Raw genomic sequence first — 57,258 nt, forward strand, 5'->3', positions numbered from 1 at the left:
CGACCCTAAGGGCGACGCACTCGCTTACTACAACACGGGCAAGGCACTGGAAGCCGCTCTGTCCTGGGTCGCCCAGTTCCGTGAGGCCGGAGCCACCTTGACAGGTGAGGCTCGCTACTACGACCACAAGGTCACGCTCAAGTCCGAGAAGTCCGCCGCTCTCACCTTCTGCGCAGACGAGAGCAAGGGCTTCAGCAAGGACAAGAAGACGAACAAGGTCGCGAAGACGCCCGTCACGGAGAACAGCTACGTCCTGTACAACACCAGGCTCGACAAGAACGCCGAAGGTGTCTGGCAAACGTCTCAAATCATCTCCACGAGGGGGGCCGCTCAGTGCCAGCCGTAGGGAGGATGTCGGTAGGGGCGGCTATTGTCGCAGCCGCCAGTGTGCTGGCCTCCGGCACAGCTGCCTGGGCCGATTTCGTGCCTGGAGGCAGCGGCACGGGATCCGAGACTCAGGTCGACGGTGGCCAGAAGGGGGGCGAGATTTCGGCTACGGCCGGTGTCGTCGTCTTCAATCGTTCTGGAAACGGCTCGGGTCAGGGAGCAGGCCCGGTGACTGCTGCCACGAACTGGAGTCCGCCCGCCTGTTACTACGCCCCCAAGTACACCCCTGAGCAGCTGCAGAAGTACCTGGAGCCCATTTGGGCAGCCGAGTCGACGGGGTATCAGTGGGACGCCGAGCAGCGGAAGAAGTACCTCGACCCGGAGGATTCCAAGAAGGACTTCAACAAGCACAAGACTGGCAAGGGGTACTGGTGGGACTCCTATGTCACACCCGGCCGGGAAGGCGACCCGGGCGCTCTCGAATGTGACAAGCCCGTGTTCTGGGTGGATGAAAACGACGACCCGCCGGCCGACATCCCGCAGGCGATCACCACCGAGGTCCTGGCCCAGCTTGCTTACGCCGAACTCCGAGTTCCACCGACACAAGTAGACCTTGCCCCTGAAGGCACCACGAAGGTGAACCTCCCCACGTGGGCGTGGCTGGACGGGGCGGAGTTCAACACGGTGTCGGTGACGGCATCTGTGCCACTTCTGGGCATCAAGGCGACCACCACGGCCGAACCAGTCTCCGTGCAGATCGAGCCCGGTACCGCGGACGCCGAGAGGTACCCAGGGTCCGGAGTGTGCGAACTCCGGAACGATCGCATCGGCGAGCCGTACGCCAGGGGCAAAGCAGACCGAATCCCTCCGTGCGGCGTGAAATACCTGCGCTCGTCGGGTGACGGTTCATACCAGCTCAAAGCCACGGTCACCTGGAAGATCCACTGGACCGGCACGGGGGTCGACGGCGAACAGCTTCTGCCTGATGGCACCTTCGGCGCGACCCAGGACGTGGTCGTCCAGGAAATCCAGGCCGTCAACCGCTGATCTGCGCACGGGCGCGCAGGCGCACGAGGACGGAGTGTCCAGCCGCTGCGCATCCCCGTAGGCGCTCACCTCGAAGAGGGGCTTCCTTTCGTACGCGCGACGAAAGGGAGCCTCTCTCGTTGCCCTCTCTGGGCGGATGGGCCAGGAGAGGGGACGCATGCATGGCAGCGCAGAGGTTGACCGTTGACGGGGACGAGCTCGGAAGGTTCATGAAGTCGTTGCGCAGGTCGTCGAGTTCGCTCGGCGGCGTGCGCAGGGCCTTGGCCGACGTGACGGTCACCGGCCTGGGCACCGATGACCTCGACTCTGCGTGCGAGGCGTTCCAGGAGGACTGGAAGTACGGTGCCGAGGAGATCGGCAAGCAGACCGAGGACCTCGCGGAAATCATCGGCAAGAGCAGGGACAGCTACCTCGAGGTCGACAAGGCCCTCGAGGAGGCGGTGCGGAAGGCCCGGGACGGCAAGGCCGGCGGCGCGGGTGGTGAGAAGTGAGCCTCGTTCCGGGAACCGACGGGACGGGCGCGGCCCTCGACCCCGAGTCCCGGGCGGACCTCGGCAAGCCTCAGGGGCTCAAGTCGGCACCGCCCATCGCGAACCCCGAGTACCCGCACCTGGGGTTCAATCCGGTTCCGGGCGACACGGAGACCGTGCGGGGGCTGCACAGGAAGCTGAGCGGCTGCGCGAAGGTCCTCCAGGACACGTACGACGTGGTCACCAAGCTGCTGGACGGCAGCCACTGGAAGGGCGACGCCGCAGTCGCCTTCCGGGAGCAGCTCCACGACGGGCCGTTGCCGCTGAACCTGAAGAACGCGGCGCATTCCCTTCGCAAGGCCGCCCGGCAACTGAGCCGGTGGGAGAGCGAGCTGGACGATCTCCAACGGCGTGCCAAACGGCTGGAGGACGACGCGAGGGAGGCGCGGACCGAGGTCGACCGGGCGAAGGGTCGGGCGGCGAGGGCGGGGGAGCACCCCGATCTGGAGAAGGGCGACGATCAGGATGCGGCACGGCGTGCGCTGACCCGGGCTGAGGGGGAGGTCGACGAGGCACAGGCCGAGCTGGAGAAAGTGATCGGCAAGGCGAAGCGACTGGCGGAGGAGCATGAGCGCGTGGCGCAGCGCCGTGCGGAAAAGATCCGCGAGGCTACGAAGAAGCTCGCCCCGCAGGAGCCCGGCTGGTTCGACGAGGCCCTCGACTGGCTGGGCGACAACCTGCCGGACGTCCTGAGCTTCACGGCGGGCCTCATCGCCGTCGCGGCCCTCCTTCTGGCGGGTCCGCTGGGGTGGAGTCTCGCGACTGTGGCGACACTGATGCTCACCAGCTCGACGATCAGCGTCACCGCGTTCGGCCTGCGGCTCTCCGACCCTGAGGTGCGAGCGTCTCTGTTGGACGGTTTCCGTCATGGTGAATTGGACGCGAATTTTTGGAGCAACGCGGTTTCCGTCGGTGCTGATTTCGTGGGATCGCTTCCGGGAGTGGGAGCCGTGGTCAAGGGCGGTTACGCGGGAGTCCGCGCCGCCCTGCGCAGTACGACGGCAGTCACCCTCAGCGACAGAGCGGTCCTGGTCCGGTCCAACACCATGGACGAGGCGAGGGCTGTGGCGGGCCTTGGGAACTCATTCGTGGCCCGAGCCGTGCGGGGAGCCAACAATCCGGATGCGGCTGCCAAGCTCGTGGAAGGGACCGCGGGCGTGGCCGGCGTCGGCACCGCTGGCTTCGGTCTCCACAACAAACTCGTGGATGCGGACGACGACGGAATCAAGGACGGCACCGTCGCAGGTATCGATGGCAGTCGTCTCGTCCTGGACACCGGCGTCATCTATGGCCTCGCCCGACATGCCTTCTGATGTGTCACGAGGGAAGGAAGCTGTGAAGAGCACCGACTACCCCACCGCTTGGGAACACCCACCCAGCCGCTGGGCATGGGTGAAGCACATGACCATGAACACCATTGGGCTGGTCGGCTGGGGTGGTGGCTGGGTGTTGTTGCTGGGTATTTCGACCGAAGCTCCGAACTGGTTCGTCTGGGTCTTCATGCCCTACTTCCTTTATGGCGCCTATCGAGTGACGGTTCAACTAATTTACTTTCCGTCAGCCCTCCATATGCTTCGAGTGCTGCGTGCATACCCATGGCAGGTGCTTCACGGCAGTCCGCGCGGAATTGATCAGCATCCCGATGCGGAGGATCGCGGAATCTGGATCATGTTTCCCGATCCTTCGGGCGGTTCGCAGACCGGTATTCCTCTGACCTTCGTCAAACACCACCGCTCGTACTGGTGGCTGCGCCGCATCGGTGGCCCTCGGACGAAGGTGGAGTTGAAGCGGCAGTTGGAGCCTCTGTGGTTCGCTGGTGATCCGCGCTTCCTCGGGGTGGTGGCCGTGCCTGCCGGGAACGGCAGGACGCCCAGACGGCTGCACTTCCTCTATCAGCCGTCCGCCCTAGATCCGCGCGCCCCACGCAGGCACTGGGACGGCCTGAACCCGGCCGACCTCGAACGCGCCCGTCGTGCGGGGGCTCGATTCGTCGTCGCTGTGCCTCCCGCCGTGACCGGCCGAAGTGGCAGGGAAGGGACCGAATCATGAGCGTTCCCGTGGTCGTCCTTGATCCTTCGCTCAGGGATCCGCACGCGGAGTTGTGGTTCGTGGAGCCTCCCGGCTTCGTCCCCCTGCCCTTGGATGCCCTGCTGCCCGAGCCCGGCTCAATGGCGGCGGACAGCCTGCGCACCGCAGCCGTGCCGTTTCTGAACGCCGCGCCGGACGAGGAGGCCCGCAGGCAGTTCATCACTGTGTTCGCCGCGGGCCAGCAACTCCTCGCCGCCCTCCGCGACGCCGGCACCGTCCACTGCTCCCTGGGCGTCCACCGTGACGACATCGGCGAGTTGGGCCCGGAGTGTGGCGCGGCGAACGTGTTGGTCTCCGTGTTCACCGTGTCGTGGCGGGACGTCGCCGTCGCCCCCAGGGGCGTCACCGCCGCCCGGGCCGTGACGGGCGGGGGTGGGCACTCGGGTGTCGAGTTCGCCGAGCTTCCGTGTGGGCCCGCCACGTTCAGTGAGACCACGGTCGCGCCCACGCCCGGCAGCGGTCTGCCGCAGCGACCGCTGCTGCAGGTGCACGCCCACCTGCCGCACCCGGACTGCAGACGCCTGGCCGTACTCAGCCTCACCACCACCGCCCCGGTCCGAAGGCAGGAGTACCGGGCGCTTCTGCGGCTGATCGCCGAGAGCGTCGGTTTCGAGGATCCGAGGCAGGAGGGGGAAGAAAGGAGAGAAGGGAGTGGCCGGAGAGACGTTTGCCCGGTCACCTCCCCGTGGGTGGGGACACCTCCATGACCACACTCGGCGCCGTCTTCCGACCGCAGCTCGCCCCCGAGCGACTTCGTTCCGTGGCCCGGCTCGCGGATGAAGCCGGGCTCGAGGAGTTGTGGCTGTGGGAGGACTGCTTCCGCGAGGGCGGGATCTCCAGTGCCGCCGCCGCACTCGCGTGGACGGAGCGGGTACGGGTCGGTGTCGGGCTGTTGCCGGTGCCACTGCGGAACGTTGCCATCACGGCCATGGAGACCGCCACCCTGCACCGCATGTTCCCCGGCCGCGCCCTCCTCGGCGTCGGACACGGCGTGCAGGAGTGGATGGGACAGTCGGGGCGCGGGCCGAGTCGCCGGTGACCTTGCTGGAGCATCTCGACGCGCTGCGTGCCCTGTTGCGCGGGGAGCGGCTCACGACCCGGGGGCGGTACGTCAGGCTCGACGACGTCGCCCTCGACTGGCCGCCGGCCGGAGGCGCCCGGGTGTTCGCCGGCGCCACCGGACCCCGCACCCTCCGCCTCACCGGTGAGGCCGCGGACGGGACGATCCTCACGGCCTCCACCTCGCCCGACGGGGTGCGGCACGCGTGTCGGCTCGTCGACGAGGGGCGGGCGGCGGCCGGGCGGGAGGCCGTGGAGCACACGGTGGTCGTCCATCTGCTCACGGCCACCGGTCCCGATGCCGACGCACGCCTGCGTGCCGAACTGGCCGCCGGGTGAGTGGGCTCCGTGCCGGGCCTCGGGGTGGCCGGGGACGCCGGCGCCGTCGCCAAGGCGGTGCGGGGCTCGCCGAGGCCGGGGCCGACTCCGTGACTCTCCAGCCCACGGGGGACGAGCCCGACCCGGAGGGATTCGTGTGGTTCGCGGCGGAGGAGGTACGGCCCCTGGTGCCGGTAGTCCGGCAGGCCGGCCCTCCCACAGCACACAGCACCCGTCATCCCCTCGACGCGCGCAAACGCGGCAGCCGGTGACGGTGGGGCGGCGGACTACGCGTGCGGGCCCACCGCGACCTCGCCGATCCTCCACTGCGTCCGCGCCTCCAGCACCTCCCCGACCCGCTCCGCCTGCTCGCCCACCTCCCGTTCCTGCCGCGCCGTCAGGCGTCCGAGCGGTTCCACCGTGATCGTCGTACGGCGGCCGGCGCGTCGCTGGTGCCAGACGCCCGCGACGACGCCGTCCACCAGCAGGACCGGGTGGTTGCCCGCCTGGCCGCCCGCCAGGGCGCGGTGGTACGCGGCACCGGGGAAGAGCAGTTCGCGGGGCTGGGCCGCGATGACGTAGGCGTCGAAGTAGGGCAGGAGGCGTACGCCACGGGGCGGGTCCGACGGGAAATCCGTGTCCCCGGCGACCACCCACCAGCCCCCGTCCCCGCTCCACCCGGACCCGCCGCCCCCGCTCTTCCCGACCCCGCCGCCCCCGGCCTCGACCCGAGCGTCGTCCCCGGCCTCGACCCGGGCCTCGGTCTCGGCCGTGGTCCCGGCCTCGAACGCGACCTCCTCGATCCATCCCCCGGCGGCCAGCTCCCGGAACACCCCTTCCGCCCACCCCACGGGCGCCGCCAGCCACTTCGCGAAGTGCCGCGGGGCCGCCGGGCCGTAGGCGTGCAGATAGCGGCGCACGAAGGTGCGCAGTGCCTCCTCCGGTACGGGTGGGGTGGTGCCGGTGACCGGCGGGCGGGTGTACGTGACCCGGCGGCCCCGGTTGGGGCCGAAAACCAGCGCGCCGGACCAGCCCGCCCGGTGCAGCACCTGGCGCCAGCGCGGCCACATCCCCTGGAACGCGGGCATCACCAGGTCACCGGCCCAGGGACCGGTACGGGCCACGACCTCCTCGTTCAGCTCCTCCATGGTCAGGCACACGCCCTCGAGCGCGTCCCCGATCGCCGCCACTACCTGCCGTTCCTGCTCACCGGTGAGCAGGACGTCGGGCGGGAAGGGACTGCGGCCCCGTGGCACCGCGCTGAGCGCGGCACACCACACGGGGAGGTCGCGCGCCGGGAGGAGATGGACGGTTCCCCGTGGGCCGTACGTCTTCACCAGGCCCGCCTTCGTCCGCGTCCTCGCCTCCGGCGTCCCCGCCTTCGTTGGCGCGGCCGCCTCCGACGACACACCCGCCGAGCCGTCCGTATCACCAGAGTCGGCCCCCGAGCCGCTCCCCGGCCCGTCCGCGCCCGAGCCCGGCCCCCACAGGGCCGCGCGTACGTCCGACCGCGTGGTCCCGGCCCAGCGCAGCCCCACCGACACCTCCGCCGCCGACATGACCTGGGCGTGGGCGCCGAGCATCGCGGCCACCACGTCGGCCGGCGCGGTGGCCCGCGGGGCCGGTGCGGACAAGAACTGCCGTTCCGCCCGCCGAGCGCTCGCCGCAAGCCACGCGATCTTCGGGATCGTCGTCATGGGTCCGACGGTAGAGAACGAGGAGGACAGGACCTGTCCTCTTCCGGGTTCGCTGCCCTGCAGGCTGCAGCCTGCAGCCTGCGTCTACCGCCTGCGCCTGCCGTCTGCCCCCTGCCGGTTGCCGGTTGCGTGCCCGCGTGCCCGCGTGCCACGACGGTCCGTCGTCCCGGTCCGTCGTCCGTCGTCGTCCCGGTCCGTCGTCCTTCTCCTGCGGCGACGGTGACAGCGTGTCGTCCTTCTCTTGCCGCCCGTGTCCCCTGGGGCTCCTGTGGTTCCAGAGTTTCCGCATCGTTATGGGCAGGGGCTCGCCTCCGGGGCAGGATCCGACGTAAGTTCGGACCAAGGTTATTCGCGTAAGCAAAGCTGCGCGGGCGGTACCGCGCAGTGGAGGGGGCTGCGCGGTGCCCGAACCCCTTTTCCGGTCAAGCGCGCGTTCCTTGACGTATCACCCGTCCAGGGGGCGGCCGGAAGGGTTGTCGTGATGTGGCCCCTCTGGGGTTACTGCTTCCGCAGGGCCCCCTCACCGCCTGTTTTTGCCCAGGAAAGCGCCTGATTCCAGCCATGCATGCGCCCTGAATCCTGCCTTCCCCGCGTCTCGGGGCGTTGTCGGCCGGTTCCGGAGAGTAGTTGTGGCACGCCGATGGACGCGTCATCCCTTACGAAGGGTTATGGTGGAAACCCCCCCTCGGGCCGGTCCGTCTCCCCCCCACGGACCGGCCCGTTTTCTTGTGGCTCTGGCTAGAGTCCGGGGTATGTCGAACGAGCATCCGACACCGCACCCCCACGAGCCCGGCCATCAGCCCGGCCATCAGCCCGGTCCGCACGCGGGTCCGTACCCGGGCCACCAGCCCCCTGCCCACCCGGGCCCCGGCCATCAGCCCGGCCCCTACGGTCAGCGGCCCCCCGCCGGGTACGGCCCCCCGCCCGGACCCGCCGGCCCCTTCGCCGCTCCCGCGGCTCCCGCCACTCCGGCCACCCCTTACGCCGCCCCCACCCCGCCGCCGCCCGGCGCGTACTCGCCGCATCCGCACCCCCACCCCCCGGCCCCCTCCCCCTACTACGGCTACGGCTACGGCCCCACCCCGCCCCTCGCCATGCCCGCCTCCGTCCGCGCCGCGCAGGTCGTCGTCTTCGTGATGGCGGGACTCGGGCTGCTGCTCACCCTCGTCGTCGGGGCCGCCGCCGGTGCCGAGGCCGCCGGGCGGTCCTTCGCGCCGTATCTGATGACCTGTGTCCTCTTCGTGCTGGCCTTCCTGTATCCCAGGGTGGGCAGCGGCGTGCGGGTCACCTCGATCGTGCTGGCGTCGGTGCAGATCCTGCTCGCGCTCGGCGCGACCGCGAACCGCACCCCGTTCGGCATCCTTCCCCTCGCCGGCGCCATCACCGTCGTCGTCCTGCTGAGTCAGGGCTCCGCCGGCGACTGGTTCCGCCGCGACAGCGCGAACGGGCTTCCGCCGCAGCATTCCTGAGGCGTCCCACCCGGGCCTTTGGGGACCCCGGCCCCCGCGGGGGTAGGCTTCGCCCCCGGGGACCGCCATACGGACAGGACCCGCTCGCGGCCGGGACGGGGCCGCATCCCGCGGACCGCGGCGGACGCCGCACTGTCCGATCCGCACGGAGGGGCTGACGATCACGTGAACCTGCGCGACAAGCTGCGCGGCCTGCTGGTCAGGCTGTACGCACGCCGGGTGGAAGGCCACCTGGACCACGCTCAGGTGCCCAAGCACATCGGCGTCATCATGGACGGCAACCGCCGCTGGGCGAAGGCCGCGGGTTCCAGCCCCGCGCAGGGTCACCGGGCCGGCGCCGACAAGATCGAGGAGTTCCTCGGCTGGTGCAGTGAGACGGACGTCGAGGTCGTCACCCTCTGGCTGCTGTCGACGGACAACTTCGACCGGCCGAAGGACGAACTCGTCCCCCTGCTCGGCATCATCGAGGACGTCGTGCGCACCCTCGCCGCCGACGGCCGCTGGCGGGTGCACCACGTCGGCACGCTCGACCTGCTGCCCCCCGGGATGCAGACCACCCTCAAGGAGGCCGAGGAGGCCACGGCCCACGTCGACGGGATACTGGTCAACGTCGCCATCGGCTACGGCGGCCGCCAGGAGATCGCCGACGCGGTGCGCTCCATGCTGCTCGACGCCCACGAGAAGGGCACCTCGATGCAGGAGCTCGCGGAGGCCGTCGACGTCGACATGATCGGACGTCACCTCTACACCGGTGCCCAGCCCGACCCGGACCTCGTCATCCGCACCAGCGGCGAACAGCGGCTGTCCGGATTCATGCTCTGGCAGACCGCCCACTCGGAGTACTACTTCTGCGAGGTCTTCTGGCCGGCCTTCCGCAAGGTCGACTTCCTGCGCGCACTGCGCGACTACGCCGCCCGCCACCGGCGTTACGGCGGCTGAGCAGCCGTAACGCCGACCTTCGCGGCGCCCGCCGGCCCGGAGCGGAAGGGGGCTCGGAGGCCCCGCGTACCCCATATGGAGCAGGAAGCGACACCGGGCGCCCGCCCGTCGTCGCACGGAGTTCACCGGCGCGCCGTCCTGTGCCGTGGCATGGCGGCGCTCTTTCGAGGGCATAAGCCAGACAGGTCGACACCCGAACCACGGGTGTCGGATCTCAGCGGACGGCCCGGGGCCGTCCGCCCGGGAGGCCCTTTGCACCAGCCCGACCGTGCGGTCACGGCACGGAAGACGCAGCGGAGGGCCGGTTCCCGGCCCCCTGTGCAGGGGGGCCGTCGACCGGCCGCGTTGTTCTCGCCCGCCCGGCCCAGCATCCACTCCGTCGCTCCCCGACCTCATCCGAGGGGGTACGTCCTTCCGTGGTGACCAGCGCAAAGCGCCACAAGCCAGACCGGCGCACCTATGTCCTCGACACCAGCGTTCTGCTGGCCGACCCGCACGCCCTGAGCCGCTTCGACGAGCACGAGGTCGTGCTTCCCGTCGTCGTGGTGACGGAACTGGAGGCCAAGCGGCACCATCCCGAACTCGGCTACTTCGCCCGGCAGGCCCTGCGCCTGCTCGACGACTACCGGGTGCGGCACGGCCGTCTCGACGCCCCCATCCCGATCGGGGACCTCGGCGGCACCGTGCGTGTCGAGCTCAACCACTCGGACCCCAGCGTGCTGCCCAGCGGCTACCGCCTGGGGGACAACGACTCCCGCATCCTCGCGGTCGCCCGCAACCTCCAGGCGGAGGGGTTCGACGTCACCGTCGTGTCGAAGGACCTCCCGCTCAGGATCAAGGCGTCCTCCGTGGGTCTCCTCGCCGAGGAGTACCGCGCGGAGCTCGCCATCACGGACGCCTCCGGCTGGACCGGAATGTCCGAACTGACCCTGCCCGGGGAGCAGGTGGACATCCTCTTCGAGGAGGGGCACGTGTACGTGCCCGAGGCCGCGGACCTGCCCGTGCACACGGGACTGACCATCCAGTCCGAGCGCGGCAAGGCGCTCGGCCGGGTCACGGCCGACGGCAACGTCCGGCTGGTGCGCGGCGACCGGGAGGCGTTCGGCATCAAGGGCCGCAGTGCCGAGCAGCGCATCGCGCTGGACCTGCTGCTCGATCCGGACGTCGGGATCGTGTCCATGGGCGGCCGAGCCGGCACCGGCAAGTCGGCGCTGGCGCTGTGCGCGGGCCTGGAGGCCGTACTGGAGCGCCGACAGCACCAGAAGGTCATGGTCTTCCGCCCGCTGTACGCGGTGGGCGGGCAGGAGCTCGGCTACCTGCCGGGCAGCGAGGCCGAGAAGATGAGCCCCTGGGCGCAGGCCGTCTTCGACACGCTGTCGGCGGTCACCAGCCGTGAGGTCATCGAGGAGGTCACCGCGCGCGGCATGCTCGAGGTCCTGCCGCTCACGCACATCCGGGGCCGCTCGCTGCACGACGCGTTCGTGATCGTGGACGAGGCACAGTCGCTGGAACGGAACGTACTGCTGACCGTTCTGTCCCGGATCGGGGCCAATTCGCGGGTCGTGCTCACCCACGATGTCGCCCAGCGGGACAATCTGAGGGTCGGTCGATATGACGGTGTCGTCGCCGTCGTCGAGAAACTGAAGGGGCATCCGCTCTTCGCGCACGTCACCCTGAACCGGTCCGAGAGGTCCCAGATCGCGGCCCTTGTGACCGAAATGCTCGAAGACGGTCAGGTCTGACCCACCCGCACCGAAACAAGGCGGTTACTTGGTAGTTGGCGCCGTCCGGGAAAGGCGTAGAGCCTAGCCGGGCGGCGCCTGCGCGCGTGCCGCTTTCCGGGAAACCCCTGGGGCGAACGAGGTGTGAGCTTTCACACGCAACGCAGAATTGCCTTGCGGCGTCGGATTACGGCAGAGTCTCACTCCTGTCAGGCCCCGCATACGACACAGCTGTACCCCCAGCGGTACGGCGACCCGAAAGCACCAGGCCAACTGCATAGCGTCGTCGTATGCCGCCCGAGCATCACGCGGCGCTCCCGTCGAGGGAGTTGCCCACCGGGCCCGCGCCTCCCGTGACCCGCAGTTGGGGAGGCCAGTGTCAGGGGCACGATTGCGTCCGCAAGGGTCACCGAAGCGGGCGATGCTGGAAGGAAACCGTGTGAGCCGGATCTCGGTCCGGGGATTCGCAGTGGCCTCGGCCACGGCGGTCACCGCTGTCGGAAGCGTCGTCGGCGTTGCCTCGGGCAGCACCGCGCAGAACAACGACGCCGAAGCGACGGCAAGCGGCACCACGCTGCTCGCGGACATCCCCGCGGGCCAGCAGGCCCAGGTGCAGACCGCGTCCCTGACGCAGCAGGCCGAAACGATGGCCATCGCGGCGGACGCGAGCGCCAAGAAGGACGCGGAGGAGGCCGCCCGCAAGGCAGCCGCCGAAACGGCCATCGCCAAGAAGGCGGCCGCCGAGAAGGCGGAGAAGGAAGCGAAGGAGCGCGCGGAGGCCAAGGCCGCCGCCGCCAGCCGGAGCAGCGTCCGGGAAGCCTCCGACTTCGCGGTCAAGTCCTCCTACTCCATCGCCGAGATCCAGGCGATGGCACGGCAGATGGTCCCTTCCGGCCAGTGGCAGTGCTTCAGCAACATCGTGGACCACGAGTCCAGCTGGAACTACAAGGCCGTCAACCCCTCCTCCGGGGCCTACGGTCTCTTCCAGGCACTGCCGGCCTCCAAGTACTCGTCCGTCGGGTCCGACTGGCAGACCAACCCGGCCACGCAGATCAAGTGGGGCCTGAACTACATGAACGAGCGCTACGGCAGCCCCTGCGAGGCGTGGACGTTCTGGCAGGCCAACCGCTGGTACTAGGAACACCGGAGCGCCGGTGGCCCACCGGGCCGCCCCCTCCCGCTCGACCTCGGCGCAGCCCCGCACCGTCCTACGGTGCGGGGCTTTCGCCATGTACGGTCTGAGCGACGACTCCAGGGGGGAGTGGTGGGGAGATACGGGGGAAGAGGACGGATCATGTCGCGAGTGCCAGGGTGGCTCGGCCGGGTCGGGACCCGGCTGACCGAGGTGAGCAGACGGCTGGACGAGCGCCGTGCCGAGGTGGAGCGGGAGAACCGGGAGGGCGAGCCGTCCGACGGACGGGCCGCACCCGCCGACCTCGTGTTCCCGCCGCCCGATGACGCCGCGGTCGTCCCGCCCCGGCCCGACCCGGCGCAGGCCGTGCCGTGGGGGGTGCGGGTGGCGGCCGAGGCCGGCTGGCGGCTGCTGGTGCTCGCGGGCACGGTCTGGGTCCTCATGCGGGTCATCAGCGCGGTCCAGTTGGTGGTCCTGGCATTCGTCTCCGCGCTGCTGATCACGGCGCTGCTCCAGCCGACGGTGGCGCGGCTGCGGCGGATCGGCGTGCCGCGGGGCCCGGCCACGGCGCTGACGGCGCTGTTCGGCTTCGTCGTCATCGGTCTCATCGGCTGGTTCGTGACCTGGCAGGTCATGGAGAACATCGACAACCTCTCCGACCAGATCCAGGACGGCATCGACGAGTTGCGCAAGTGGCTGCTCAACAGCCCCTTCCACGTCACCGACAAGCAGATCAACGAGATCGCCAAGAACCTGCGCGAGGCGGTCGGCGCGAACACCGAGCAGATCACCTCCGCGGGCCTGGAGGGCGTGACGGTCGTCGTCGAGGCGCTCACCGGGATCCTGCTGGCCGTGTTCTCGACCCTGTTCCTGCTCTACGACGGCAAGCGCATCTGGGAGTGGTCGCTGAGGCTCGTCCCGGCCGCGGCCCGTCCGGGTGTCGCCGGTGCGGGCCCCGCCGCGTGGCGCACGCTGACGGCGTACGTGCGCGGCACGGTGATCGTGGCCCTGATCGACGCGATCTTCATCGGCCTGGGCATCTACTTCCTGGACGTGCCGATGGCGGTTCCGCTCGCCGTGTTCATCTTCCTGTTCTCGTTCATCCCGCTCGTCGGCGCGGTGGTGTCGGGGGCCCTGGCGGTGGTCGTCGCGCTGGTCACCCAGGGCGTGTTCACGGGCGTCATGACGCTGGCGGTGGTGCTGGCGGTGCAGCAGATCGAGGGCCACATCCTCCAGCCGTTCATCCTGGGCCGCGCGGTCCGGGTGCACCCGCTCGCCGTCGTCCTGGCGGTCGCCACGGGCGGCATGGTGGCCGGCATCGGGGGTGCGGTGGTCGCCGTACCGCTGGTCGCGGTCACCAACACGGTCGCGGGCTATCTGCGCGCCTACTCCCAGGAGGCGTCGGTACGCACCGCCCCGAAGCCCCGGGGAGCCACGGCGGTGTCCTCCGCCCCGGCACCGGCCCCCGCGGTGCCCGAGGCGGCACCGCCGCCACCGGACGCGGGACCCGAGCAGACCCCGAAGACGTAGGGCGGCGAGCGGTCGCCGGACACGACACCGGGCCCGTCCACCTCGTGGGTGGACGGGCCCGGGGCTTCGCGGGGCGCGGAGTCACTCCGCGAGGGCAGCCTCCGCGTCGAGCGTCGCGGCGACCGCCTGGATCACCGAGGCGATCTTGAACGCCTCCTGCACGACCTCTCGCTCCACGCCGGCCTTGCGCAGCACCTGCTCGTGGGAGTCGAGGCACAGGCCGCAGCCGTTGATCGCCGAGACCGCGAAGGACCAGAACTCGAAGTCGACCTTGTCGACGCCCGGGTTGCCGATGACGTTCATCCGCAGACCGGCGCGCAGATTGCCGTACTCGTGGTCCGACAACAGGTGGCGCGTGCGGTAGAAGACGTTGTTCATCGCCATCACCGCGGCCGCGGCCTTCGCCGCCGTGTACGCCTCCGGTGACAGGTTCGCCTTCGCCTCCGGCTCCAGCTCGCGCAGCACGATGGCCGAGCGCGAGGCGATGGCCGTCGACAGGACCGTGCCCCACAGCTGCTGGGCCGGCAGGTCGGAGTTGCCGATGACCGAACCGAGGTTCAGCTTCAAGTCCTTGGCGTAGTCCGGTATGCGGGACTTCAGGGAGTCGAGCGACATGTCAGGTCACTCCCCGGCCAGCAGCGCGACCGGGTCCAGGGTCTCGTCGCCCTTGGTCCAGTTGCACGGGCAGAGTTCGTCGGTCTGGAGGGCGTCCAGGACCCGCAGGACCTCCTTGGGGTTACGGCCCACGGAGCCGGCGGTCACCATCGTGAACTGGATCTCGTTGTTCTGGTCGACGATGAACACCGCGCGCTTGGCGAAGCCGTCCTCGCCCTCGATGCCGAGGGCACGCATCAGCTCGTGCTTGGAGTCGGCCAGCATCGGGAACGGCAGGTCGCGCAGGTCGTCGTGGTCCTTGCGCCAGGCGTGGTGGACGAACTCGGAGTCACCGGAGAAGCCGAGGACCTGGGCGTCGCGGTCGGCGAACTCGTCGTTCAGCTTGCCGAAGGCCGCGATCTCGGTCGGGCACACGAAGGTGAAGTCCTTGGGCCACGCGAAAACGATCTTCCACTTGCCCTCGTAGGTCTTGTGGTTGATCGTCTCGAACTCCTTGCCCTTCTCCAGCGAGACGCAGGCGGTCAGTTCGAACTCGGGGAACTTGTCACCGACAGTGAGCACGCGCTCTCCTTGCAGCGAAGAAACACCCATTGTGTGGGGGTTACCCATGGGTTGGACGTTCTTGATGTTGGCACAGGGCCCATTGATTAGTGAAATAGCTACACTTGGTCATGTTGATCGGAGGTAGCTATTAGTGACTGTGGGTAACAGGCGCAGGCAGCCCAGCCTGGCGCAGCTGCGGGCGTTCGCCGCCGTGGCCGAGCATCTGCACTTCCGGGACGCCGCCGCGGCGATCGGGATGAGCCAGCCCGCGCTGTCGGGGGCCGTGTCGGCGCTGGAGGAGACACTCGGAGTGACCCTCCTGGAGCGTACGACGCGCAAGGTGCTGCTCTCGCCCGCCGGTGAGCGGCTCTCCGTCCGGGCCAAGGCGGTACTGGAGGAGGTCGGCACGCTGATGGAGGAGGCGGACGCGCTGCGGGCACCGTTCACCGGGGTGCTGCGCCTAGGGGTGATCCCGACGGTCGCGCCGTACCTCCTGCCGACGGTGCTGCGGCTGGTCCACGAGCGCTATCCGCACCTCGACCTCCAGGTGCACGAGGAGCAGACCGCCAACCTGCTGGACGGCCTGGCCGGCGGTCGCCTCGACCTGCTGCTGCTCGCGGTGCCGCTCGGCGTCCCCGGGGTGGTCGAACTCCCCCTGTTCGACGAGGACTTCGTGCTCGTCACGCCGCTGGACCACTGGCTCGGCGGTCGGGAGGGGATCCCTCGCGAGGCGCTGCGCGAGCTGAACCTGCTGCTGCTGGACGAGGGGCACTGCCTGCGCGACCAGGCGCTCGACATCTGCCGCGAGGCCGGCCGCGCGGACGTCCCGGCCACCACCACGGCGGCGGGACTGTCCACGCTGGTCCAGCTGGTGGCGGGCGGTCTCGGGGTGACCCTGCTGCCGCGCACCGCCGTCGACGTCGAGACCACCCGTTCCAGACGGCTCCTCACCGGCTGCTTCGCCGACCCGGCCCCCAGCCGCCGCATCGCCCTCGCCATGCGCACGGGCACGGCCCGCGCGGCGGAGTACGAGGAACTGGCCGCGGCCCTCCGGGAGGCGATGCGGGACCTGCCGGTCCGCGTGGTGGAGGGCTGAGGACCGTCCCCCGGGTACCGGGGTGCGGCTGAGGACCGTCCCCGGGCACCGGGGTGGCTTTCCGGTGCTGGTCCGCGTCCCGCGGGCGGGTGGCGGTCCGCCCCGGTGCCCGGCTCGCGGCGGAGGCGGTGCGCCGCTGTGCCGTTCGTCGCCGTCGGGTGAGGGCGGGCCTTTGTCGCTCCGCGGACCGGGGCCGAGGCCGGAGCAGGGACCGGGGGCGTGCCGTGCCGGTGGCCCGGCGTGTCGTCTCCCGCGGGGAGGCTTCCCGCCGGGCGACTCGGGTGAGTCAGCCCGCCGTTGTTCACCGGGTCGGCGGTTCCCGCGCGGGGACCGCTGCTGGTCCCGGCGCGCGGCTTCCCGGGCGGCAGGTCTCCGGGCGGGGGCCCTGCCTTTCCGCGCCGGCGGGTTTCCCTGCCCCGGGTTTCCGGGCCGGAGGGTTTCCCTGCCCCGGGTTTCCGGGCCGGAGGGTTTCCCTGCCCCGGGTTTCCGGGCCGGCGGGTTTCCCCGCCCCGGGTTTCCGGGCCGGCGGGTTTCCCCGCCCCGGGATTGCGTGCCGGCGGGCTTGCCGCGCCGCGGGCCCGCCTCCCGCGTCCCGCTACTCCGTGCGCAATCCGTCCGGGCGCATCATGCGCAGCAGCGGAGGCAGGCTCAGCAGGGTCACCACCAGGACGACCGCCGCGCCGATGCCGGTCATCTGGAGGACGCTCGGCCAGTCCACCCGTACCGGGGTCGAGGTCATCCGCAGGAGCACCCCGCCCAGGGTCATGCCGACCACCGAGGCCAGCAGCAGGCCCAGGCCGATCGGGATCGCCGTCTGCCACAGGACCGACAGGCTCAGCGTGCGCCGCCGGGTGCCGAAGGCGACCAGGGCCGACAGCAGCTTGCGGCGTTCGCGCAACTGCTCCAGCTGGGAGACCAGCAGACTCGCGCCGATCAGCGCCAGGACACAGGAGGCGCCGACGAGCAGACCGGTGCGGATGGAGTCGAAGCGGTCGGAGCGCTCGGTGGCGTACCAGGTCGTGGGACGGGCCGTCTGGTCGAGGGCGGCGGCCGTGTTGCGCAGGTACTCGCGGGCGTCCGGCACCGAGTTGTCCACCGCCAGGTACAGCTGACCGTTGATCGCCCTCGCGATGTCCGGCGGCACCGCCCCCGGCGTCATCAGGAAGCCGCCGCGCTTGTATCCGGTGGGGTCCGGAACCGAGGTGGCCCGCTTCAGTCCCTCGGGGACGGTCCACACGACGTCCTCCCGCTTGCCGGAGTCGGAGGACAGCTCGAGGTACAGCTTCCGGCCGGGCCTGTCCAGCACCGCCGTGTCGGTGTCGTACTCGCCGCCGGAGAGCGAGAAGGCGTCACCGTCCCGGCAGGACGGCAGCTTCGCCACCTCCCGCAGGGTCGCGCAGTCGGCCACGGTCAGCGCGGCGGTGCGCCCCGGGCCCTTCGACCAGGGCAGGTCGCCGAAGTAGCCCTCGGACAGCGCGTGGACCTTCCGTACCCCCCGGGTGTCCTCGAACCTGCCGACGGCCGCCGCGAGTCCGACGCCCTCCGGCAGTTGGACCTGCATCTGCGCCCGTGACACGTCGTAACCGGTCTCCTCGGTGTAGTCGCCCTCGACGCCGACGAACAGCATCTGGAGCGCGATCGCCCCGGCCACCGCCACCGCGATGCCGTTGACCATGCGCGCCGCCGCGCCGCTACTCAACTGGAGCCTCCGTACCGCCAGTTGCCAGGACACGCTGCCGGAGCCGAGCCGGGCGACGACCGTCTCCACGATCCACGGCAGCAGCGCGGTCACCCCGACCAGCAGCAGCATCACGCCGCCGACGACGAGGTACTGGTTGAAGTCCCCGGCGTCGCGGCCCTGGCCGAGCATCGGGACGAGCAGCGCCACCCCGGCCAGCGGCAGCAGCAGCCGCCACCACAGCCGGCGCCGCGACGGCCGCGCCGTACGCACCACACCCAGCGGTTCGATGACGACCCCGCGCAGCGCGAGCAGCGTCACCAGCACCGCGGCCGCCGGAACCGCCACCGCGACCAGCAGGGCGAGCAGCGGCGAGGGGTTCAGATAGCTCGGGAAGACACTGACGCCGAACACCTCGAAGGATGCGGCCACTTGTCGCCCGATCAGGAAGAACACCGTGCCGAGCACCAGCCCGAGCAGCGCCCCGGCCAGCGCCTCGCCCGCGGCGATGCGCCGGGTCGCGGCTCCGTCGGAGCCCACCAGCCGCAGCGCCGCCAGCCTGCGGTCGCGCCGCTCGCCGCCGAATCGCACGGCCGCGGCGATGAACACGGCGACCGGCATCAGCAGCACCACGAACACGACCAGCACCAGCAGCACGAGCACCGGATCGGTCGGCTCGGGCCTCGTCTCGGGCGGGCCGAACGAGTCGATGCGCGCCACCGACGAGCCGTCGATCCGTTCCGCGAGGTTCCTTCCTCCCGCGTAGTAGGCGAGTTCCTGTGAGCCGATGAGTCCCTGCTCGCCGATCTCGCCGACGATGTCGTACGGCAGCCGTTCGCGCAGCAGCTCGCCCTCGTCGGACTCCAGCAGGTCCCGCAGCGCGGGGGAGACCACCATGTCCCCCACGGCCGGGTACTCCTTCAGGCCCGGCGGCAGCGGGGCGTGCGGTCCGTCCGGTTCGGTCACCCGGCCGCGGACGCCCCGGTCCCGGAACTCGGTGTCGATGTCCGCGATGACCAGGGTGTCGTCGGCCTTCGGGACCGACTGGCCGTAGGTGTAGTCGAGGCGGGCCTCCTCGCGCCGGTGCCGTTCCGCCAGCGCGTTCGGCAGGGCGGTGGTCAGCAGCAGCAGCGCCACCCCGAGCCCCACCCCCACGGCGGTGAGCAGCGCGCGGACCCACCCCTCGCGCCCGCCGGCCAAGGCGAACCGGGTGCCCATGGCCAGATCCCGGCCCCACTGCCGTAGGTTCATACGACCCGCTCCATGTCCCGGGACCGTCCGTCGCGCACGACGATCTCGCGGTCGGAGTAGGCCGCCACCCGTGCTTCGTGGGTGACCAGGACGACGGCCGCGTTGCTCGACCGGGCCGCGTCGGTGAGCAGCTCCATCACGCGCTCGCCGTTGAGCGAGTCGAGCGCGCCGGTCGGCTCGTCGGCGAAGAGCACCCGGGGGTTCGTGACCAGGGCCCGGGCGACCGCGACCCGCTGCCCCTGGCCGCCGGAGACCTCACCGGGCCGCTTCTTGCGGACGTCGTCCACCTCCAGCCGCTCCAGCCAGGTCAGCGCGGCCCGTTCCGCCTCCTTGCGGGGCGTGCCGTTCAGCCGCAGCGGCAGGGCGACGTTCTCCACACAGGTGAGTTCGGGCACCAACTGGCCGAACTGGAACACGAACCCGAAGTCCGAGCGTCGCAGGGCGCTGCGCTCGGCGTCGTTCATCGCGGTCAGCTCGCGCCCGTCGTACCTGATCGAGCCGGAGTCGGGCGTGACGATGCCGGCGAGGCAGTGCAACAGGGTCGACTTGCCCGAGCCGGAGGGGCCCATCACGGCGACGACCTCGCCCGGGTGGATGGAGAAGGCGGCGCCGTCCAGCGCCGTGGTCGGACCGTACGCCTTGCGCAGGTCCTCGGCCGCGAGCAGCGAGCCGGCGGGTATCGCGCTCATCGGGTCACCGCCTCACGGAGCTTGTCGAGGCGTGCGGCGGTCAGTTCCAGCCAGCGCAGGTCGGCCTCGAGGTGGAACAGGGCGTGGTCGCAGATCAGCTGGTCGGCGAGATCGCCCTTGCGCTTGCGGTCGGTGAGGATCCGCATGCTGCGCAGGTGCTCGGAGCGCTGCGTGTCGAGGATGTCGGCGGCGTCGCGGCGGGTGAGCAGCGCCAGGACGACCTTGGTGTACAGCGTCGACTGGAGGTACGGCTCCGGCTTCTCCGGCGTGGCGAGCCAGCGCTCGACGTCGGTGATGCCGGCCTCGGTGATCGCGTACCGCTTGCGCTCGGGGCCGCCGCCGGCCTCGATGCCGTCGACCTCGACCAGCCCGTTCTTCAGCAGGCGGGACATCGTCGAGTAGACCTGGCCGTAATGCAGCGGCCGGTCGTGACCGAACTTCTCGTCGAAGGCCCGCTTCAGGTCGTAACCATGACGCGGACCCGACTCCAGGAGCCCCAGAAGGGTGTGACCGATGGACATGCCGAGGACTCTACACACGGTGTATACGCCCCATGTATACGCCGAGTGTGCAGTTCGTGGCGGGGCGTGCGGCCGCCCAGGTGGCGGGCGATTGTCACGGTTCCGTCACGGCGGTCCCGGCGTGTCGCCGGGCGGCTGCGCCGGCGGCCGGCCGCGGCGGGGCAGCGGGCCCGCGCCACCGGGCAGGCGGCCCGACTCGGCCAGGGCCCGGCGCAGGAGGAACTCGATCTGGGCGTTGGCCGAGCGCAGCTCGTCGTTGGCCCAGCGGGCCAGGGCCTCGTACACCAGCGGGTCGAGCCGCAGCAGCACCTGCTTGCGCTGCTGCGGCCGGCGCCGGGGGGCGGTGCCCTCCGGGGGGTCCGAGGGGGCCGTCACTGGTAGAGGGTCCCGGTGTTGAGGACCGGCTGCGCGGAACGGTCCCCGCACAGCACCACCATCAGATTCGACACCATCGCCGCCTTGCGCTCGGAGTCCAGTTCCACGATGTCCTGCTCGGCGATCCGGGTCAGCGCCGTCTCGACCATCCCCACGGCGCCCTCCACGATGAGCTGCCGCGCCGCCACGACCGCCCCGGCCTGCTGCCGCTGGAGCATCGCCGAGGCGATCTCCGGAGCGTACGCGAGGTGGGTGAAGCGGGACTCGATGATCTGCACACCGGCCGCCTCCACGCGCGCGTGCAGCTCGAGGGCGAGCTTCTCGGTGATCTCCTCCGCGTTGCCACGCAGCGACAGGCCGTCCTCGTCGTGGGCGTCGTAGGGGTACTCGATGGCGATGTGGCGCACGGCCGCCTCGGTCTGGGTGGAGACGAACTCGACGTAGTCGTCCACCTCGAAGGTCGCCTGCGCGGTGTCCTCCACCCGCCACACCACGACCGCGGCGAGCTCGATCGGGTTGCCGTAGGCGTCGTTGACCTTCAGCACGGCGGTCTCGTGGTTGCGCACCCGGGTCGAGATCTTGGTGCGCGAGGTGAAGGGGTTGACCCACCGCAGGCCGTCCTGGCGGATCGTGCCCCGGTAGCGGCCGAAGAGCTGCACCACCCGGGCCTCGCCCGGAGCCACCATGTTCAGCCCGCACATCGCCAGGAAGGAGGCGAGCGCGACCAGGATGCCGCCGATGATCAGCACGGCCTTGACGCCGGTGGCGGCGACCGCCGTGGCGGCGGCGATCGTCCCGGCGCCCAGTAGCAGTCCGGTCAGTCCCAGCAGCAGGGCCAGGCCGCCGCCGATGCTGCGCGCCGCGAACTCCCGCACGCGCGGGGCCGGCATCTCCGGCACGTCGGCCGTGACCTGCGAGTCGTGTGTGGACATGGAGGGTCCCCCGTCTTCTCCGGACGCCTTCCGCGCGGGACGCGTGGCTAGCGCCTGTCTAGCTAAGTGATATCACTTTACCCCGCGGCGGCAACCTCGCACACCTCCCGGACGTCGGTTTCGGTGGGGCGGGTGCTGATTGTCACGTCCGTAAAGACCGGATCGGCGGCCCTTTGTCATAGCTCCCGGTGTTAGCTTTCGGAGCCGACCGGAGCGGCGAACCGGTGTGGCTGCCGAGCACACCTGAGCGAAGCGGAGCGGAAGCGGACCCATGGGACGAGCGGAAGAAAGACGCGCACGAGAGCGCGGCGGGCGCCGAACCGCGCCCCGCGGCCGCCGTTCGTCGCGCGCCGCCGGCCGCAGCGGCATACGCGGCCTCTTCACCTGGAAGAAGATCCTCGGCACCTTCCTCGGACTCTGCCTCCTCGGCATGGGTGCCTTCATCGTGCTGTACATGGTGATCGACATCCCCGAGGGGAACGCCGACGCCAAACGGCAGAGCAACGTCTACAAGTACAGCGACGGCACGATCATGGCCCGCGACGGCGAGGTCAACCGCGAGGTCGTCGACCTGGCGAAGATCTCCAAGCCGGTCCGGCTGGCCTTCGTCGCCGCCGAGAACAAGACCTTCTACAAGGACGCCGGCGTCGACCTCAAGGGCACCGCGCGCGGCCTGTTCAAAACCCTCTCCGGCAAGGGCGCGCAGGGCGGATCGACGATCACCCAGCAGTACGTCAAGAACTACTACCTGACGCAGGAACAGACCGTCACGCGCAAGCTGAAGGAACTGGTCATCTCGCTGAAGCTGGACCGGGAGAAGTCCAAGGACGACATCCTCGCCGGCTACATCAACACCAGTTACTACGGCCGCAACGCCTACGGCATCCAGGCCGCCGCCCGCGCCTACTACCGCGTGGACGCCGAGGACCTCACCGTCGAGCAGGGCGCCTACCTCGCCGCGCTGCTCCAGGCGCCCAGCCAGTACGACTGGGCGGTCGCCTCGGACCAGGGCAAGCGGCTGGTCGAGCAGCGCTGGAACTACGTCCTGGACAACATGGTCGAGGAGGGCTGGCTCGACGCGTCCGAGCGGGCCGGGATGACGTTCCCCGAGCCGGAGGAACCGCGCGGCGACCCCGGCCTGAAGGGGCAGGCCGGCTACATCGTCACGGCGGCCAACGACGCCCTGAAGCAGCAACTCGTCGCCGACGGCACCGCCGAGGACGACAAGCAGGCCGACGCCCTGGTTGACGCCGGTGGCTGGACCGTCACGCTCACCATCGACAGGAAGAAGCAGGCGGCCCTGGAGAAGGCCGTCCGCACCCGGCTCACCGACGAGTTGGACCCGAAGGAACGCGAGGTCGACGCGGACGTCCAGGCCGGTGCCGTGTCGGTGGACCCGAAGACGGGCTCGGTCGTGGCGATGTACGGCGGCGTCGACTACCTCAAGCACTACTACAACAACGCCACCCGCACCGACTACCAGCCCGCCTCCACCTTCAAGCCGGTGATCCTGGCCGCCGCCCTCGAGGAGGCGGCCAGGACCCAGGCCGGCAGGCCCATCACGGCCCGCACCCTCTACGACGGCACCAGCGAACGTCCGGTCGTGGCGAACGGCCGGAAGGTCGGCTTCGCCCCGGAGAACGAGGACGACCGCAACTACGGCGACATCACCGTCCAGACGGCGATGAACAAGTCCGTCAACTCCGTCTTCGCGCAGATGGGCGTCGACGTCGGCATGCCGAAGGTGATGGAGACCGCGGGCCGGCTCGGCATGGCCGTCGAGGACCTCGAGGCCGTGCCCGCCCAGACCCTCGGCTCCATGGGGGCGAGCCCCCTGCAGATGGCCGGCGTCTACGCCACCCTCGCCAACCACGGCAAGAAGACCAGCCCGACCGTCATCGAGTCGGCGGAGCACATGAGCCGCTCGGTCACCATGCCCGAGGCGATCGGCGACGAGGTCATCGGCCGCGAGACCGCCGACACCGTGACCTCGGTGCTCACCGGCGTGGTCGACGACGGCACCGCCCGCGAGGCCGTCCGGAACAACCCGCTGCGCGGCGGGCAGCAGGTCGCCGGCAAGACCGGCACCTCCGACGACAACAAGTCGGCCTGGTTCACCGGCTTCACGCCCGACCTGGTCACCTCCGTCGGCCTGTTCGGCGAGGACGACGAGCCCCCGCACAAGCAGGTCGCGATGTACGGCGCGGCCGGCAAGCCCCGCGTCGACGGTGGCGGCTTCCCGGCGAAGATCTGGGCCGCGTACACCTTCGGCGTGCTGGACGGGACCAGCAGGTTCGACCTGGAGACCGACCAGGGCGCGGCCGTCGAGCCGAGCCGGCCCCCGAAGCCGTCGGCGACCCCGTCCCGGACGCCGACCCGGGAGCCCACGACCCCGCCGCCCACCACCGCGCCACCGACCGCGAGCCCGTCCCGGACGCCCACCACCGAGCCGCCCACCACCGGGACCCCGACGACCGAGCCGCCGGCGGACACCACCCCCTCGGACCCGCCGACCTTCGGCATCCCGGAGGACTCCGCCGAACCGGTGGAGCCGTAGCACGAGGACTCCGCCGAACCGGTGGAGCCGTAGCACGGTGTGAGGGGCGCCCGGTGTGCATCACCGGGCGCCCCTCACACCGTGCCGGTGCTCAGCCGTGGTTCAGTTCGAACCACACCACCTTGCCCGTGCTCAGCCGAGTCGCACCCCAGCGCCGGGCCAGCCGGTTCACCAGGTACAGCCCGCGCCCGCCCTCGTCCGTCGCGCGCGCCTGCCGAAGCCGCGGCAGCTGCGGCACGTCGTCGCCGACCTCGCAGCGCAGCACGTCGGTGCGCAGCAGCCGCAGCGTGACCGGCCGGGTGGCATAGCGCACGGCATTCGTCACCACCTCGCTGACCAGCAGCTCCACCGAGTCGCTCAGGTCCTCCATGCCCCAGCGGGACAGCGCCCGCCGGGCCAGCCGCCGGGCCCGGCCTGGGGCGGCGTCCTCCGGCTCCAGGAACCAGTACGCCACGTCGCTCGGCGCGATCCCGTCGAAGCGGGCGGCGAGCAGCGCGATGTCGTCGTCCCGGTCACCCGGGCCGAGCATGTCCAGCACCTCGTCGCACAGCGCCTCCAGCGGCGGCGGATGGTCCGGCCCGGTGAGCTGCGCGGTCGCGGCGAGCTTCTCGCGCAGCTGCTCGATGCCGGTCCACACGTCCCGCAGCCGCGACTCCACCAGCCCGTCGGTGTACAGCAGCAGGGTCGCCCCCGCGGGCGCATCCAGCTCGACGGCCTCGAAGTCGACCCCTCCCACGCCGATCGGGGCGCCCGCCGGCACCCGCAGCACCTCGGCCCGGCCGCCCAGCTGGAGCAGGATGGGCGGCGGGTGTCCGGCGTTGGCGATGGTGATGCGGTGCGCGACCGGGTCGTAGACCGCGTACAGACAGGTCGCCATGCGGTCCACACCCAGCCGCTGCGCCTGCTCGTCCAGGTGGTGCAGCACCTCCTGCGGCGGCAGGTCCAGCCCGGCCAGGGTCTGCGCGGTGGTGCGCAACTGGCCCATGATCGCGGCGGAGTCATGGAGTGGCCCATGACGTCACCGACGACCAGCGCCACCCGGCTGCCGGGCAGCGGGATGGCGTCGTACCAGTCGCCGCCGACCCGCGCGGTCTCCGCAGCCGGCAGGTACCGGGAGGCCAGCCGCACGCCGGTGCAGCGGGGCAGGTTCTCCGGCAGCATGGTGCGCTGCAACTCGTCGGCGATGTAGGCCTCGCGGCCGTACAGCACGGCCTTGTCGATGCCCAGGGCGCTGTGCGTGGCGAGCTGCGCGGCCACCAGCAGGTCGTCGGCCTCGAACGGGATGCGCTCCGGGCGACGCAGGAACAGCGCCGCGCCGATCACCCGGCGCCGGCCGCGCAGCGGTGCCAGGATCGCGCGCTGACCGTCGGGCACCGCCGACTCCCCCTCCTCGCCGAGGAGTTCGGGCAGCGCGGCACGGGCGGCCGGGGCGTCGGTGAACACCGGCCGTACGCCGCGCAGCACTTCCGCGAGGGCACTGCCCGGCCGGACCGTGCACAGCTCCTCGCCGACCGAGTCCAGCTCGTGCGGCTCCGGCTGGGCGGCCGGCGTGAATCCGCCGCCCTCGGTGTCGCGTTCGGCCGGGATCCGGTCCGTGCGGCGCAGCCGCAGCACCAGCGGCCCGGTCGGCCGCTCGTCGCCGACCGGCAGCGGATCGCGCAGGTACACCAGTATCGCGTCGGAGAAGGTCGGCACGGTCGCCCGGCACAGCCCCATGACGATCTCGTCCAGGTCGATGCCGCGGGCGATCCGCCGGGTCGCGGCGCCGACGAACCGCAGCCGGTCCCCGTCCCGCCGCATCGGCGTGGGCCGTCCGGGCGGCGTGACCTGACCGCTCCGGCGCTCCAGGCCGCCGGGACCCCGCTCCTCCGCGCCCTGGCCCGCGTCGGGCTGCACCGGGATGCCCTCGGTCACGGGCCGCGGCCGGTGCGGATCGGGCTCGGCGCTCTGGTCGGCACCCGGCTGGGAGTGCTCGCAGCACGGGCCCGACGCCGGGTCCTGACCGGTGCCGCCGGGGGCGACGGTGCCCGGTGACGTGGTGCCCGGTGACGCGGTGCCCGAGGCGGCCGTCCCCGGGCCTGCGCTCCCGGACCCGGCGGGCTCACCGCCCGGGCGGCCCTGTACCGGTAAGGCGGCCGCCGTGCCGGACACGTGGGCCGGTGCCGGGGTGCGCAGGAGCGCCCCGTGGGGATCCACGGGGTCGGCGCCCGGCTGCGGGCGTTCGAAGGAGGTCGGCTGCTCCGTCACGCGTGTCGAGTCCATCCGTCCGGGGCCACGGCCCTGCCCTCATGATCCCGCCCGGCCGGCCGAGCCCGGCGCGCGGTCCGCCCTCGGGGCGGACGACGGGAGTACGGGGACCGGGCTGTGGGCCACGCGTGCAGTTCCTCCCGCCGAAACTCCGATACCCGCAATACGTGCTCCGGGAACGGGATTCCCGCGTGATCGGAGGTCGTTCCCGTGCCGCCGGCGGACCGTGCCCGGCCCGTACCGGTGTTGCCCTCGTGCCCCTCGCTCACGTCCTGCCGCCCCTCGGTGACGATCGGTCAAGCCCAGCGTGTGCTCCGGTAGTTGCCGCCCCACGCCCTTGCGGAGGACGATCCTACGTTTCTTGCCCGGGGGCGCATCAAGGGTCTCATGAGGACAGATGCGCGGGCGTACGGTCCCAGTCCTGTGGCAGTGACGGTACCGCCCAGGACGGATCCGGGCGCCAGTTCTGCCAGCCGTCCGAGAACGGAGCCTCCCAGGCGCCGATCACCTCGACCACGGCCCGCCCGGCCTCCCGCACCCGCTCGGCCAGCGCGGGGCCCACCAGCCCGTCCCGCTGGGCCTGCGCGAACTCGTCCTCGTCACGCCAGTGCCAACTGCGGTCGGCGTGCACGGAGATGTCCAGAAAATGGTCCTCGGAGTCGACCCCGCCCGACCAGCGGGCCAGTGGCTCCTCCAGGTTCACGTACCAGTTCTTGAACCGCCACCCCGGCTCCCAGAAGAGCCACACCGACCACGGTTCGCCGGGCCGCGCCAGCTTCAGCACCCCGCTGCCGAACCACCGGTCCCGACGCACCGTCCGCGGCTTGGTGTACCGGGTGGCGAGCGGCTCCTGATGGACGGGCGTGCCGTCGGCGAGCACCGGCTTCACGCACTCGGTGCCGGGCGCCATCCACACGGCGAGCAGGTCCGGGTCGTCGCGCACGACCGTGACGGGGCGCGCGATGTGTATGCGCGCGCCGCCGTTCTCCCGGTACCGCCACAGGACCTGGGTCCCGGGCGCCCAGGGGCCCGCCGCACCGTCCGTCTCCCCGCGCTCCACGCCTCTCACCGCTCCGCCGTCTGCCATGTACAGATATTAGGTGCCCCAGGCATACGACGGTGCGGGGACCGGCGCGGTTCACACCCGGGGCCCGTCCGTCACGGGCGCGTCATCCGCAGGACGTCCAGGGCCCGGTCGAGCTGCTCCAGGGTGAGGTCGCCCCGGTCGACGTACCCGCTCTCCAGGACCACCTGCCGGATCGTCTTCCGCTCGGCCAGTGCCTTCTTGGCGACCTTGGCGGCCTCCTCGTAACCGATGTACCGGTTCAGCGGGGTGACGACGGACGGCGAGGACTCGGCGTACTCGCGGGCCCGCTCGCGATGGGCGACGATGCCGTCGACGGTGCGGTCGGCGAGGAGCCGCGAGACGTTGGCCAGCAGACGGATCGACTCCAGCACGTTCTTCGCGATGACCGGCAGCATCACGTTGAGCTCGAAGTTGCCGGAGGCGCCGGCCGCGGCGACGGTCGCGTCGTTCCCGGTGACCTGCGCGCACACCATGAGCACGGCCTCCGGGACGACCGGGTTGACCTTGCCGGGCATGATGGAGGAGCCGGGCTGGAGGTCGGGCAGGCTGATCTCCGCGAGGCCGGTGCGCGGCCCGGAGGACATCCACCGCAGATCGTTGGCGATCTTCGTCAGCCCGACGGCGATCGTCCGCAGCTGTCCGCTGGTCTCCACGATGCCGTCCCGGGCACCCTGCGCCTCGAAGTGGTCGCGCGCCTCGGTGAGCGGCAGCCCGGTGACCCGGGCGACCTCCTCGATCACGGCCGCGGAGAACCCGGGCGGGGTGTTGATGCCGGTGCCGACGGCGGTCCCGCCCAGCGGCAGCTCGGCCAGCCGCGGCAGGGAGGCGTGCAGCCGCTCGATCCCGTACCGCACCTGGGCCGCGTACCCGCCGAACTCCTGGCCGAGCGTCACCGGGGTCGCGTCCATGAGGTGGGTGCGCCCGGACTTGACCACGTCGGCGAACTCCACGGCCTTGCGCTCGAGCGAGGCGGCGAGGTGGTCCAGCGCGGGGATCAGATCACGGGTGACGGTGGCGGTGGCGGCGATGTGGATCGAGGAGGGGAAGACGTCGTTGGACGACTGGGAGGCGTTGACGTGGTCGTTCGGGTGCACGTCCCGGCCCAGACGCTCGCTCGCCAGGGTGGCGATCACCTCGTTGGCGTTCATGTTGGACGAGGTCCCGGACCCGGTCTGGAAGACGTCCACGGGGAAGTGCTCGTCCCAGTCACCCCGCGCCACCTCGTCCGCCGCGCCCTCGATGGCCTCGGCGACGTCCCGGTCCAGCACGCCCAGCCGTGCGTTCACCCTGGCCGCGGCGCCCTTGACGCGCGCCAGCGCCTCGATGTGGGCCCGTTCCAGGCGCTGACCGGAGACCGGGAAGTTCTCCACGGCCCGCTGGGTCTGGGCGCGCCACTTGGCGTGGGCCGGCACCTTCACCTCCCCCATGGAGTCGTGCTCGATGCGGTGGTTCCGGTCGTCGTCCGTGGTCGTCATCGTCGTACCTCCACAGGTGCTCAGCAGCGGTTCCGGCCGGGCGTATTCCCCTGCTCGGTACCCCGCCGCCAGCATCCCCTGCCCGCGGGCCGGACGGCTCCCGCCCCGCCGCAGGGAACACGGCGGGGCGGGGCGCCCGTGGGGGGAGGCGGCCGGGGCGGTCAGGCGCCCTGCAGGGTCACGTCGTCGACGACGAAGCTGGTCTGCAGCGAGGAGTCCTCGGCCGCGGTGAACGTCACCGTCACCTGCCGGCCGGCGTACGCCGTCAGGTCGACGGAGCGCTGGACGTAGCCGCTGCGGGCGTCGGCGTTGCTCAGCGTGGTGAGCGTGCTGCCGTCCACCTTCACCTTGAACGTGTCGTAGGGCGTCGAGCCGGACTCGGCTGTGTCGATGTGCAGCCAGTAGCCCAGCGTCACCCTGGCGCACCCGGACGGGACGGTCACCGTCTGGTTGATCGTCTCGGTGCGGGTGGAGCCGTAGCCGCCGAGCCAGGCGAACCGGGTGCCGGTGTGGGCGGACTGGCCCGCCTGGGCGCCGATGGACCCGGTGTCCCCGGTCCACGGCGAGGTGCCGTTCTCGAAACCGCCGTTGACCATGACGTCGCGCGTGTCGCACCCGCCGGTGCCGGTCCCCACGGCCTGCTGCCACAGCGTGTGGGCGATGCCGTCGGACGCGCGGTCCAGACCCGTGGTGTTGATGTTGGTGAGGGTGTCGCAGGAGCGGTGGTAGCAGGGGTCGTAGGCGGACCCGGCCGTCCCGCCCCACTTCGCGGCCTGTGCGGAGGTCTTGCGGGCGCTGGCCCCCATCGCGTAGCCGGAGGTGGCGATGCCGTACTGCTCGAAGGAGTAGTCGTCGCTGCGTCCGGCGCCCTCGGTGTTCTCCTCGGGCTGCAGGCCCAGCGAGTCCCAGTACGCCTTCATCGGCGCGGCGGCCGACGAGGTGATGTGGTTGATGAAGTAACCGCCGTTGGTGGAGGCGATCATGTCGAAGTTGTAGTACGCCCTGATCCTGGACCGTTCGGTGGAGGACAGCGAACGGACGTAGAAGTCGGAGCCGTTGAGGCCCTGCTCCTCGTCGGTCCACCAGCCGAAGCGGACCCGGTTGCGCAGGGTGGGGTTCTGCTGCGCCAGGGTCAGGGCGGTCTCCAGCAGGGCGGCCGAGCCGGAGCCGTTGTCGTTCATGCCGGGGCCCGCCGAGACGCTGTCGAGGTGGGCGCCGAACATGTAGACGTTGGCGGTGTCGCCGTGCGGCCACTCGGCGATCAGGTTGGGGCCGGCGCCGCTGGTGCAGCCGGAGGTGCAGGGCTGCTCGGTCACGGTGTAACCGGCCGCCTGCAGCTTGCCCTTCACGTAGGCGACCGAGTCGCGGTAGCCCTGGCCGGTGGAGCGGCGGTTGCCGCCGTTGCGGCCGGCGATGGCGCTGAGTTCGTTCAGGTGCGCCTTCACCTTGGTCACGTCGACGTCGGGTGCCGCGCTCGCGGCGGTGGTGTACTCGGCGGTGCGGTGCTGTGTCCGCTGGGCGGGCGTCGCGTCGGCCGCGATGGCGGTGGGCGTCGCGACGCCGAGCACGACGGCGAGGGAGAGGCTCGCCATGGCGAGTCTTCGTTTCACCTTGTCTCCTCGGGGAGTGGCGGTGGGGTGCGCCAATGGCATGTTCATGCCGAGAGGAAGGGTCACAGCGATTGTTGAGCGCGTCAACGGAATCGACGCCCGCGCGGGCCGGTTGTCCGAAGACCGCTCATGCCGTCCGCAATCCGGACGCCGGAGGGAGCGGGGAGCGGGGTGGCGGGCGACGGCGGGGCGAAGGGGGCAGCGGGGCGAAGGGGGCAGCGGGGCGTCACGACGGTGGGGCGAAGGGGGCGGCAGGGCGTCAGGACGGCGGGCGCGGGAACGCGGAGATGAACTGCGGGACGGGGCGGTGGATTCGGAGCCGGACCGCCCACCCGGACGGTGGGAACGGTCGCGGGGTGATACCCCAGCCACGGTCTACCGGCGCTTCGCCCAGGGGAGCCGGGAGCGGGTCCGAGCCCGCCCAGGGCGTGATCCTCGACGGACTCGGCGCCCGGGGCGAACCGGACCGGCTGCGGCGCGCGATCGGCTCAGTCGGCGTCCGCGCGGCAAAGGGGGCTGCTGACCCCGCCTTCCGCGGTGGCCGTGGGCGGAACCGCGCTGCCACGCTGCCCTGAACACACACGAAAGCCCCGGAACTCGTCCGGGGCCTCCGCCCTCGCTTCGCAACTCCCCAGCCATCCGATGCACACCGTCGCCACGATCGCGGCCCAGGTGCCCACCGCGGCCAGGGCATCCCATGACCAGAAACCCGCTGACTCAACCACCAGGCTCAACACGGCTGTCGTGATACATGGTTCCTCGGAGCCACATGGTCACGTCATGCGCCGCTCCCCGGGTGCGGGGAGGCACCGGTACGCGCTGCGGCCTCCTCGCACGGCAGGCGAGGATCATTTTCGTGGGGAGCTGGGGTGGCTCAGGACAGGCCGGGACCCCGGACCGGGATCGACGTGAACGTGGGCTGAGGGGCCGGGTCCTGGAAGAAGTCGTTGCCCTTGTCGTCGACCACGATGAACGCCGGGAAGTCCTCGACCTCGATCTTCCAGACGGCCTCCATGCCGAGCTCCTCGTACTCGACGACCTCGACCTTCTTGATGCAGTCCTGGGCGAGCCGGGCGGCCGGGCCGCCGATCGAGCCGAGGTAGAAACCGCCGTGCGTCGCGCACGCGTCGGTGACCTGCTTGCTGCGGTTGCCCTTGGCCAGCATCACCTTGGAGCCGCCCGCCGCCTGGAACTGCTCGACGTAGGAGTCCATGCGGCCCGCCGTGGTGGGGCCGAAGGAGCCGGACGCGTAGCCCTCGGGCGTCTTGGCCGGGCCGGCGTAGTACACCGGGTGGTCCTTCAGGTACTGCGGCATCTCCTCGCCGGCGTCCAGCCGCTCCTTGATCTTGGCGTGCGCGATGTCGCGCGCCACGACCAGCGGGCCGGTGAGGGACAGCCGCGTCTTGACCGGGTACTTGGTCAGCTCGGCGAGGATCGTCTCCATCGGCTGGTTCAGGTCGATCTTCACGACGTCGCCCGACTCGTCCAGGTGCTCGTCCGTGGTGTCGGGCAGGAACCGCGCCGGGTCCCGCTCCAGCTGCTCCAGGAACACGCCCTCGGCGGTGATCTTCGCGACGGCCTGGCGGTCGGCGGAGCAGGACACGGCGATGGCGACCGGGCAGGACGCGCCGTGCCGCGGGAGGCGGATCACGCGGACGTCGTGGCAGAAGTACTTGCCGCCGAACTGCGCGCCGATGCCGATCTTCTGCGTGAGCTCGAAGACCTTCTGCTCCAGCTCCTCGTCCCGGAAGCCGTGGCCGAGCGGCGAGCCCTCGGTCGGCATGGTGTCCAGGTAGTGGGCGGAGGCGTACTTCGCGGTCTTCAGCGCGTACTCGGCCGACGTGCCGCCGACGACGATCGCCAGGTGGTACGGCGGGCAGGCGGCCGTGCCCAGCGAGCGGATCTTCTCCTCCAGGAACTTCATCATGGAGGACTCGTTCAGGACCGCCTTGGTCTCCTGGTAGAGGAAGCTCTTGTTGGCCGAGCCGCCGCCCTTGGCCATGAACAGGAACTTGTAGGCGCCGCCGTCGGTGGCGTACAGCTCGATCTGGGCGGGGAGGTTGGTGCCGGTGTTCTTCTCCTCCCACATGGTGAGGGGAGCCATCTGCGAGTAGCGCAGGTTCAGCCGGGTGTATGCGTCGTAGATGCCCCGGGACAGGGCCTCCTCGTCCCTGCCCTCGGTCAGCACGTTCTGGCCGCGCTTGCCCATGACGATCGCCGTGCCGGTGTCCTGGCACATGGGCAGCACGCCGGCCGCCGCGATGTTCGCGTTCTTCAGCAGGTCCAGGGCGACGAACTTGTCGTTGGCGCTGGCCTCCGGGTCGTCGATGATCCGGCGCAGCTGGGCGAGGTGGGCGGGGCGCAGATAGTGCTGGATGTCGTGGATGGCCTCCTCGGCGAGCTTGCGCAGCGCCTCCGGCTCCACCTTGAGGAAGGTCCGCCCGTCGGCCTCGAAGGTGGAGACACCTTCGGAGGTCACCAGCCGGTAGGGGGTGGTGTCCTCTCCCATGGGGAGCAGATCGGCGTACTCGAACTCAGGCATCTCGCCCATTCCTCACTCGACAGACGGCCGCCCGCCGACGTTGGCGGGCGCCCCCAGCGTAGAACCTGGGGCCGGGCGGGCACCTGTGAGGTTGTCCTCAGTGGTTCTCCGGCGAAGCGCGTCGAGGGGTAGTCGCGATCTATCGCGTTTGGGTACGCTGCTGCCGTGGACCTTCAGAAGCACGCCCAGCAGCGCGACGGGGCGGCTCCGGCCGCCGAGCTGCGGGCCTCGGACGCCGACCGTGACCGCATCGCCGACCTCCTGCGCGACGCCCTCGCCGAAGGCCGCCTGACCGCCGACGAGCACGCCGAGCGGGTCGAGGGCGTGCTGGCCGCGAGGACGGTGGGCGAGCTGGACGCCTTCGTCCGGGACCTGCCGGCCGCTCACGAGCGTCGTCGTGCGGCGGCCCCTGCCCCGGTGCCCGGTCGCCCCGCCGCCGGCACCGTTCCCGTCGACCCCGACGACAACGTGGTCGCGGTCTTCAGCGCCGCGGTCCGCAAGGGCCGCCGGCGGGCCGGGCGCCGGATCCACGCGTACGCGGTCTTCGGCAGCGTGGAGATCGACCTCAGTGAGGCCCTCTTCGACCACCAGCAGGTCGTGGTCAAGGCCTTCTCCGTCTGCGGCAGCGTCGAGATCCGCGTCCCGGAGAACGTGTCGCTGCGCGGCATGGGCGGCGGCGTGCTCGGCAGCTTCGAGGTGGACACCCTCGACGCCGACGACCCCGAGGCCCCGGTCGTCTACGTGGACGGCTGGGCGGTGCTCGGCAGCATCGAGGCGCGGCCCCGCCGCGGCAGGCTGGTCGCGGACATCCTCGACCGGGTGCAGCGCTCCGTCGACGGGGGTTTGCGCAAGCGCCTGGACCGTTGACGCCTGCGAACCCGCGTGAACCCACGGTGAAACGGAGTCGGCGGGTCCGTCGCGGGTCCGGTCCGCGGCTGCCGAAGTGGGTTGCCGCGAACGGCGGTTGGGGACTCAGTGCATAGGCGCGCGTACAGCGGGTAGGCCTTGACGCATCGTCTCTCGCTCGCGAAGCCGTCGTCAGGAGTAGACCGTGCTGCAACCGCCGCGTTCGTCCCTGCAGGTAGCTGCCGTTCCGGTTCAGCGGGTGCCGGCGCGCGACAGGGACCAAGACGCCCCCTGGCACACCGAGGCGGTGTGCCGTCGTGACGAGGCCGGCCTGTTCTTCGCACCCTCGAAGGAACCCACCGCAGCCCGGCTCTCCCGCGAGGAGGCGGCCAAGCGGGTCTGTGCACGCTGTCCGGTGATGGTCGAGTGCCGTGAGCACGCTCTCCTCCAGCCCGAGCCCTATGGCGTCTGGGGCGGCCTGACGGCGGCCGAGCGCCGTGTGGTGCTGGCCCGGCGCCGGCGCCGCGAGATGGAGCTGAAGAAGACGGCCCGTGCCACCGGACCCGTCGCGGCGGCCGGCTGACACCGCCCCCGGACACGCGAAAGGGCGCCCCCTCCGCACAGGGGGCGCCCTTTCGGCGCCCTGGACGGTCCGTACCGTCCCGGCGCCGTGGCGCTACCGCGCGACCGCCGAGGTCACTTGGCCCGGTCGAAGTCGATCGCGCTGTAGGCGCGCAGCTTGCTCAGGCGGTGCTCGGAGTCGATCCGGCGGACCGTGCCCGACTTGGACCGCATCACGATCGAGTCGGTCGTGGCCGTCTCGGAGCGGTAGCGCACGCCGCGCAGCAGCTCGCCGTCGGTGATGCCGGTGGCCACGAAGAACACGTTGTCGCCGGAGACCAGGTCGTCCGTGGTCAGCACGCGGTCGAGGTCGTGGCCGGCGTCGATCGCCCGCCGGCGCTCCTCGTCGTCCTTCGGCCACAGCTTGCCCTGGATGGTGCCGCCCAGGCACTTCACGGCACAGGCCGAGATGATGCCCTCGGGGGTGCCGCCGATGCCGAGCAGCAGGTCGATGCCGGTGCCCTCGCGCAGGGCGAGGATCGAGCCGGCCACGTCACCGTCGGTGATGAGCTTGATGCGGGCACCGGTCTCGCGGATCTCCTTGATGATGCCCTCGTGCCGCGGCCGGTCGAGGATCACCACCGTGACGTCCTCGGGGGTGACCCGCTTGGCCTTGGCGACCCGGCGGATGTTCACCGACACCGGAGCGTTGATGTCGACGAAGTCGGCGGCCTCCGGGCCGGTGACCAGCTTGTCCATGTAGAACACGGCCGACGGGTCGAACATCGACCCGCGCTCGGCGGCGGCCAGCACGGCGATGGCGTTGGTCATGCCCTTGGCGGTCAGCGTGGTGCCGTCGATCGGGTCGACGGCGATGTCGCACTCGGGCCCGGTACCGTCGCCCACGCGCTCCCCGTTGAAGAGCATCGGGGCCTCGTCCTTCTCGCCCTCGCCGATGACGACGACGCCGTTCATCGAGACGGTCGAGACGAGGGTCCGCATGGCGCGCACCGCGGCACCGTCGGCGCCGTTCTTGTCCCCGCGCCCGACCCAGCGGCCGGCGGCCATCGCCGCGGCCTCGGTCACCCGGACCAGCTCGAGGGCGAGGTTGCGGTCGGGTGCCTCGGAGGGCACATCGAGCTCGGACGGCAGATGATGATGCTCGGTCATCGGAGCGCACCTTTCTGTACGACGACGGCCGGATGAGGGTGTGGGCACGACTCTATCGTTAGGCAGACAAAATGAGCAGTGGCCCCCACGGATGAGCGCAGCAGGGACCTGCGACGATAGGGGGCGTGGCAGGAAGCAACAGCATGCGGAAGTCGGCCCGGGACATGATCCTCTCCCTGGTCCTCGTCGGGCTCGCCGCAGGGGTGGTCTGGCTCTTCATCCCGCACGACGACAGCGAGCCGGAGATCAGGCGGGTCGACTACCGGGTCGAGCTGCTCACGGCCCGGCGTGCCGCCGCCTACCCGGTGGCCGCGCCCGAGGGCCTGCCCCGGTCCTGGAAGCCCACCTCGGTCCGCTTCCAGGGCGAGGAGTCCGATGCCTGGCACCTCGGCTACCACACCAGCGCGGGGGAGTACGTGGCCCTCGAGCAGTCCGCGGCCAAGCGGATGGCGTTCATAGACGACGTGACCCAGGGCGCGGAGAACACGGGGGCGACACAGCAGATCGACGGCCGTACCTGGACCCGCTACGAGGGCGAGCGCTACGACGCCCTGGTGCTGGAGGGCACCGAGGGCTCCACCACGGTGGTGACCGGCTCGGCGTCCTTCGGCACGCTGACGAAGATGGCGCAGTCACTGCGCACGGAGTGACCGCGGGGCGGCCTGGTCCCGCGCCGCTCCGGTCCCCCCGCCTGCGCCTGCCCGGGCGCCCGCCGAGGCGGGGATCGAACCGGGGCCGGCCGCGCGCGGTGCCGGGCTCGACGTGCGGCGCCGGACTCGACGTGCGCGCACTCGCGTATGCAGAGGGCATGGCCCGAAGGCGCTGGGGCTCGGCCGTGGCGCCGCTCCCTCCGCATGCGGAGACCGGCTCGCCGCACCGCCGCTGACCGCGCCTGAGCAGCACCCCGCCCAGACGCCGGGACGCCGCACCGACCGCCGCCCTACCGGAGCGCCCGCCCGCGGAGTCGGGCGGAGGTGCCGGGTCGGTGCCGCAGTCGCCCGGGGTCGGTCGGTGCGTGTGGGAGTGACGGCCGCGTGGGAGTCGAGTCGGATCGTGCCGTGGGGCCCGCGGGGTGGGCGCCGGGCCGGAGCCGTGGGCGTCCAAGGGCCGGGCCGGTCGGTGCCGCAGTCGTCGGGGGTCGGTCGGTGCGTGTGGGAGTGACGGCCGCGTGGGAGTCGGGTCGGATCGTGCCGTGGGGCCCGCGGGGTGGGCGCCGGGCCGGAGCCGTGGGCGTCCATGGGCCGGGCCGGTCGGTGCCGCAGTCGTCCGGGGTCGGTCGGTGCCGAGCGCCGGCCCGCGTGGCCGGAGCCGTGGGCGTCCATGGGCCGGGCCGGTCGGTGCCGCAGTCGTCCGGGGTCGGTCGGTGCCGAGCGCCCGCCCGCGGGGCCGGAACCGGGACGGAGTGACGGCCGCCCGGTGGCCCCTGTCCCCGTGCCTACCCGGACTCCGCGTCCCCCGTCGCCGACTCCTCCGCCAGGGCCGCGTCCAGGCGGGCGCGGGCGCCGTCCAGGCGGCGGCGGCAGAGCTTGGCGAGCTCCTCGCCGCGTTCCCACAGTGCCAGGGACTCCTCCAGCGTCGTACCGCCCGCCTCCAGCCGCCGCACGACCTCGATCAGCTCGTCCCGCGCCTGCTCGTACCCGAGCGCCTCGGCCTCGGCCGTCGTCTCCGTGGATTCCTTCACGTTGCCGGTCATCCACCCACCCTACGCATCGACTCGAACAGTGAACTCGCCCTCGGACACCCGCGCCCGCAGCGCCTCGCCGGCCTCGACCTCGCCCGGGGCGCGCACGGCGTGCCCGTCGGCCCGCTGGAGCACGGCGTAACCGCGCTTCAGGGTCGCGGCGGGGGAGAGGGCGACCACGCGCGCGTGCGTGTTCGTCAGCTCGGAGTCCGCGCGGTCGAGCTGGTGCCGCAGACAGCGCCGGGCCCGTTCCAGCAGCGACGTGACCTCCTCGGCGCGACCGTCGATCATCCGGTGCGGATCCTCCATCGCGGGCCGGGCCAGCGCATGGGCCAGCCCCCGCTCCTCCCGGTCCACGAGCGCCCGGACGCACCGCCGCGCCCGGTCCCGCAGTTGCCGCACGCGCTCGTACTCCTCGCCGACGTCCGGCACGATCTTCTTCGCGGCGTCCGTCGGCGTGGAGGCACGCACGTCGGCGACGTAGTCCAGCAGCGGGGTGTCCGGCTCGTGTCCGATCGCGGAGACCACCGGCGTCCGGCAGGCCGCCACCGTCCGCACCAGCTGCTCGTCGGAGAAGGGCAGCAGGTCCTCCACGCTGCCGCCGCCCCGCGCGACGACGATCACGTCCACGTCGTCCATCGCGTCCAGCTCCTTCACGGCCTGCACGACCTGCGGCACCGCGTGCACGCCCTGCACCGCCACGTTGCGCACCTCGAAGCGGACGGCCGGCCAGCGGTGCCGGGCGTTCTCCAGGACGTCCCGCTCCGCCGCCGAGGCGCGCCCGCACACCAGCCCCACCAGATGCGGCAGGAACGGCAGCGGCTTCTTGCGCTCGCTCGCGAACAGGCCCTCCCCCGCGAGCGACTTCTTCAGCTGCTCGAGCCGCGCCAGCAGCTCCCCGACCCCGACCGGCCTTATCTCCGCGGCCCGCAGCGACAGCTGCCCGCGCGGGGCGTACCACTCGGGCTTGGCGTGCACCACCACCCGCGCGCCCTCGCTCACCACGTCGGCCACGGCGTCGAACACCTGCCGGTAGCAGGTGACGCCCACGGAGATGTCGTACGAGGGGTCCCGCAGCGTCAGGAACACCACCCCGGCGCCGGGCCGCCGCGACAGCTGGGTGATCTGCCCCTCCACCCACACCGCGCCGAGCCGGTCGATCCACCCTCCGATCAGCCGCGACACCTCACCGACGGGCAGGGGCGTTTCCGCAGACGTGTTGACAGCCATGCCGCGAGCGTAGTGCGCCGCACCGACAACACCGGGCCGGCGGGCCCCCAGGTGTGCGAACGGCCGGTGCCGCGCGGGCGCGCCCCGCGCGGAGGCGATCATCGCCCGGCCCGGCCCGGCCTTACGATGGTTCGCATGACTGCTTCGCCTGGCCGCCGTGTCCTGCTCGCCGCCCCCCGGGGCTACTGCGCGGGTGTGGACCGCGCCGTGATCGCCGTCGAGAAGGCCCTGGAACAGTACGGTGCCCCCGTCTACGTCCGGCACGAGATCGTGCACAACAAGTACGTCGTGCAGACCCTGGAGAAGAAGGGCGCGATCTTCGTCGAACGAACGGAGGAGGTGCCGCCGGGCAACATCGTCATGTTCTCCGCGCACGGTGTGGCCCCCGTCGTCCACGAGGAGGCCAGGCAGGGCCGCCTCGCCACGATCGACGCGACCTGCCCGCTGGTCACCAAGGTGCACAAGGAAGCGGTCCGCTTCGCCAACGAGGACTACGACATCCTCCTGATCGGGCACGAGGGTCACGAGGAGGTCATCGGTACCTCCGGCGAGGCCCCCGACCACATCCAGCTGGTCGACGGCCCCGGGGACGTCGCCAAGGTCGAGGTGCGCGACCCGTCCAAGGTCGTCTGGCTGTCCCAGACCACCCTGTCGGTCGACGAGACCATGGAGACCGTCGACGCCCTGAAGGAGAAGTTCCCCCAGCTCCTCTCCCCGCCCAGCGACGACATCTGCTATGCCACGCAGAACCGTCAGCTCGCGGTGAAGCAGATGGGCGCCGAGTCCGACCTGGTGATCGTGGTCGGCTCCCGCAACTCCTCCAACTCCAAGCGGCTGGTCGAGGTCGCCAAGCTCGCGGGTGCCCGCGCCGCGTACCTCGTGGACTTCGCCGACGAGATCGACGAGGCGTGGCTCGAGGGTGTCTCCACGGTCGGCGTGACCTCGGGCGCCTCGGTGCCGGAGGTGCTGGTCGAGCAGGTGCTCGCCTGGCTGTCCGGGCGGGGCTTCGAGGACGTGGAGATCGTCAAGGCGGCGGAGGAGTCCATCACCTTCTCGCTGCCCAAGGAGCTGCGCCGCGACCTGCGCGAGGAGGCGGCGTCGCTGGTGGCGCAGCGCGGTGGCACCGGGGCCGGTTCCGCCGAGTAGGGCGTGGCGGTGCGGTGACGATCCACTCCGTGACCGTGCGCCGTCGGTCGTCCGTCGTACCGTAGGGCCATGCAGATCTTCGGCGTGGACATCGGCGGATCCGGGATCAAGGGCGCCCCGGTCGACCTGGACCGGGGGGACCTGGCGCAGGAGCGCCACAAGGTCCTCACGCCCCAGCCGGCCACGCCGGACGCCGTGGCCGACGGCGTGAAGCAGGTCGTCGACCACTTCGGCTGGAACGGACCGGTCGGGATCACCTTTCCCGGTGTGGTCACCGGCGGCAGCACGATCCGCACGGCGGCCAACGTCGACAAGAGCTGGATCGACACCGACGCGCGCGTGCTGCTCGGCGACCGGCTGGGCGGCCTGCCGGTGACCGTGGTCAACGACGCGGACGCGGCGGGCGTCGCGGAGATGCACTTCGGCGCGGGCCGCCACCGCCGGGGCACGGTGATCCTGCTGACGTTCGGCACGGGCATCGGCAGTGCCCTGTTCGTGGACGGCCTCCTCGTCCCCAACACCGAGCTGGGCCACCTGGAACTGCACGGTCACGACGCGGAGAAGCGCGCGTCCAGCAAGGCGCGGGAGGACCACGACCTGTCGTGGGAGGAGTGGGCGCTGCGGGTGCAGAAGTACCTGGCCCACGTGGAGATGCTGTTCTCACCCGAACTGTTCGTGATCGGCGGCGGCGTCAGCCGCAAGGCCCAAAAGTTCCTCCCCCACATCCAGGGCGTCAAGGCCGAGATCGTCCCGGCCCAGCTCCAGAACAACGCCGGCATCGTCGGAGCGGCGATGCGGGCGGCGACGGGGGCGGAGGGGTAGCCGGACGCACGGCGGGCGTCCTGGTGGCCGAGCAGGGGATCGTGCCACCCGGGACCGTGCCCGCGACCTCCCTCACCACCGGGATCGCCGGTCCCTCCGACCGGACCGACCGGCAGCGAGCAAGGCGGGAGGAGCGAGGCGGGGCTGATCGAGGCGGAGGTCACCGGTCCGCCCGCGCTTCGGTGTCGTGCCGGGGTGTGGACGGGCCCGCGTCGGCTCAGGCCTGGGCCCGGTTCCTGGCCGTGCGCCTGGAGATCATGCGGATCCGCCGGACGATCACGATCGCACCGGTGGTGAGCGTGCCCGCGTACAGCCAGCCCGCCTGGGTGGCCAGGCCCGTGACCAGGCCCATCAGCCGGCCGCTGGTGCCCTCGCTGCCGTCGGCGACCGGCACCAGACCCACCGCGAAGGCGATCGGCACGACCACCGGCGCGGTCAGCAGGTCCCCGCGGCGCACCCACACCGCGGTGAGGACGCACACCGGCAGGAACAGCACCCCGTACGCCGTCTGCGAGGCCCCGAACAGCAGCGCGATCAGGCAGCCGAGCGCGAACATCACCGCCGTGCAGAACAGCCCGCTGCCCAGTCCCGTGAGCCGGGGGTCCGGCAGCCGTCGGACGGCCGGGGGAGCGGACCCCCGCCGTTCGGCTGCCGGGCGCCGCCGGGCGGGTGTGTTCACCGCCGACCGCGCGCCGGCGCCGGCCGGTGCACGCGACGACCGGGCAGCCGCGCCGGGCGGCCGGGCGGGGCGGGCGACGCCGCCGCCGGCCCCGCGCCCCGCCTGCGGGGGCAGAGGGGGTTTCGAGGGCTTGTCGCGTCGCGCTGCGTACGGGACGGGTCGCTTCGTGTAGTGCTCCACTCGACCAACTTAGGTGTGTTTATGTGCTGAATAGCCCGTTCGACACGCCGGGACGTCGCACGGGGCAGGTGTTCGACGCGTCGCCGGGGCGGGCGCGGGCACGCCGTAGACTGGTGGATCGGCCCACGCAGCCCAGTCGGGCGGGTCCTCGTCACCCCACCTCACGTACGGGAAGTCGCAACGTGTCGCTCACGATCGGAATCGTCGGTCTGCCGAATGTCGGCAAGTCGACCCTGTTCAACGCCCTGACCAAGAACGACGTGCTGGCGGCCAACTACCCGTTCGCCACGATCGAGCCGAACGTCGGCGTCGTCGGTGTCCCCGACGCCCGTCTGGCCAAGCTGGCCGAGATCTTCGGCTCGCAGCGGATCCTCCCGGCCACGGTCGACTTCGTCGACATCGCGGGCATCGTGCGCGGCGCGTCCGAGGGCGAGGGCCTGGGCAACAAGTTCCTGGCCAACATCCGTGAGTCCGACGCGATCTGCCAGGTCATCCGCGCCTTCAAGGACGAGAACGTCGTACACGTCGACGGCAAGGTCTCACCCAAGGACGACATCGAGACGATCAACACCGAGCTGATCCTCGCCGACCTCCAGACCATCGAGAAGGTCCTGCCGCGCCTCCAGAAGGAGTCCCGGATCAAGAAGGACGTCGCGCCGAAGGTCAAGGCGGTCGAGGAGGCGAAGGAGATCCTGGAGAAGGGCGACACGCTCTTCGCGCACGGCATCGTCCAGGGCAGCGAGCGCGCCGAGCCGCTGCACGACCTGCACCTGCTCACCACCAAGCCCTTCCTCTACGTCTTCAACGTCGACGAGGACGAGCTGGTCGACGAGGACTTCAAGAACGAGCAGCGCGCCCTGGTCGCCCCCGCCGAGGCGATCTTCCTCAACGCCAAGCTGGAGGCGGACCTCGCCGAGCTGGACGAGGAGGACGCGATGGAGCTGCTGGAGTCGGTCGGCGCCGAGGAGCCGGGCCTGGCCACCCTCGCGCGCGTCGGCTTCAACACTCTCGGCCTCCAGACCTACCTCACGGCCGGCCCCAAGGAGTCGCGCGCCTGGACGATCAAGAGGGGCGCCACCGCCCCCGAGGCCGCCGGCGTCATCCACACGGACTTCCAGAAGGGTTTCATCAAGGCCGAGGTGATCTCCTTCGCCGACCTGGTCGAGGCCGGCTCGGTCGCCGAGGCCCGTGCGAAGGGCAAGGCCCGCATGGAGGGCAAGGACTACGTGATGCAGGACGGGGACGTCGTGGAGTTCCGCTTCAACGTGTGAGCGGATGAGCCGACGCCACGTCGCCGGCGTGGTCAACACACCGTCAGAGGGGGCCGGGCTCGTGGAGCCCGGCCCCCTGGCCGGTCCCGCGCCGGCTCGGTGCCGGCGAGTCGCTCTCCAGCCCGGCCGGCCTGCTCGGGAAATGCCAAGAGCCATGCGGGGCGGGACCTTGCGGCGCTCGGCCTGAGCCTCGGGCCGGAAGACGGTGCGGTACTTGCTCACTGCGCGCCGGCGTCTCCCTCATGACGTCCTCGATGGATGCCGGGTGCCGGGTCGGCCATGCGCTCGTCGAACCGAGTGCCGCATGGGTACGCAACGGCTCATTGATGCATTCCGGGTGCCGGGGTCCGGCACGCGGCCGGCCGTCCTGACCCGCGACCTGTTGGTTCGCGGCGGTGCGTGGCCGGCCGTCAGGCCCCGGCGTCGGCGAAGAGCTGTTGCAGTGAGGTGCACGCGCCGTCGAGGTGGGCCCGCATGCGGTGGACCGCCTCGTCCGCGTCGCCGGCGCGCAGGGCCTGCAGGACCGCCCCGTGCTCGGCGACGATGCGCTCGCGGCCCAGCGTGTGCCGGGTCTGCACCATGCACAGGTGCATCTCGCCCTTGATGCCCCGGTAGAGCCGGCTGAGCCGAGGGCTGCCGACCGCGTCCACCAGCGACTGGTGGAAGCGCAGGTCCGATTCGACGAAGGTGCTGTGCGGTGCGTCGGGGCCCAGCCGGTCCAGATCCGCGATGGCCCGCTCGGCGGCGGTCACGGGTACCGTCCCGCGCTCGACGAGCACCCGGACGACCTGCGTCTCCAGCGGGGTGCGGACCAGGAACAGGTCGTCGACGTCGGCGCGCGTGAGGTGGGGCACGTAGGCGGGCTTGTTGGCGTCCCGGTGCAGGAGTCCCTCATGAACCAGGGCGGTCACCGCGCTGCGGGCGGTGGGCCGGGAGACGCCGTAGCCGGCCGCGATCTCGGTCTCCGCGAAGGTCGTTCCCGGTGGCAGCTGACCGTCCAGAACACGGTCGCGCAGGGATGCGGCGAGTGCCTCGACGACCGAGACGGTGGACAGCCGGATGGCGGCGTCCTGAGCCATGAACACCTCCGTGGGGGACACCGCCATTCTCGCACGCGCCCTTGCGCGAACCATTGACAGGCATGTGCGGTTGTCTGACAATCGACCAATCCCGCGAGTGGGAGTGACGGGGGTCACACTGCACACCGGACTTTGAGGCAAGGACGCGTCATGGCTGCTTATCAACAGGTCTTCGACCCCGTGTGGGGATCCCTCGGATGGAGCGCGCTCTTCGCCGCGCTGCCCCTGATCACGCTCTTCGTGCTGCTGGGCGGACTGCGCTGGAAGGCGTGGAAGGCGTCGCTGGTCTCTCTGGCGGTGGCCCTGGGAGTGGCCGTTCTCGCCTACTCGATGCCCGTGGGCCAGGCGGCGCTGGCCGCGACCGAGGGCGCCGCGTTCGGCCTGTTCCCGATCATCTTCATCGTGCTGAACGCCCTCTGGATCTACAAGCTGACCGAGATCACCGGCTGGGACGCGGTCCTGCGCCGGGCGTTCGGATCGCTCTCGAGCGACCAGCGGGTCCAGGCCGTGATCATCGCGTTCTGCTTCGGTGCGCTCCTCGAGGCGCTCGCCGGGTTCGGCACCCCGGTCGCCGTCTCCTCGGTGATGCTGATGGCCGTCGGCCTGCGGCCGATGAAGGCCGCCGCCGTGTCCCTCGTCGCCAATACCGCCCCGGTCGCCTTCGGCGCCATCGCGGTTCCGATCACCACCCTCGGCAAGATCACCGGGATGGACGCCGCCGACCTCGGCGCCATGGTCGGACGCCAGACCCCGCTGCTCGCCCTGTTCGTACCGCTGGTCCTCGTCTTCATGGTGGACGGCCGGCGCGGTGTGCGGCAGACCTGGCCGATCGCCCTGGTCGGCGGATTCGCCTTCGCGGCCGCCCAGTTCGTCAGCGCCAACTACATCTCGTACGAGATCGCCGACATCGTGGCCGCCTTCGCGGGCGCCCTGGCCGTCGTGGGCATGCTGCGCGTCTGGCAGCCCAGGGAGGTGCTGGCCGCACAGGGCCAGGTCCCGATCATCGCCGGCGGGTCCATCGCCGACGACCGGTCGGACGCCGTGCTGCGGCGTCGGCAGACCGGCGAGGGCTCCGCGCTCAAGGCCTTCGCCCCGTACCTGATCGTCGTGGCGCTCTTCGCCGTGGCCACCGCCGGGCCGGTCAAGACCTGGCTGGAGGCGCACTCCGGCTGGAAGTTCTCCTGGCCCGGTCTGGACGTCGTCAACGCCAAGGGCGAGCCGCTGTCCTCCGTCACCTACAACCTCAACGTCTTCAACGCGGGCGGAACGATCCTGCTGCTGGCCGGTGTGCTCACCGCCGTGCTGTACGGCATCGGCGTCCGGCGCACCACGGGTGCCTACGCCGACACGGTCCGGCAGTTCCGGTGGACGATCGTCACCGTCATGGCGGTGCTCGCCCTGGCCTACGTGATGAACCTGTCCGGCCAGACCGTCACCCTGGGCCTCTTCCTGGCACAGACCGGCGGCGCGTTCGCCCTGCTCTCCCCGGTGGTCGGCTGGCTCGGTGTGGCCGTCACCGGCTCCGACACCTCCTCCAACTCCCTGTTCGGCATGCTCCAGGTCACCGCTGCCGAGAAGACCGGCATCTCCGCCTATCTCCTCGGTGCGGCCAACACCACCGGCGGGGTGCTGGGCAAGATGATCTCCCCGCAGAACCTGGCCATCGCTGCCGCCGTCGTCGGCCTCGAGGGCCGCGAGGGCGAACTGTTCCGCAAGGTCGTCGGCTGGGGCCTCGGCATGCTCGTCGCGGTCTGCGCGCTCGTCTACCTCCAGTCGACGCCGGTCCTGGACTGGATGGTGGTGCGCTGATGGCCCCCGGTACGGAACTGGCCAGGGACCTGGCCGCCATCGTGGGGGAGGAGCACGTACGCGTCGACGACGGCGCCCTCGCCGCCTACGCCCGCGACGCCACCCCGCTGTTCCACGCCCGGCCCCAGGCGGTCGTCCTGCCCGGCAGCACCGAGGAGGTCGCGGCGGTCCTGCGCCACGCCACCGCCCGCGGCATCCCCGTGGTGCCGCGGGGCGCCGGCTCCAACCTGTGCGCCGGAACCGTCCCGCTGACCGGTGGCATCGTCCTGGTCCTGACCCGCCTGAACAAACTGCTCGAGATCAGTCCCGACGAGCTGCTGGCCCGCGCGCAGACCGGTGTCTCCACCGCCACCCTGGCCGACGCGGCCGCCGCCCGGGGCCTGCTCTACGCCCCCGACCCGGGCAGCCGCACCGTCTCCACCATCGGCGGCAACGTGGCAACCTGCGCCGGGGGCCTGCGGGGCCTGAAGTACGGCGTCACCCGCAACTACGTCCTCGGGCTCGAGGCGGTCCTGCCCACCGGCGAGGTCATCCGCACCGGCGGCCGGCTGTGGAAGGACGTCGCCGGCTACGACCTGACCCGGCTCCTCACCGGCTCCGAGGGCACCCTCGCGGTGATCACCGAGGCCACCCTGGCCCTGCTCCCGGCGCCGGCCGAAACCGGCACGGGAGTGGCGTACTTCGACACCCTCGCCGAGGCCTCCCGCGCGGTGGCGGCCGTCATCGCCTCCGGCATCGTCCCGGCCACCCTGGAGTTCCTCGACCGCAAGTGCATCGACGCCGTGGAGGAGTTCGCCGGTCTCGGCCTGCGCCGGGACGCCGGCGCGCTGCTGCTGTTCGGCGACGACGGCTCGGCGGCGAACGTCGCGGGCAACCTGGCCAGGATCGGCGACGTCTGCCGGGAGAACGGGGCGCTGGACGTCACGCTCGCCGAGGACGTGGCCCGCGCCGACGCCCTGCTCGCCGCCCGCCGCTGCTCCCTGCCGGCCCTGTCCCGGCTCGGCTCGCTGACGATCCTCGAGGACGCCACGGTGCCCCGGCACCGCATGGCCGAGATGGTCGACCGCATCGACAAGATCGCCGACACGTACGACCTGCGGATCGCCACTTTCGGCCATGCCGGGGACGGCAACCTGCACCCCACCTGCGTGCTCGATCCCGACGACGGCGAGGGCGCCGACCGCGCCCACCGGGCCTTCGCCGAGATCTTCGCCGCCGCGATCGCCATGGACGGCACGATCACCGGCGAACACGGCGTGGGCGCCGCCAAGTTGCCGTACCTGGCCGACCGGCTCGGGGACGACCAGGTCGCGCTGCTGCGCCGGATCAAGAAGGCCTTCGACCCCGCAGGCATCCTCAACCCCGGAAAGCTCGGATCATGACCGACCACGACGCCGTGGACCACTCCGGGCCGTGCGGCCCCTCCGGTGCCGGGTGCGCCGGAGGGGCCTGCGGGCCCGCCCCCGCGGCTCCCTCCGCCCCCGTCCCGCCCGGCCCCGCCGCCGGTCCGGGCCTCGGGATCTTCGACAAGGAACTGCTGGACCGCTGCATCTCCTGCGGCTTCTGTCTGCCCGCCTGCCCCACCTACGCGCTCACCGGCGAGGAGACCTCCTCCCCGCGCGGGCGCATCACGCTGATGCGGGCCCTGGAGGCCGGCGACCTGGCGCCCGACGACCCCACGCTCGCCGAGGAGTCGTCCTTCTGCCTGGGCTGCCGTGCGTGCGAGACGGTGTGCCCGGCGGGCGTGGAGTACGGCCAGTTGCTGGAGCAGTGGCGCGACCACCAGTGGAGCGGCCCGAGCCGGCCCTGGATCGCGCGGGCCCTGATGGCGCTGGTCTCCCGGCCCGGCCTGTTGCGACTCCAGGGGCTCGTACGACGCCACGCCCGCGGCCCGGGCAGGACGGCGGCGCCGGACGCACCCGTACCGGCACCCGGGTCCGAACGCCCCGCGGACACACCCGAGCGGCCGGCCGCGCCGGCCGCAGCCCCGTCGACCGCCGGGGACGCGTCGACCGCCACGGGCCCGGCGGCCGCGCCGGGGCGCCCCGTGTCCCTGATGCTGGGGTGCGTCGAACGCGGGCTGTACCCCAAGGTCTCGCGCGCCGTGAGGCAGTTGTGCCCGGAGGCCGACGTGCCCGCCACGCAGGGCTGCTGCGGCGCGCTGCACGCGCACAACGGAGACTCCCGGACCGGTGCGGAACTCGCCCGTACGCTCGGCGAGCAGCTGCCCGGCACCATCCTGACCACGGCGGGCGGCTGCGCCGCGCACCTGGCGCACCACCTGGGCCGCGACCGGGTGCGGGAGCTGAGCGAGTACCTCGACGAGCGGGGGCACAGCCCGGCCGGACAGGTCACGGTCGACGGCCGCAGGGCGCGGGCCGCGCTCCAGGACTCCTGCCACCTGCGCAACGGCCTGGGCGTGACCCGTCCGCCCAGGGAACTGATCGCCGAGGTCGCCGACTACGTGGAACTCCCCGGCGCGGGCAAGTGCTGCGGCGCGGCCGGCACGTACGCGATGCTGCGGCCGGCCGACAGCAGGAAGGTGCTGGACCCGAAGCTGGAGGAGGTGGAGGCGGCGGACGTGGACTACGTCGTGGCGGTCAACCCGGGCTGTCTGCGCCAGCTCGAACAGGGCCTGCGCCGTGTCCGCTCCCGGGCCAGGGCCATCCACCTGGCCGAATTCCTCGCCCTGGCGGAACGCCCGTCGCGGGGCCGGAAGGACGCCGGCCCGAGGGAGTCGTGAGATCCTATGCCCACGGATCACGCCTGCCAGTCGGCTGCGGACGAGGTCGCGCGCGGCCTGACCCCGCTCCGGGACCGGCTGGGCGCCTCCCACGGTTCCGGCGGCGGACTCGGGCGGCACCACGCCGCCCCGGCCGACGGCGCGGCGGCGCTGCTGACGTTCCTCGACGGTCTGTGCGCCGAACTGAACGGCGGCCTGACCGGCTGGCACGCCACGGCCGGCCACCGGCTCCTCGACGCCCTCGGCCTGCCCCGGGCGGGAGTCGCACCCCCCGCCGCAGGGGGGCGCTCCGCCGCGGGGGGTCCGTACGGCTGGGACGCCCTCGCCCTGGTCCGGCACAGGGCGGAGGAGATCCTCACCGCCCTGTCCGACCGGTCGCGCGCCGGGCCGGCCGGTGGGCCGATCGGCGGGGCGCACCTGCCCAGCCGCCTGGACGTGGTGCAGGACGCCCTGGCCGGAGCCCTGCACCGGCTGGGCGTCCCCCCGGCCGACTCGGCGCACTGCGCCGGTGAACTGGCCACCGCCGCCGGCTCGCTCTTCGGTGTGCACCCCGTTCCCCGGCGCGGTGTTCCGGAACCCCCACCCACGACGCGGACCGAGCCTCCCGCACCACCGGTCGTGGCGATGCCCGGGATGGGCGACTGGGCCGGGGGCGGCATGCCCTGACGCGGGCCGGTGGCGGACCGTCCCGCCCCGGTGCGGTTCCGTCCGCCCGCCCCCTCCGGGGTTCGGCCCTCGTTTGCGGATGACGTCCACGCCCGCCTCCGGCGCCTCGGTTCGCCCCTCGAACGGGCCGAGCAGGTGCTGAGCGCGACGAAGGCCGTGGCGCCGGGGCCGGCCGGCCCGACCGTCGCCCGGTACCCGGGGCTGCCGGGTCTCGCCGGGAGCCCGGGCAATCCGCGGCAGCCCTCGCGGCTGTGCGGGGTCATGCTTCCGGCCATGAAAGCGTCCTGAAGAGCCTTCAGGACCGTGCGCTCATCGAGCGGACCCCGCACGCATGCCACCGGACGGTCCTCGAGCCCCCGTTGACCGACGAGGGTCGTGCGGTCCTCGCCGACGCGGACGCACGGGAGCCGTCCGGGTGGAGCGGGCGCCCTGCCGCCGAGTTCCCCCACGAGGAACGGGAAGTGCTGGTCGGGCTGTTGGGGCGGTGCGTCGCCCTGCGGGAGAAGGAGCGGCCGTAAGAGCCCGCGGTGACCGTACGGGGTGGTCAGGTCGCGGTGCGTGGGCGTCGGGTCCCTGCGGGACCCCTTGTGCAATTCCTCTGGAAGCCTCAATCTTTCGGCTGACGGACGGCGCGGTCGCGGGGTGCGTTGACATGCCCCTGCCATTCCAGCCGGTCCGTCGTGCGCGACGCACCATCCCCACACCAGCGCACCACCGACTGAGGAGGACCCCTCACATGGCAGTGATGCGTCACCCCCGGCGAAGACTGGCCACCCTCGGCGCCGCCACCACCGCGGCGCTCGTCGCGGGCCTCGTCTCCGCCCTCCCCGCGGGTGCGGCCCCCACCGCACCCGAAGGTCGCATCCAGTACGCGGGCGCCGCGAACGCCGTCGCCGACAGTTACGTCATCACCCTCAAGGGAGCCCGGGCCGGTTCCGCCGAGGGGCGGGCCGTGGCGAAGAAGTACGGCGCCGAGATCGAGCGGACGTACACCAAGGCCCTGAACGGCTACGAGATCGAGGCCACCGAGGCCGAGGCGGAGCGCCTCGCCGCCGACCCGGCCGTCGCCTCCGTGGTACAAAACCGTACCTTCCGCATCACCGGCACCCAGCCCAGCCCGCCCTCCTGGGGCCTGGACCGCATCGACCAGAAGAGCCTCCCGCTGAACAACTCGTACACCTACCCGGACTCCGCCGGGCAGGGCGTGACGGCGTACGTCATCGACACCGGCGTCCGCGTCACGCACAGCGACTTCGGGGGCCGCGCCTCCGACGGCTACGACGCGGTCGACAACGACAACACCGCCCAGGACGGCCACGGCCACGGCACCCATGTCGCCGGCACCGTCGCGGGCAGCGCCTACGGCGTGGCCAAGAAGGCGAAGATCGTCGGTGTGCGGGTGCTGAACAACTCCGGCTCCGGCACCACCGCCCAGGTCGTTGCCGGCATCGACTGGGTCGCCCGCAACGCGGTCAAGCCGGCCGTCGCCAACATGTCCCTCGGCGGCAGCGCCGACAGCGCGATCGACACGGCCGTGCGCAACGCCATCGCCACCGGCGTCACCTTCGTCGTCGCGGCCGGCAACGAGTCCACCAACGCCTCCACCAAGTCCCCGGCCCGCGTCACCGAGGCGATCACCGTCGGCGCCACCACCTCCAGCGACGCCCGCGCCAGCTACTCCAACTACGGTTCGGTGCTGGACCTGTTCGCGCCCGGCTCCTCCATCACCTCCGCCTGGCGCACCAGCGACACGGCCACCAACACCATCTCCGGTACGTCCATGGCGAGCCCGCACGTCGCCGGAGCGGCCGCGCTCCACCTGGCCGACAACCCCTCGGCCACGCCCGCCCAGGTCTCCTCCGCGCTGACCACCGCCGCCACCAGCGGCGTCGTCGGCAACCCGGGCACCGGATCGCCCAACCGGCTGCTGTACGTCGGGAGCGGGGGCACCACACCTCCCCCCGGTGACCGCTTCGAGAACACCGCCGACTACGCGATCGCCGACAACTCCACCGTCGAGTCCCCGGTGACCGTCTCCGGCGTCTCGGGCAACGCGCCCGGCGACCTGGCCGTCGAGGTCGACATCACCCACACCTACATCGGTGACCTCCAGGTCCAGCTGATCGCTCCCGACGGCACGGCGTACACGCTGAAGTCGTACGGCACCGGCGGCAGCGCGGACGACATCAGGACCACGTACACGGTCGACGCCTCCTCGGAGACGGCCAACGGCACGTGGAAGCTGAGGGTCAGCGACAACGCGCGGTACGACACCGGTCGGATCAACGGCTGGGCGCTCCAGTTCTGACGCCCGGGACCTGACGTCGGGTCATATCGCCTGCGTCCGGGCGTTCTCGTCCTCGCGGCAGGGCTTCGGGTCGGTGACCCAGCCCGCCGCGAGGACGAGGCGCGTCTCCCGGTGGACGGCGAGGGAGGCGAAGGGGCGGTCCACGACGGCGTACGCCGTGAGCGTCTCGTACGCGGGCTCGGGCGGCGGCATGTCCCTCCAGGCCACGTCCACGGGCGTCACGGGGGCGGCCCGGAACCCCCGTGCGCCGAACGTGGCCGTCACCGACTGGCGTCCGTCCCCGAGGCCCAGCGGGGCGGGGCCGATGCCGGGGAAGTGACCGGGGAGGCCGTCGGCGGCCGTGGTCAGGCAGAAGAGCGCGGGCCGGGCCAGGAGGTCGTGGTCGGCGTGGAGCGTGAACTCCACGGTGGACAGCGCCACGGACGGCGGCACCGGCTCGACGTCGCGGGCCCTCTCCAGCCGCAGGCCCGGGCCCGCCGCCCCGAGCGGCAGCCGGCTCCCGGGCACCGCCGTCACCTCGCCGGTGAGGACCCCCGCACCGGCGGCCGGCACCTCCCCGGGGCTCATCCGCTCCTCGCCGAGCAACAGATGGACGTCGACGCCGTCCGTCCCGCGCGCCCGCACCCCGGTCACCGCGCCCGCGGACGTCCGCGCCACGGCCACGTCGTCCAGCCCGCGGCGGACCGGGTCAGCGCCCGGCGGCGCCGGCCGTCGGCCCACGGGACGAGGGCGGGCCGCAACGGCACCTCCCAGTCCGCACGGCCGGCGCGCCGGTCGGCAGCAGAACCGTGTCCGGCCGGAGCGTCACCGGCATGCTTCTCGATCAGCCCGTCGGTCGCCTTCGCGGCCCACGCGTCCAGGGTCCGGCGGTCGGCGTCCGCGTCCCCGGTGAGCATCCCGTGCGTCCCCGCCGGCAGCCCGCCCGCCACGCCTCCCGCAGCCGGAGCGCCCGCGCCGTCCACAGCCCGAGCCCGCAGTCGAGCCCCGGAACGCGGGCCGGCGTCGCCGGCAGCTCCCGTGCGGCCCCCGCCGCCCGGTCCGCCGGCACCCCGGAGCGGCCTCGAGCTCCGCACGAGCCGCGCCGCCCGCCCCGTCCGTCAGGAAGGCCGGCAGTGGCCACACCCCCGCGGCCGAGAACACGGTGCCCCGGACACGTCCGAAGCCCACTGGGCCGTAAGGCGGTTGACCGCCCGGATCGCCGGTTTCGTCACCCGCGTACCTCCCCCGCGCTCCCCGCGCCTACGATGCGCGCAGCCGCACACCGGCCCCGCGCCCACGCGCGCCACCGCCGAACCAGGAGCACGGTACCCGTGTCCATACCCCCGCCCGCCGGTACCCCTCAACCGCAGGACCCCCTGGGCCAGTACCCGGCTGCCGAGCCCCAAGGGCCTTATGTGCCACCGCAGTTCCCCTACGGCGGCGGGCCGGGGCAGGCCCCGTACGGGCTCTACGGGCCGTACGGACCCAGGCCGCCGGCCGCCGTGAACGGGGTCGCCGTCGCCGCGCTGGTCTTCGGCGTGCTGTGCTTCCTGCCGGCCGTGGGTCTCGTGCTGGGCCTGATCGCTCTGCGGCAGATCGCGCGGCGCCGGGAGCGGGGCAGGGGCATGGCGGTCGCCGGGGCCCTGCTGTCCTCGGCGGGGCTGGCCCTGTGGACGGTGTCGCTGGCCACCGGCTTCGCGGGCGACGTCCGGGCGAAGGTCGAGAAGGCCACCCGCGGCGACGCGATCACCGCGCTGCGCAAGGGCGACTGCTTCGACTCGCCGGGCGGCCTGGCGGGCTCGGCGGCCACGGCCGACCGGGTGCCGTGCGCGGGGGAGCACGACGGCGAGGTGTTCGCCCTGGTCACCCTGCCCGAGGGCCCCTTCCCGGGTGACGGCGGGCTCACCGGCATCGCCGACGACCGCTGCTACGCCCTCCAGGAGACCTACGCCATGGACGGCTGGGCCCTGCCGGACCACCTGGACGTCTACTACCTCGTGCCCTCCCGCGGGAGCTGGCGCTTCGGCGACCGCGAGATCACCTGCGTCTTCGGCAACGAGGACGCCAGGGCCGGCCTCACCGGGTCGCTGCGCCGGGACGAGACCACACTGAACCCGCACCAGCTCGCCTACCTGAAGGCCGCGCGCGTGCTCGACACGGCGCTCGACGGGGCACCCGGGGCCGAGGCCGTGGAGGACGACCTGCCCGGCCACAAGGAATGGGCCGGGCAGGTCTCCGAGGCACTCGCCGAGCAGGCCGGGATGCTGCGCGAGCACACGTGGCCCGCCGACGCCGAGGGCCCGGTGACCGAACTGGTCTCCGTGCTGGAGAAGGCCGGGGCGGAGTGGGCGAGGGCCGCCGGGGCCGACGGCGTGGACACCTTCTACGAGCACTACGCCCGGGGCTGGGGGCTGATCGACCCGCACCGCTCGGTCACCGCGCGCAAGGCTCTGGGCCTGGCCACCTCCCCGCCCGCATACGAGGAGGAGCCCGGCGGCGGGGGTGACACGGGCGGCATGGAGGTGTGACGGCCGCTATAGCGGGGAGAAAGTGCCTGCGTAAAGCCCTCGGCGGTCACATGTCATCACATCGAGTGATTCTCTGGCCTTCGCTTGCCTGGACAACCTACGGTTGCCACGCTGTTGCTGTCTGTACAACCTGATGGGAGTGGCCCGTGACATTCGGTGAGCAGCCGGCGTACCTGCGCGTCGCGGGTGATCTCCGCAAGAAGATCGTCGACGGCCTGCTGCCACCGCACACCCGCCTCCCCTCCCAGGCCCGGATCCGCGAGGAGTACGGGGTCTCCGACACGGTGGCCCTGGAGGCGCGCAAGGTGCTCATGGCCGAGGGGCTCGTCGAGGGGCGCTCCGGGTCGGGCACCTATGTGCGCGAGCGGCCCGTGCCCCGGCGCGTGGCCCGCTCCGGGTTCCGGCCCGACCGCGGGGCCACGCCCTTCCGTCAGGAACAGGCCGACCCGAGCGTGCGGGGCACCTGGGAGTCCAGCAGCGAGCAGACCGAGGCGGGCGGCGCCGTCGCCGAGCGCCTGGGCATCGAGCCCGGCGACCGCGTGATGCGCAGCAAGTACCTCTTCCGGGAGGGCGGCGAGCCCGTGATGCTGTCCACGTCGTGGGAGCCGCTCGCCCTGACCGGCCGGACGCCCGTGATGCTGCCCGAGGAGGGCCCGCTCGGGGGCATGGGGGTCGTCGAGCGGATGCGCGCCATCGACGTCATCGTGGACAACGTCACGGAGGAGGTCGGCGCCCGCCCCGGCCTCGCCGAGGAGCTGGTCCTGCTGGGTGGCGTCCCCGGCCATGTCGTCCTCGTCATCCAGCGCACCTACTACGCCTCGGGCCGCCCCGTGGAGACGGCGGACGTGGTGATCCCCGCCGACCGGTACCGGGCCGCGTACCACCTTCCGGTCAGATGACCGGGCCGGTGGCGACCACCGGGCCGCCGTCGCACGACCGCCTCCGCTGCCCGACGAGCCGTCGCACTCCCCACGCGCCCCCATGCCCCCTTCCGCTCCGGGCGCGCGGTGTGGTCGCCTCCGCCCGGACGCCGTAGCAATCTGGCCGTTTTCGCAGGTCGTCCGGGAGCGAGGGGGGAGCGGCGGTATGCCGCTGACCGGACGCGTCGGGGACCGCGCACGGCGCATTCACTACCGTGCGCCCCTTCGTTACTGGCCGGTTGCCTACCTCTTCGTGAAAAGGCGTATTCGCTGCGTGAAGGTAAGGCGTAGGCTCGGGCATATGCGGACTGCGGTTTCCTTATCGGGCGGGGCGCGGCACAGGCCGCGGGCGGGAAGTGGAGGGGCGCGATGAGCGACGGCACGGCCACGCTTCCGTGGCTCGTCATTCGACGGGACGACAACGGCAATCGCTACCGCGTGGGCCGGTACGCCACCCGGGCCGAGGCCCAGAAGATCGCGGACAGCCTCGACGGCCGCGGAGTCGAGCGGCTCTACTGGGTCGAGCGGATCGGCCAGAACGGCACGGCACCCGACTGACGCCGCTGCAGGGTAGGGTCCCCTTCCGCGGGCATGCCGGCGAGCGGGGACGAGCGGGAACGGGACGTTGTCAGTGCTGATCGACACGGTGGCGTGGGTGCGGATCGAGAACGGCCGGATCCTGTGCGCGCGTCCGCGCGGCAAGGACGTCTTCTACATCCCCGGCGGCAAGCGCGAAGGCGCGGAGAGCGACGTCGAGACCCTGTTGCGCGAGATCGAGGAGGAGCTCACGGTCCCGCTCGACCCGGACACCGTCGTCCACGTCGGCACCTACGAGGCGGGCGGCCCCGGGCTGCCCGAGGGCGCCGTCGTGCGGATGGCCTGCTACACCGCCGAGTACCGGGGGCGGTTGGCGCCGAGCGCCGAGATCGAGGAGACGGCCTGGTTCTCGTACGCGGACCGCGACCGGGTGCCGCCCGTCGACCAGTTGCTCTTCGACGACCTGCTGGCCGCCGGCGAACTGGTGCGGCGATAGGCCGCCGCGCCCCCGTACCGCCTCAGGGCCCCACTGCTCCCGCAGTGGGGCCCTTCGGCGTTGCGCGTCGGGCGCCACCGGTGCCGGGACCCCCGGGTGCACACGCCTACCTACGGTGCCGTAGGTTACGGAACCGAAGGTTGGCTTCCACGGCACTGCGGCGAACGCGGCGAACGTTAGTGAGGACCCATGAGCGCACCCCGGACAACTACCGGACTCCCCTGGCTGATTCAGGGAGGAATGGGCGTGGGCGTGTCCGGGTGGCGGCTCGCCCGGGCCGTCGCGCGGACCGGGCAGCTGGGGGTCGTCTCCGGCACGGCCCTCGACACGCTGCTGATCCGGGGACTCCAGTCCGGCGACCCGCACGGGCACCTCAGGCGGGCACTGGCGGCCTTCCCCGTGCCCGAGCTCGCCGAGGCCGTCCGGGACCGGTACTTCGTCGAGGGCGGGATACGGGAGGGTCGGCGGTTCGCGGCCACCCCGCGGCTGACGGTCGACGAGGCGTGCCCGTCCCGGTCGCTGACCGTCGTCGCCAACTTCTGCGAGGTGTGGCTCGCCAAGGAGGGGCACGACGGCCCCGTCGGCATCAACTACCTGGAAAAGGTCCAGCTGGCCACCCTCCCGGCCATGTTCGGGGCGATCCTGGCGGGCGTCGACCACGTCCTGGTCGGGGCCGGCATCCCCGCGCAGATCCCCCGGATCGCCGACGGGCTCGCTCGGAAGGAGCCGGTGGTCGCGCGGGTCGATGTGGAGGGCGACGACCAGCCCTACGAGCTCCGCTTCGACCCGGCCTCGGTGCTGGGCGGCACCGACCCGGGCCCGCTGCGCCGCCCCCGCGTCCTGGCCATCGTCTCGCTGCCGGCCCTGGCCGCGTACCTGAACCGCGACGAGGAGACCCGGCCGGACGGATTCGTCGTCGAGGGCCACACCGCGGGCGGGCACAGCGCACCGCCGCGCGGGCCGCTGCGCCTCGACGAGCGCGGGGAGCCGGTCTACGGCCCTCGTGACACACCCGACTTCGGGAAGATGGCCGCCCTCGGCCTGCCGTTCTGGATCGCCGGCGGGCAGGCCGGCCCGGAACAGGTCCGACGGGCCCGGGCGGCGGGCGCGGCGGGCGTCCAGCTCGGCAGCGTCTTCGCGCTGTGCGAGGAGTCGGGCATGGACGAGCGGCTGCGCCGGGAACTGGTCGGACGCGAACTCGCCGGCGAGCTGACGGTGCGCAACGACCCGGCGGCCTCCCCGACCACCTTCCCGTTCAAGGTCGCCGACCTGCCCGGCACCCTGGCCGACCCGAAGACGGGCGCCGCCCGCGCCCGTGTCTGCGACCTCGGCTATCTGCGGACCCCGTACCGGACCGACCGCGGCGCCATCGGCTACCGCTGCCCGGCGGAGCCCACCGCGGCCTACGTCCGCAAGGGCGGGACCGCCGAGCAGACGGAGGGGCGGCAGTGTCTGTGCAACGGGCTGGTCGCGGCCGTCGGGCTGGGTCAGCGCCGCCCCCGGGGCGCGGTGGAGGCGCCCATCGTCACCAT

49 protein-coding genes and 2 pseudogenes (2 of these 51 cut by a window edge) are annotated in these 57,258 nt (G+C 72.0%); 31 read left to right on the forward strand and 20 right to left on the reverse strand.

Annotation, left to right across the window (positions count from 1 at the left end):
* From ACFYOV_RS13655 to ACFYOV_RS13685, 7 genes and pseudogenes are all read left to right on the forward strand, one after another.
* Window positions 1-346, forward strand: the 3' portion of a protein-coding gene (locus tag ACFYOV_RS13655) for a hypothetical protein (RefSeq protein ID WP_389086748.1). The gene continues 314 nt to the left of window position 1, outside the view; 346 of the gene's 660 nt are visible here — the last part of the coding sequence; its start codon lies off the left edge, out of view; the stop codon is at window positions 344-346.
* Entirely contained in the window at window positions 334-1,374 is a 1,041-nt protein-coding gene (locus ACFYOV_RS13660; RefSeq protein ID WP_389086752.1) for a hypothetical protein, read from the forward strand. Before ACFYOV_RS13655 ends, ACFYOV_RS13660 begins: the two co-directional genes overlap by 13 nt.
* Before the next feature lie 248 nt (window positions 1,375-1,622).
* A complete protein-coding gene (locus ACFYOV_RS13665) occupies window positions 1,623-1,865 on the forward strand; it encodes a hypothetical protein (RefSeq protein ID WP_389086754.1) in 243 nt (80 codons plus the stop codon).
* Window positions 1,862-3,217, forward strand: coding sequence for a putative T7SS-secreted protein (locus ACFYOV_RS13670; RefSeq protein WP_389086757.1), 1,356 nt, complete (start codon window positions 1,862-1,864; stop codon window positions 3,215-3,217). Before ACFYOV_RS13665 ends, ACFYOV_RS13670 begins: the two co-directional genes overlap by 4 nt.
* Before the next feature lie 22 nt (window positions 3,218-3,239).
* A complete protein-coding gene (locus ACFYOV_RS13675) occupies window positions 3,240-3,953 on the forward strand; it encodes a hypothetical protein (protein ID WP_389086759.1) in 714 nt (237 codons plus the stop codon).
* Entirely contained in the window at window positions 3,950-4,699 is a 750-nt protein-coding gene (locus ACFYOV_RS13680; RefSeq protein WP_389086762.1) for a hypothetical protein, read from the forward strand. Before ACFYOV_RS13675 ends, ACFYOV_RS13680 begins: the two co-directional genes overlap by 4 nt.
* Window positions 4,696-5,563: pseudogene (locus ACFYOV_RS13685) on the forward strand (LLM class flavin-dependent oxidoreductase); the annotation flags it as partial. The gene ACFYOV_RS13680 and the pseudogene ACFYOV_RS13685, both read left to right, overlap by 4 nt.
* Before the next feature lie 93 nt (window positions 5,564-5,656).
* Here ACFYOV_RS13685 and ACFYOV_RS13690 read toward each other — a convergent pair.
* Complete coding sequence (locus ACFYOV_RS13690) at window positions 5,657-7,066, reverse strand: winged helix DNA-binding domain-containing protein (RefSeq protein WP_389086764.1); 1,410 nt, start codon at window positions 7,064-7,066, stop codon at window positions 5,657-5,659.
* A gap of 752 nt (window positions 7,067-7,818) precedes the next feature.
* Here ACFYOV_RS13690 and ACFYOV_RS13695 point away from each other — a divergent pair.
* From ACFYOV_RS13695 to ACFYOV_RS13715, 5 genes are all read left to right on the forward strand, one after another.
* Window positions 7,819-8,535 (forward strand): hypothetical protein, encoded by a 717-nt coding sequence (locus ACFYOV_RS13695; RefSeq protein WP_389086767.1) that lies wholly within the window; start codon window positions 7,819-7,821, stop codon window positions 8,533-8,535.
* Window positions 8,536-8,700: 165 nt separating this feature from the next.
* Entirely contained in the window at window positions 8,701-9,474 is a 774-nt protein-coding gene (locus ACFYOV_RS13700; protein WP_389086769.1) for an isoprenyl transferase, read from the forward strand.
* A gap of 416 nt (window positions 9,475-9,890) precedes the next feature.
* Window positions 9,891-11,216, forward strand: coding sequence for a PhoH family protein (locus ACFYOV_RS13705; RefSeq protein WP_389086771.1), 1,326 nt, complete (start codon window positions 9,891-9,893; stop codon window positions 11,214-11,216).
* A gap of 418 nt (window positions 11,217-11,634) precedes the next feature.
* Window positions 11,635-12,333, forward strand: a complete 699-nt coding sequence (locus tag ACFYOV_RS13710; protein ID WP_389086773.1) for a transglycosylase SLT domain-containing protein — start codon at window positions 11,635-11,637, stop codon at window positions 12,331-12,333.
* Window positions 12,334-12,489: 156 nt separating this feature from the next.
* Window positions 12,490-13,857, forward strand: coding sequence for an AI-2E family transporter (locus ACFYOV_RS13715; protein WP_389086775.1), 1,368 nt, complete (start codon window positions 12,490-12,492; stop codon window positions 13,855-13,857).
* Window positions 13,858-13,938: 81 nt separating this feature from the next.
* On the opposite strand, the gene ACFYOV_RS13720 is transcribed toward ACFYOV_RS13715, so the two are convergent.
* Window positions 13,939-14,472 (reverse strand): alkyl hydroperoxide reductase, encoded by a 534-nt coding sequence (locus ACFYOV_RS13720; protein ID WP_389086778.1) that lies wholly within the window; start codon window positions 14,470-14,472, stop codon window positions 13,939-13,941.
* Window positions 14,473-14,478: 6 nt separating this feature from the next.
* Window positions 14,479-15,033, reverse strand: a complete 555-nt coding sequence (locus ACFYOV_RS13725; RefSeq protein WP_389086780.1) for a peroxiredoxin — start codon at window positions 15,031-15,033, stop codon at window positions 14,479-14,481.
* A gap of 133 nt (window positions 15,034-15,166) precedes the next feature.
* On the opposite strand from ACFYOV_RS13725, the gene ACFYOV_RS13730 reads away from it, so the two are divergent.
* A complete protein-coding gene (locus tag ACFYOV_RS13730) occupies window positions 15,167-16,111 on the forward strand; it encodes a LysR substrate-binding domain-containing protein (protein WP_389086783.1) in 945 nt (314 codons plus the stop codon).
* A gap of 595 nt (window positions 16,112-16,706) precedes the next feature.
* Here ACFYOV_RS13730 and ACFYOV_RS13735 read toward each other — a convergent pair.
* The 5 genes from ACFYOV_RS13735 to ACFYOV_RS13755 form a co-directional block, all read right to left on the reverse strand.
* A complete protein-coding gene (locus ACFYOV_RS13735) occupies window positions 16,707-19,040 on the reverse strand; it encodes an ABC transporter permease (protein ID WP_389086786.1) in 2,334 nt (777 codons plus the stop codon).
* Complete coding sequence (locus ACFYOV_RS13740) at window positions 19,037-19,729, reverse strand: ABC transporter ATP-binding protein (protein ID WP_389086788.1); 693 nt, start codon at window positions 19,727-19,729, stop codon at window positions 19,037-19,039. Before ACFYOV_RS13740 ends, ACFYOV_RS13735 begins: the two co-directional genes overlap by 4 nt.
* Complete coding sequence (locus ACFYOV_RS13745; protein WP_389086791.1) at window positions 19,726-20,250, reverse strand: PadR family transcriptional regulator; 525 nt, start codon at window positions 20,248-20,250, stop codon at window positions 19,726-19,728. Before ACFYOV_RS13745 ends, ACFYOV_RS13740 begins: the two co-directional genes overlap by 4 nt.
* Before the next feature lie 105 nt (window positions 20,251-20,355).
* A complete protein-coding gene (locus tag ACFYOV_RS13750; RefSeq protein WP_389086793.1) occupies window positions 20,356-20,625 on the reverse strand; it encodes a hypothetical protein in 270 nt (89 codons plus the stop codon).
* Complete coding sequence (locus ACFYOV_RS13755) at window positions 20,622-21,557, reverse strand: SPFH domain-containing protein (protein ID WP_389086796.1); 936 nt, start codon at window positions 21,555-21,557, stop codon at window positions 20,622-20,624. Before ACFYOV_RS13755 ends, ACFYOV_RS13750 begins: the two co-directional genes overlap by 4 nt.
* A gap of 271 nt (window positions 21,558-21,828) precedes the next feature.
* Here ACFYOV_RS13755 and ACFYOV_RS13760 point away from each other — a divergent pair, with 271 nt between their 5' ends.
* A complete protein-coding gene (locus tag ACFYOV_RS13760) occupies window positions 21,829-24,114 on the forward strand; it encodes a transglycosylase domain-containing protein (RefSeq protein WP_389086799.1) in 2,286 nt (761 codons plus the stop codon).
* Between the two features lie 91 nt (window positions 24,115-24,205).
* On the opposite strand, the pseudogene ACFYOV_RS13765 reads toward ACFYOV_RS13760, so the two are convergent.
* The 5 genes and pseudogenes from ACFYOV_RS13765 to ACFYOV_RS13785 all read right to left on the reverse strand — a co-directional run bounded on the left by ACFYOV_RS13765 (window position 24,206) and on the right by ACFYOV_RS13785 (window position 33,075).
* A pseudogene (locus ACFYOV_RS13765) lies at window positions 24,206-26,376 on the reverse strand (SpoIIE family protein phosphatase).
* A 370-nt stretch (window positions 26,377-26,746) separates the two neighbouring features.
* Window positions 26,747-27,448: a DUF402 domain-containing protein gene (locus ACFYOV_RS13770; RefSeq protein ID WP_389086801.1), complete on the reverse strand. Its 702-nt coding sequence runs from the start codon at window positions 27,446-27,448 to the stop codon at window positions 26,747-26,749.
* A 71-nt stretch (window positions 27,449-27,519) separates the two neighbouring features.
* Window positions 27,520-28,923 carry a class II fumarate hydratase gene (locus ACFYOV_RS13775; protein WP_389086805.1) on the reverse strand — a complete coding sequence of 468 codons (1,404 nt, stop codon included), beginning with the start codon at window positions 28,921-28,923 and terminating at the stop codon, window positions 27,520-27,522.
* A 161-nt stretch (window positions 28,924-29,084) separates the two neighbouring features.
* Window positions 29,085-30,515, reverse strand: coding sequence for a M28 family peptidase (locus ACFYOV_RS13780; RefSeq protein ID WP_389087109.1), 1,431 nt, complete (start codon window positions 30,513-30,515; stop codon window positions 29,085-29,087).
* A gap of 892 nt (window positions 30,516-31,407) precedes the next feature.
* Window positions 31,408-33,075: a fumarate hydratase gene (locus ACFYOV_RS13785; RefSeq protein ID WP_389086807.1), complete on the reverse strand. Its 1,668-nt coding sequence runs from the start codon at window positions 33,073-33,075 to the stop codon at window positions 31,408-31,410.
* 165 nt (window positions 33,076-33,240) lie between these two features.
* Between ACFYOV_RS13785 and ACFYOV_RS13790 the strand changes: the two genes are divergently transcribed.
* Both ACFYOV_RS13790 and ACFYOV_RS13795 read left to right on the forward strand, forming a co-directional pair.
* Window positions 33,241-33,942, forward strand: coding sequence for a DUF1707 domain-containing protein (locus ACFYOV_RS13790; RefSeq protein WP_389086809.1), 702 nt, complete (start codon window positions 33,241-33,243; stop codon window positions 33,940-33,942).
* A 184-nt stretch (window positions 33,943-34,126) separates the two neighbouring features.
* Complete coding sequence (locus tag ACFYOV_RS13795) at window positions 34,127-34,504, forward strand: WhiB family transcriptional regulator (protein WP_389086810.1); 378 nt, start codon at window positions 34,127-34,129, stop codon at window positions 34,502-34,504.
* Between the two features lie 113 nt (window positions 34,505-34,617).
* Here the strand turns inward: ACFYOV_RS13795 and glpX are convergent, their stop codons facing one another.
* Window positions 34,618-35,652 (reverse strand): class II fructose-bisphosphatase, encoded by a 1,035-nt coding sequence (glpX, locus tag ACFYOV_RS13800; RefSeq protein ID WP_389086813.1) that lies wholly within the window; start codon window positions 35,650-35,652, stop codon window positions 34,618-34,620.
* Between the two features lie 125 nt (window positions 35,653-35,777).
* On the opposite strand from glpX, the gene ACFYOV_RS13805 reads away from it, so the two are divergent.
* Window positions 35,778-36,302, forward strand: a complete 525-nt coding sequence (locus ACFYOV_RS13805) for a DUF4245 domain-containing protein (RefSeq protein ID WP_389086815.1) — start codon at window positions 35,778-35,780, stop codon at window positions 36,300-36,302.
* A 785-nt stretch (window positions 36,303-37,087) separates the two neighbouring features.
* Here ACFYOV_RS13805 and ACFYOV_RS13810 read toward each other — a convergent pair.
* Both ACFYOV_RS13810 and xseA read right to left on the reverse strand, forming a co-directional pair.
* Window positions 37,088-37,345 carry an exodeoxyribonuclease VII small subunit gene (locus ACFYOV_RS13810; RefSeq protein WP_389086818.1) on the reverse strand — a complete coding sequence of 86 codons (258 nt, stop codon included), beginning with the start codon at window positions 37,343-37,345 and terminating at the stop codon, window positions 37,088-37,090.
* A gap of 9 nt (window positions 37,346-37,354) precedes the next feature.
* Window positions 37,355-38,563, reverse strand: a complete 1,209-nt coding sequence (xseA, locus tag ACFYOV_RS13815; protein ID WP_389086820.1) for an exodeoxyribonuclease VII large subunit — start codon at window positions 38,561-38,563, stop codon at window positions 37,355-37,357.
* Between the two features lie 126 nt (window positions 38,564-38,689).
* On the opposite strand from xseA, the gene ACFYOV_RS13820 reads away from it, so the two are divergent.
* Window positions 38,690-39,709: a 4-hydroxy-3-methylbut-2-enyl diphosphate reductase gene (locus ACFYOV_RS13820; RefSeq protein WP_389086822.1), complete on the forward strand. Its 1,020-nt coding sequence runs from the start codon at window positions 38,690-38,692 to the stop codon at window positions 39,707-39,709.
* Window positions 39,710-39,778: 69 nt separating this feature from the next.
* On the forward strand, window positions 39,779-40,531 hold the full coding sequence (gene ppgK, locus ACFYOV_RS13825; protein WP_389086825.1) for a polyphosphate--glucose phosphotransferase: 753 nt from the start codon (window positions 39,779-39,781) through the stop codon (window positions 40,529-40,531).
* Between the two features lie 217 nt (window positions 40,532-40,748).
* Here ppgK and ACFYOV_RS13830 read toward each other — a convergent pair whose 3' ends face one another.
* A complete protein-coding gene (locus ACFYOV_RS13830; protein WP_389086827.1) occupies window positions 40,749-41,390 on the reverse strand; it encodes a DUF6542 domain-containing protein in 642 nt (213 codons plus the stop codon).
* Between the two features lie 182 nt (window positions 41,391-41,572).
* Between ACFYOV_RS13830 and ychF the strand changes: the two genes are divergently transcribed.
* Window positions 41,573-42,661 (forward strand): redox-regulated ATPase YchF, encoded by a 1,089-nt coding sequence (ychF, locus tag ACFYOV_RS13835; RefSeq protein WP_389086830.1) that lies wholly within the window; start codon window positions 41,573-41,575, stop codon window positions 42,659-42,661.
* 410 nt (window positions 42,662-43,071) lie between these two features.
* Here ychF and ACFYOV_RS13840 read toward each other — a convergent pair whose 3' ends face one another.
* Window positions 43,072-43,740, reverse strand: a complete 669-nt coding sequence (locus ACFYOV_RS13840; protein ID WP_389086832.1) for a GntR family transcriptional regulator — start codon at window positions 43,738-43,740, stop codon at window positions 43,072-43,074.
* 150 nt (window positions 43,741-43,890) lie between these two features.
* Between ACFYOV_RS13840 and ACFYOV_RS13845 the strand changes: the two genes are divergently transcribed.
* From ACFYOV_RS13845 to ACFYOV_RS13870, 6 genes are all read left to right on the forward strand, one after another.
* A complete protein-coding gene (locus ACFYOV_RS13845; RefSeq protein ID WP_389086835.1) occupies window positions 43,891-45,549 on the forward strand; it encodes an L-lactate permease in 1,659 nt (552 codons plus the stop codon).
* Window positions 45,549-46,931 carry an FAD-binding oxidoreductase gene (locus ACFYOV_RS13850; protein ID WP_389086837.1) on the forward strand — a complete coding sequence of 461 codons (1,383 nt, stop codon included), beginning with the start codon at window positions 45,549-45,551 and terminating at the stop codon, window positions 46,929-46,931. The genes ACFYOV_RS13845 and ACFYOV_RS13850 overlap by 1 nt, the downstream gene beginning before the upstream one ends.
* Window positions 46,928-48,292 carry a (Fe-S)-binding protein gene (locus ACFYOV_RS13855; protein ID WP_389086839.1) on the forward strand — a complete coding sequence of 455 codons (1,365 nt, stop codon included), beginning with the start codon at window positions 46,928-46,930 and terminating at the stop codon, window positions 48,290-48,292. The genes ACFYOV_RS13850 and ACFYOV_RS13855 overlap by 4 nt, the downstream gene beginning before the upstream one ends.
* Window positions 48,293-48,298: 6 nt before the next feature.
* Window positions 48,299-48,958: a hypothetical protein gene (locus tag ACFYOV_RS13860; protein ID WP_389086842.1), complete on the forward strand. Its 660-nt coding sequence runs from the start codon at window positions 48,299-48,301 to the stop codon at window positions 48,956-48,958.
* Between the two features lie 359 nt (window positions 48,959-49,317).
* On the forward strand, window positions 49,318-49,476 hold the full coding sequence (locus tag ACFYOV_RS13865; RefSeq protein ID WP_389086844.1) for a hypothetical protein: 159 nt from the start codon (window positions 49,318-49,320) through the stop codon (window positions 49,474-49,476).
* 218 nt (window positions 49,477-49,694) lie between these two features.
* Window positions 49,695-51,266: a S8 family serine peptidase gene (locus tag ACFYOV_RS13870; protein WP_389086845.1), complete on the forward strand. Its 1,572-nt coding sequence runs from the start codon at window positions 49,695-49,697 to the stop codon at window positions 51,264-51,266.
* A 21-nt stretch (window positions 51,267-51,287) separates the two neighbouring features.
* Here the strand turns inward: ACFYOV_RS13870 and ACFYOV_RS13875 are convergent, their stop codons facing one another.
* Together ACFYOV_RS13875 and ACFYOV_RS13880 are read right to left on the reverse strand one after the other, a co-directional pair.
* Complete coding sequence (locus ACFYOV_RS13875; protein WP_389086847.1) at window positions 51,288-51,923, reverse strand: hypothetical protein; 636 nt, start codon at window positions 51,921-51,923, stop codon at window positions 51,288-51,290.
* On the reverse strand, window positions 51,896-52,162 hold the full coding sequence (locus tag ACFYOV_RS13880; RefSeq protein WP_389086850.1) for a hypothetical protein: 267 nt from the start codon (window positions 52,160-52,162) through the stop codon (window positions 51,896-51,898). Before ACFYOV_RS13880 ends, ACFYOV_RS13875 begins: the two co-directional genes overlap by 28 nt.
* Before the next feature lie 414 nt (window positions 52,163-52,576).
* Here ACFYOV_RS13880 and ACFYOV_RS13885 point away from each other — a divergent pair, with 414 nt between their 5' ends.
* The 5 genes from ACFYOV_RS13885 to ACFYOV_RS13905 form a co-directional block, all read left to right on the forward strand.
* Window positions 52,577-53,773 (forward strand): DUF4190 domain-containing protein, encoded by a 1,197-nt coding sequence (locus ACFYOV_RS13885; protein WP_389086852.1) that lies wholly within the window; start codon window positions 52,577-52,579, stop codon window positions 53,771-53,773.
* A 146-nt stretch (window positions 53,774-53,919) separates the two neighbouring features.
* Complete coding sequence (locus ACFYOV_RS13890; protein WP_389086855.1) at window positions 53,920-54,672, forward strand: GntR family transcriptional regulator; 753 nt, start codon at window positions 53,920-53,922, stop codon at window positions 54,670-54,672.
* 390 nt (window positions 54,673-55,062) lie between these two features.
* Window positions 55,063-55,251 (forward strand): SPOR domain-containing protein, encoded by a 189-nt coding sequence (locus tag ACFYOV_RS13895; protein ID WP_389086857.1) that lies wholly within the window; start codon window positions 55,063-55,065, stop codon window positions 55,249-55,251.
* A 67-nt stretch (window positions 55,252-55,318) separates the two neighbouring features.
* Window positions 55,319-55,726, forward strand: coding sequence for an NUDIX domain-containing protein (locus ACFYOV_RS13900; protein WP_389086860.1), 408 nt, complete (start codon window positions 55,319-55,321; stop codon window positions 55,724-55,726).
* A gap of 246 nt (window positions 55,727-55,972) precedes the next feature.
* Window positions 55,973-57,258, forward strand: partial view of a nitronate monooxygenase gene (locus ACFYOV_RS13905; protein WP_389086862.1) — the 5' portion only. Its footprint extends 118 nt past the window's final position; 1,286 of the gene's 1,404 nt are visible here — the first part of the coding sequence; its start codon is at window positions 55,973-55,975; its stop codon lies beyond the right edge, outside the window.

The organism is Streptomyces sp. NPDC005931 (genome assembly GCF_042871235.1).
In the GTDB taxonomy this organism is placed as follows: Bacteria; Actinomycetota; Actinomycetes; order Streptomycetales; family Streptomycetaceae; genus Streptomyces.

Coding starts and splice junctions, on each gene's coding strand:
- ACFYOV_RS13775 (WP_389086805.1), bottom strand. CDS start 28,923: ATGACGACCACGGACGACGACCGGAACCACCGCATCGAGCACGACTCC.
- ACFYOV_RS13735 (WP_389086786.1), bottom strand. CDS start 19,040: ATGAACCTACGGCAGTGGGGCCGGGATCTGGCCATGGGCACCCGGTTC.
- ACFYOV_RS13755 (WP_389086796.1), bottom strand. CDS start 21,557: ATGTCCACACACGACTCGCAGGTCACGGCCGACGTGCCGGAGATGCCG.
- ACFYOV_RS13860 (WP_389086842.1), top strand. CDS start 48,299: ATGCCCACGGATCACGCCTGCCAGTCGGCTGCGGACGAGGTCGCGCGC.
- ACFYOV_RS13760 (WP_389086799.1), top strand. CDS start 21,829: ATGGGACGAGCGGAAGAAAGACGCGCACGAGAGCGCGGCGGGCGCCGA.
- ACFYOV_RS13745 (WP_389086791.1), bottom strand. CDS start 20,250: ATGTCCATCGGTCACACCCTTCTGGGGCTCCTGGAGTCGGGTCCGCGT.
- ACFYOV_RS13880 (WP_389086850.1), bottom strand. CDS start 52,162: ATGCTCACCGGGGACGCGGACGCCGACCGCCGGACCCTGGACGCGTGG.
- ACFYOV_RS13680 (WP_389086762.1), top strand. CDS start 3,950: ATGAGCGTTCCCGTGGTCGTCCTTGATCCTTCGCTCAGGGATCCGCAC.
- ACFYOV_RS13845 (WP_389086835.1), top strand. CDS start 43,891: ATGGCTGCTTATCAACAGGTCTTCGACCCCGTGTGGGGATCCCTCGGA.
- ACFYOV_RS13840 (WP_389086832.1), bottom strand. CDS start 43,740: ATGGCTCAGGACGCCGCCATCCGGCTGTCCACCGTCTCGGTCGTCGAG.
- xseA (WP_389086820.1), bottom strand. CDS start 38,563: ATGGCTGTCAACACGTCTGCGGAAACGCCCCTGCCCGTCGGTGAGGTG.
- ACFYOV_RS13720 (WP_389086778.1), bottom strand. CDS start 14,472: ATGTCGCTCGACTCCCTGAAGTCCCGCATACCGGACTACGCCAAGGAC.
- ACFYOV_RS13850 (WP_389086837.1), top strand. CDS start 45,549: ATGGCCCCCGGTACGGAACTGGCCAGGGACCTGGCCGCCATCGTGGGG.
- ACFYOV_RS13810 (WP_389086818.1), bottom strand. CDS start 37,345: ATGACCGGCAACGTGAAGGAATCCACGGAGACGACGGCCGAGGCCGAG.
- ACFYOV_RS13740 (WP_389086788.1), bottom strand. CDS start 19,729: ATGAGCGCGATACCCGCCGGCTCGCTGCTCGCGGCCGAGGACCTGCGC.
- ACFYOV_RS13715 (WP_389086775.1), top strand. CDS start 12,490: ATGTCGCGAGTGCCAGGGTGGCTCGGCCGGGTCGGGACCCGGCTGACC.
- ACFYOV_RS13690 (WP_389086764.1), bottom strand. CDS start 7,066: ATGACGACGATCCCGAAGATCGCGTGGCTTGCGGCGAGCGCTCGGCGG.
- ACFYOV_RS13770 (WP_389086801.1), bottom strand. CDS start 27,448: ATGGCAGACGGCGGAGCGGTGAGAGGCGTGGAGCGCGGGGAGACGGAC.
- ACFYOV_RS13870 (WP_389086845.1), top strand. CDS start 49,695: ATGGCAGTGATGCGTCACCCCCGGCGAAGACTGGCCACCCTCGGCGCC.
- ACFYOV_RS13780 (WP_389087109.1), bottom strand. CDS start 30,515: ATGGCGAGCCTCTCCCTCGCCGTCGTGCTCGGCGTCGCGACGCCCACC.
- ACFYOV_RS13695 (WP_389086767.1), top strand. CDS start 7,819: ATGTCGAACGAGCATCCGACACCGCACCCCCACGAGCCCGGCCATCAG.
- glpX (WP_389086813.1), bottom strand. CDS start 35,652: ATGACCGAGCATCATCATCTGCCGTCCGAGCTCGATGTGCCCTCCGAG.
- ACFYOV_RS13820 (WP_389086822.1), top strand. CDS start 38,690: ATGGTTCGCATGACTGCTTCGCCTGGCCGCCGTGTCCTGCTCGCCGCC.
- ACFYOV_RS13785 (WP_389086807.1), bottom strand. CDS start 33,075: ATGCCTGAGTTCGAGTACGCCGATCTGCTCCCCATGGGAGAGGACACC.
- ppgK (WP_389086825.1), top strand. CDS start 39,779: ATGCAGATCTTCGGCGTGGACATCGGCGGATCCGGGATCAAGGGCGCC.
- ACFYOV_RS13895 (WP_389086857.1), top strand. CDS start 55,063: ATGAGCGACGGCACGGCCACGCTTCCGTGGCTCGTCATTCGACGGGAC.
- ACFYOV_RS13855 (WP_389086839.1), top strand. CDS start 46,928: ATGACCGACCACGACGCCGTGGACCACTCCGGGCCGTGCGGCCCCTCC.